The sequence below is a fragment of the Sorangium sp. So ce887 genome (assembly GCF_051521455.1).
Taxonomy (GTDB): domain Bacteria; phylum Myxococcota_A; class Polyangia; order Polyangiales; family Polyangiaceae; genus Sorangium.
The window spans coordinates 10,215,544-10,272,861 of sequence record NZ_CP150354.1; the positions used below are offsets into that span (position 1 = coordinate 10,215,544).

Here is a 57,318-nt window from a genome sequence, read left to right on the forward strand (position 1 = left end):
GGGTCGTGCTGAACGCCGTGAACCTGAACCGGCAAGAGTACGGCGCCTATCACTACTACGGCTACAAGAGCGACGACCCTTACCAGACGCCTGCCGAGCCGGCGCCCTCCGACCCAGCGGGCCCGCCTCCGCCTCCCCTGCCGAATTGAGGAGCGCCGGCCCTTGCTCTCCTTGAGGCTCCCCGGCGCACGGGGCATCCCCCGCGCACACGGCGCTCGGCGCGCCGCCAAGGCAGCCCCCGCCGGGGCGAGGACGCGCCGCGTCCGGCTCTGGGTGACGATGCTCGTCGCCGCCCTGGCGACGCTCGGCCCCGTCCTCGAGGGGACGCTCGGCAACGGGATCGGGTGGACCGTCGGCCTGCTGGTCCTGATGCTCGCCCCGTCGCTCGCCCGCGCCGGCGGTCCCCGCTTCCATCCGCTGGATCCGGAGACGTACGTGCCGGCCACGTACTTCCTCAGCGTCGCTTACACTCCCGTCCTGCGCCTGCTCATGTCCACTGGACTCCATCTGTCGAGCCGTGACGAGGCGGCCATGGAGGTAGCCTACGTCGGCGCAGCCGGATGCGCGATCGTGTGCACCGCCCTGAGCCGGGCCCCCGAGGCGCCGAACCTCGATCGCCTGGTGCCGATGCACAACCCGAAGGCGATCCTGGACCAGGACTGGGGGACAATGGCGCTCGGAGCGCTCGGGATCGGGCTCGTATTCGCGTGGATCGCCTCGATCGGCCTGGGGAGGTTCTTCACGCTGAGCTACGGGGCCACCCACCTGGAAGGGCACGGCAAGGGCCTGTTGATCTCGGGCTGGTACCTGATCCAGATCGCGGCCGTCTACTTTTTTCTCCGGATCGCGTCGCTCCGCAAGGCCCGCCTGCGGGTCCCGATGATGGTGTACGTCGCCGGGATGCTGCTCCTCATGACCTTCCTGCTCAACACGGCGACGGGGCGGCGAGGCCCTCTCATCTTTGCTATCCTCTCCGTCGGGCTCGGGTTGCATGCTTTCGGTGTCCAGATCCGGCGCCTGTGGCTGGCCATCGGCATGGTGGGCGTCCTCTTCTACGGCATCGCGATGGACGGCGCCCGGTTCAAGCAGGGCAGCGGGCTCGCCGCGCAGATCGAGTCGGCGGTGCTGCGCCTCGATCAGACAGAGAACGTGCTGGAGATCAGCGAGCTCCAGCGCGTCTACGATAACCTCGTCAACATCGTGAACGAGAGGCCTCCCCTCGTAGACTACCCGGGCGAGAGCTGGATCAACGCCGTCCTCATCCTGGTGCCCAAGCCGCTCTGGCACGAACGGCCGCTCGCGCTATCGGAGCGCTATGTCATGTGGATGGATCCTGACTTTGCGCGCCACGGCGGCGGCTTCGCCATGAGCGCTGCCACCGAGGGATACCTGAACCTCGGTCTCCTCGGTACGTTCATCCAGATCGCGGTGATGAGCGCCGTCTTCTTCATGCTGCCGCTCGTCATGGCAGCCGCGCGCGAGACGCCGCTGTTCGGCCGTGCGACCGCCGCGTGCCTCGCCTCGTTCGCGTACTACCAGTTCCGGGGCGAGCTCAGCTCCCTGCTCAAGATCACGCTCACGCTGGGGGCCGCGATGCTCGTGGCGGTCCTGGTGGCCTCGGTCGTCAAGCACGTGCGGCACAAGCTCTCTGCAATGGGTACAGTGCGCCATGGACCCGAGCGGCCCCTGCACCACACACGCCTCGGCCGGCCGTCGTCGAGCCAGTAGGGTCCCCGCGCTGCCGTCCGGCGACCGACCGACGGCCTCGCCTCGCTCCGACGCGGCGGCGGCCGCGGGCGCGAACGGCTCCACCAAGAGAACGGCTGAACGAACCCCCAACGAGAACGTGGCCTGAAGCGCCACGCGGACCATGCGCATCCTTTACGTCTCCCCTTACTTCCCGCCCGAGCCGGGCGCCCCCGCGGCGCGCGTTTCGGAGCTCGCCCGAGCCTGGCGCCGCACTGGGCACGAAGTCACCGTCCTCACAGGCCTTCCGAACCACCCGACCGGGGTCGTCCCGCCCGAGTATCGAGGTCGGGTCCGCATCGAGGAGGACTTCCATGGAGTGCGGGTCCTCCGCACGTGGATCTACGCCGCCGCCAACCGGGGCAAGGTGCGTCGCTCGCTGGCGTACGGCTCGTTCGCCGCCTCCGCGCTCACGCTCGCGCAGCTCGCGTTGCCCCCGAGCGACGTGCTCATCGCGACGAGCCCCCACTTTCTCACGGCCGTGGCCGGCTACGGGCTCGCCAGGCTCCGCCGGCTGCCGTTCGTGTTCGAGGTGCGCGACCTCTGGCCCGAGTCCATCGTGGCCGTGGGCGCCCTCCCGGCAGGGCATCCGGTCGTGCAGGGGCTCACCATCGTCGAAGAGCAGCTCTACCGGGCGGCCGACGAGATCGTCGTCGTCACGCAGAGCTTCCGCGAGCGCCTCGTCGCCCGGGGCGTGCCCGCCGACAAGATCGACGTCGTCCGCAACGGCGTGGATCTCGGTCGCTTCACGCCGTCGCCGCGCGACACGCCGCTCCGGGCGAAGCTCGACCTCGGGGACCGCCTCGTCGTGGCGTACGTCGGCACGCACGGGATGGCGCACGGCCTCTCCGCGGTGCTCGACGTGGCGAGAGGCCTGCTCGCGCGCGACGACATTCGCTTCCTCTTCGTCGGAGAAGGGGCGGAGCGGGCGAGCCTGGAGGCGCGCGCACGTGAGCTCGGGCTCACCAACGTGACGTTCCTCGGCGCGCTCCCGCGCGACGCGATCACCGAGGTGTACGCCACCGCCGATATCTGCCTCGTTCCCCTGCGCAAGACCGAGCTCTTCGAGACCGTGATCCCCTCCAAGATCTTCGAGATCCTCGCCATGGCGCGCCCGGTCGTGATCTCGGTCGACGGCGAGGCACGGGCGATCGTCGAGGAGTCGCGCGCCGGCATCTTTGCTCCGCCCGAGGACGTGCCGGCCATGACCCGGGCCATCGTCGAGCTCGCGTCCGATGCCGACAGGCGAAGGCGCATGGGGGAAGCGGGGCGGTCCTACGTCATCCGTTCGTTCGATCGCGACGCCCTCGCGCGCGACTACATCGAGGTGCTGGAGCGCGTGGTCCTTCGTTCGGGATCTCGCGGAGATCAGCGGAGGAACAGGCCATGAACCTCCCGCGGGTCGCCCGCACCGTGGCGCAGCTCCACCCGGTTCAGGTGCTCGCCCGTCCGATCGCGCTCGGTCAGCGCGCGCTCGGCAAGGTCCCCACCGCGGCGCGGCCTCCGCGCCTCCGCCCCGGCTTCGCCCCGCCGAGCGCGCGCTTCGCGGCCTTCGCGGACGCCGAGAGGGCGCGCGGCGGCGCGCGCCTGGCCGCGATTCCCGAGGGTTCGCTGCTGCATGCGTACGAGCGCGCCTACGGTTATGAGCTCGGGGCCGACCCGACGCTCCAGGCCCCGGGCACGTGGGACGCCCCCATCGCGTCGCATCCCTTCCCCGCCTCGGTGCGCGCCCGCAGGCTTGCGGTCGCCGCGCGCCTCGGGCGTCCTGGGCTCTCGGCCGAGCTGGCGCGCGCTTGTCGGGCCGTCGCGCTCGGCCTCGAGCTGCACCTGCTCGCCAACCACCTGCTGGAGAATGCCCTCGGGCTCGTGTGCGGAGGCGCGGTCACCCACGGGATCGAGGCGGAGGCGTGGTGGACGCTCGGCTCGGCGCTCCTCGCCTGGCAGCTTCCGGAGCAGTTCCTGGACGACGGCGGGCACTTCGAGCTCTCCGTCTCGTACCACCTCGCGCTGACGGCCGGGCTGCTCGAGGCGATCGAGCTCACGCAGGCATCGGGGCGCGAGGTGCCCGAGCTCTGGCGGACGACGGCGCAGAGGGCGCTGTCATGGGCCGCCGCTGTCCGCGCTCCGGACGGCACCTACCCCCTGTTCAACGACGCCGCGCTCGACGCCGCGCCCGAGCTCGATCGCGTCCTCGGCCTCGGCGCGGAGCTCGGCCTCTTCGCGCCGGCCCGAGCGCCCGGCGCAGCGCTGGACGACGGGCCCTCGCTCCAGCATCTCACCGCGACCGGCTGGGTGATCCTGCGGTCCGGCGCTCGGGCCTGGCTCGCGTTCGACGCGGGGGCGGACGGGGCCTCGTATCAGCCCGGCCACGTGCACGCCGACGCGCTCACGTTCGAGCTGTGGCTCGGGGGCGAGCGCGCCGTCGTCGACTACGGCGTCTCCAGCTACAAGCCGGATCGCGACCGGGAGGAGACCCGGGCCACGCGCGCGCACAACACGATAGAGCTCGGCGGCGCCGACTCGAGCGAGGTGTGGAGCGCTTTCCGCGTCGGCCGCCGGGCGCGCGCCGAGGTGCGCCGGGTCGAGCAGGCCCGCGCGCATGTCGCCGTGGAGGCCGAGCACAACGGATACCGGTTCCTCCCCGGGGCCCCCGTGCATCGACGGGCGCTCGAGCTCTCCGAGCGCGAGCTCACGATCCACGACGAGATCCTCGGCGGCCGGACGAGCGCGTGCTCCCGGCTCAGGCTCGACGAAGCCGCCTGGCGGAGCCAGTCGATCGCGATCGAGGGCAGAGCGCTCACGCCGGACCGGAGCTCGGGCGTCTGGTTCCCCTGCTTCCGGCAGCCGCGGGCGGCGGTGGTCTTCTCGGGGAGCGGCCAGGTGCAGGGTGGCTGGCGCGGCGGATTTCGCATCCGGTGGTGACCGCTGCTCGCCGAGAGCGCCGGGAGCTGCGACGACCTCGCGTCCCCGCGCGAGGGCTGCGCCTCACTCGCGCACGAGGCTGCCCGTGAGCGTGATGCGGAACGGCGCGAGCGCCTCGACCTTGTCGAGCAGCAGGTGCAGCGCCAGCGCTGCCTGGTGGAAGCCGGGGAAGAACACCGTATAAGCCGGGTGATCGACCCCTGTATAGAGCTTGTCCACGCGGAAGCCTGTCGCCTTCGCGATGCGGCGTACGGCCCACACGGTGTTCATGCGGAAGTAGGTCTGGTACGGCTTGGGGTTATTGCTGCCCCGCGACGCGCGCAGCATGCCCACGTAGAAATCGTGGAACCACTGCGGCGTCAGGTGCGTCGCGAGCCCCGAATACGACAGGAGATTGGGCGCCGTGAACACGAAACGCCCGCCCGGACGCAGGAGCCGGTGCGCCTCGCGCAGCACCGCCTCCGGCCTCTCGAGGTGCTCGAGCAGGTGGTCCGCCGCGATCGCATCGGCGCAGCCGTCCGGCAGCGGGATCGACTCGCCGAACGCGCAGATGTGCTGTGGCGCCGGGTTGCGCGCGAGCGCCTGCTCGTCCGGATCGACGGCGTAGATGGTCTTTCCGTCGAGCGGCACGGTCGCCACCTTGCCGAACCACAGCGGCCCGCAGCCGAGGTGGATCACGTCCTTCGCTGGGAGGACCGCCTCGTCCACGAGCCCCTGGTAGGCCTTCCAGTAATGCTGGCGATCCGTGAATTTGTAATAAAGCGCGTTCGTCTTTGTATTGAAGTCGACGGCTTTACGGATGATCTCCACTGTCTCTCCTAGGTCGTTCGTCCATCTGGCCTGGCGGCGCGAGCCCGCCAGCCGCTGGAGGAAGGGCTCAAACCACCGACAGGTGCCCCTGGGGAAGCGGCTCGAGCGTGCGCGAGGACGGCCGGCGCAGCAGCAGCCGCTCCGCCGAATCCGCCACGAGCTGCAGCAGCATATCCGCCTGCGGGCTGACCGCGCTCTCCTCGCTGTCCCAGCGGAACCGCAGCTCGACGGTCTCGCCGGCGAGATCGATCGTGAAGACCGCGACGACCGCCTCACGGAGCCGCAGCGGCGTCGCCGTGTCCCGCGTCCAGGTCCAGGGCTTCACACGCGCGTTGCCGTTCGCCCCCTTGGAGCTCACTTCCATGGCCAAGAGCCGCGCCTCTGCCGCGAAGCGCTCGAGCACCACGCGCAGCCGCTCGGGACCGCTCGCGGTCTCGATCTCGAGCAGCGCCCGCGGCACCGCGCGGCGCAGCGCCTCCACGACCATCTCGCGCGGGCGCTTGGCGGCGGCCGGGCGCGCCCCGAAGAGCGCGAACGAGCCCGCCGCGCGCACCACGATGAACAGCGCCGCGCTGCAGGCCAGCAGCGCGAAGCCGATCTCGTGCGAGCGGCCGACGTACGCCACCAGCGCGACCACGGTGAAGAGCAGGCTCAGCCCGTAGAGGATCAGCACCGCGCCGCGGTGCGAGTGGCCTTTGTCGAGCAGCTTGTGATGGATATGCGACCGGTCCGCCGAGAAGATCGGCCTGCGCGCGATGAAGCGCCGCACCATCGCCGAGATCATGTCGAAGATCGGCAGGCCCAGCGCGAGCAGCGGCACGAGGACCGCGAGCGCGGTGCCGCCCTTGTGCGTGCCCACGCCGAAGAGCGGGATCGCCGCGAGCATGAACCCGAGGAACATGCTCCCGGTGTCGCCCATGAAGATCGTCGCCGGGTGGAAGTTGTGGAACAGGAATCCGACGATCGCGCCGGCGAGCGTCGCCGCGAGCAGGCAAATCACCAGGTTGCCCGGGTAGCCGCCCAGGTATGCGGTGATGAAGTTGGCGACGCACGCGAAGAAGCCCACCCCCGCAGCGAGCCCGTCGAGCCCGTCGATCAGGTTGACGGCATTGATGATCGCGACGAACCAAGGGATGGTCACGAAGAAGGACAGCGGCCAGAAGGACACGTGGCCGAAGTATGGCAGCGTCACACACTCGAGGCGGAGCCCGAAAGCCCACGCGAGCGAGGCTGCGAGGATCTGCGCGAGCAGCTTGTGCCGTGCGCGCATTCCCTTGATGTCATCCCAGGCGCCCGCCGCCGCGATCGTCAGCCCGCCAGCCAGCAGGCCGACCACCAGCGAGTGCTGCGTGAACCACTGAAGCGCGATCTGCGTTTGCAGCGCCACGAGGATGAAAAGGGGCAGTATGAAGCCTGCCACGATGGCGAGCCCGCCCAGACGCGGGATGCATCGGGTGTGCACGCGGCGCGCGGTCGGCTCATCCACCGCCCCCACAGTGAGCGCCAAACGGCGCACGAGCGGCGTCGTCGCCCAGGAGAGCACCAGCGCAAGGATGACCGCAGTGAGCGTACTTACCATCGCTCTCCTTCCCTTTGGGAGTTACGCCCCCCTTTGGTGCAGCGCGGAGCGCGATATTCATAGCTCGTCATCATAAAATGCCAGAAAAAGCCTTCGTCGATGTGCCCCTACTACCGCATGCAAGCGCCTGAGACAACCGTCGGGCAAGGTACGGACAGAAGTGTGAGACGCGAGTAAGTAAAACCCCTAGTAAGCCAACCTTCCGCCATGGTGAGAGATCGCACATTTTACACTTTCACTGCAATTATCCACACCCAAGGGCGTTTTCGGTGGCCTGTTGAGCGGAAAAATGCGGTCCTGGCGCCCACCGATTACCGTGTTGTCGCGCGGCTCGTCGGCAGCCGATTCGCACTCAGACGTGCGGATCGCTCGATCTCCGGTCTCCGGCGGTCTGTGGTTCGAGTACAAAGCGCCTCACCCTTCGTCACAGGTGCGATGCGCAGCGACGAGCTGCCCGCGACGGCCGTGTTCTAGGCGCTCCCTCCACGGCGCCGTTGGCCCGGAGGATGCCTATGCCGAGCTCAGCAGCACCAGCCCGGCATAGACATCCTTGCCGCACCCCAGGAACGGCTCTTCCTGGGGTGTCTCTTCGGTTGCGAAGATCCCACATCATGGCTCAACCCATGAGGGGGAGTCCCGGCGCGACGCGCGATCCATGCTGCGCCGCGCCCCCGCAGGGCATGGAGCGCGCGTGCCGCAGCGGCTCGCCGATCAACGCCAGCAGCGCGCCCCGGGGCGGTGTATAGGAGCGAGCTCCATCGCGCCAGCGTGCGTCGATGGGCACTGGACAGGTAGGTACGAGGAGAGTCGGCATGCGTCAGGTATCTCAGAGTTATCGGACGGGGAAGCTCGCGGTGGTGGACACCGCGGCGCCCCGCGCGCCCGCGGGCGGCGTCCTGGTGGACACGACGGTCTCGCTGATCTCGGCCGGTACGGAGCGCGCCATCGTCGACATGGCCCGCAAGAACCTGATCGCCAAGGCCAAGGAGCGGCCGGACCTTGTCGCGAAGGTCATCGACAAGGCGAAGCGCGAGGGCGTGCTGGCCGCCTTCGACGCCGTGCGCACAAAGCTCGACAACCCCATCCCGCTCGGCTACTCGCTCGCAGGCCGCGTGGCGGCCGTGGGCGCCGGGACGGCGGGCTTCGCGCGCGGCGACCGCGTCGCGTGCGCGGGCGCGGGCATCGCCAACCACGCCGAGGTCAACGCGGTCCCGCTGAACCTCGTGGTGCCGGTGCCGGACGGCGTCACGGACGAGGAGGCCTCGTTCGTGACCGTGGGCGCGATCGCGCTGCACGGCGTGCGGCTCGCCCGGCCCACGCTGGGCGCGAGCGTGGCGGTGATCGGCCTCGGGCTGCTCGGGCAGATCGCGGTGCAGCTGCTCGCGGCGCACGGCTGCGACGTGATCGGCATCGACATCGATCCGGCCAAGGTCGAGCGCGCCAAGGCGCGCGGCGCGGTGGCCGGCGCGGTGCCCTCGCGCGAGGACCCGATCGAGGTCGTCCGCGCGTTCACCCAGGGGCGCGGCGCCGACGCGGTGGTGATCACCGCCTCGTCGCCGACGAACGAGCCGCTCGTCACCGCGGGCGAGCTCGCCCGCGATCGCGCGCGCATCGTGATGGTCGGGCTGATGCCGATCGACGTGCCGCGCAAGACCTACTTCGACAAGGAGCTCGAGCTCGTCGTCTCGCGCAGCTACGGCCCCGGCCGCTACGACCCCGAGTACGAGGAGCGCGGCCGCGACTACCCGATCGGCTACGTGCGCTGGACCGAGCGCCGCAACTTCGAGGCGGTGCTGCGCGCGATCGAGACCAAGCGGCTCGACGTGCAGAGCCTCGTGACGCACCGCTTCGCCTTCGAGGACGCGCTCGACGCGTACGCGGTGGTGACGGGCGAGCGGCTGGAGCCTCACCTGGGCGTGCTGCTGACCTACCCGGCCGGCCGCGCGGAGCAGCCCGCAGAGGTGGCGACGGCGACGACGCACGCGCGGCGCGACCGGTCGACGCTCGGGGTGGCGATGGTGGGCACCGGCGCGTTCGCGTCGAGCGTGCTGCTGCCAGCCCTCGCGAAGACCGCCGGCGCGAAGCTCGTGGCGACCGTATCGGGCCGCGGGCTCTCCGCGCGGCACGCGGCGGACCGCTTCGGCGCCGCGCACGTGCTGGCGGATCTCGACGCCGCGCTGGCGCTGCCCGACGTCGACGCCGTGATGATCGCCACGCGGCACGCGGGCCACGCGGCGCAGGCCGCGAAGGCGCTCGCCTCGGGCCGGGACGTGTTCGTGGAGAAGCCCGCGGCGATCAGCGAGGACCAGCTCGCCGAGCTCGCGCAGGCCGTCGCGGGCGCGAAGGGCCGCCTGCAGGTGGGGTACAACCGCCGCTTCGCCCCCTTCGCCATCACGGTGCGGGAGGCGTTCGCCCAGAGGCGCGCGGGGCTCGTCATGATCGCGCGCATCAACGCGGGCCGCGTCCCCGGCACGAGCTGGATCGCGGACACGGCCGAGAGCGGAGGGCGCATCGTCGGCGAGGGCTGCCACTTCGTCGACCTCTTCTCGTACTGGGCGAACGCCGAGCCGGTCCGGGTGAGCGCGCACGCCATCGGCGCCGAGGGGGCGTACCACCGCGACGACAACGTCATCGTCACCCTGACCTTCGGCGACGGCAGCGTGGGGACGCTGATCTACACGTCGATGGGAGATCCCAGCGTTCCCAAGGAGAGCTACGAGGTGCTCTGCGAGGGCAAGGTCGCGCAGCTCCACGACTGGCGCGCCCTCTCGCTGACCGAGCGCGGCAAGACCCGCACGACGCGCGCGCTGAAGGCCGACAAGGGCCACGCGGCGCAGATCGAGGCGTTCGTGCGGGCGTGCAACGCCGGAGCGCCGAGCCCGATCCCCTGGAACAGCATCGAGGCGACCACGCGCGCGACCTTCGCGATCGAGCGAGCGCGTCAGGACAACACGAGCGTCGAGCTGTAGCGCCCGCCGGCCCACCGTCGCGCTCGGCGTATCGCGCTCCACCAGCGCGATACGCCGCTACGTCGGCACCCGTACAAGCCGGTTGACAGCCTCCGTCCAGCGCCCTAGAAGGTCCGCAACCCTCACGCATACGTAAGGGTCAGGGTTTCAACCTGGCGCAGCGTACCTATGACGACACGGCACCACCTTCCTGTCGCGTACGAGCATGGCACCGGCGGGTCCATCCTGTCCGGTACGTCCAGAACGGATGCGCCCGGGGGTTGCGCTGAGGCCGAGGAGGACGATCGCCTCCTCCAGGTGGGCGACATCGCCAAGGCGACCGGGAAGACGGTGCGGGCCATCCACCACTACGAGGAGGTGGGGCTGCTCACGCCGCACGCCCGCTCCAAGGGGCGCTACCGGCTCTACGACCACGCCGCCCTCAGCCGGGTCCGGTGGATCGGCAAGCTCCACGACCTCGGCCTGTCGCTGAGCCAGATCCAGCAGATCGTCTCGACCTGGGAGGCGTCCTCGTCGGCCCCCGGCGCGATGTCGCGGATCCGGGACGTTTACCAGCAGAAGCTCGAAGAGGTGCGGGAGCAGATCGCGCACCTCGAGAACCTCGAGCACGAGCTCGTCGCGAGCCTCGCCTACCTCGACACGTGCGAGACGTGCGACCCGGCAGAGCTCGTCGCCGCCTGCACGAACTGTAATCTTCACGACAAGAGCAAGGCTGAGCCCGAGCTCGTCGCCGGGATCCGCGGCGGCAATGGGCATTGCCGCCAGGGCTCGAATCACCGCTGAGCGAGAACACCATGGCCATCCAACTTCCGATCTACATGGACTACCACGCGACGACGCCTGTCGATCCGCGTGTCCTCGACGCCATGCTGCCGTACTTCAACAGCAAGTTCGGCAACGCCGCGAGCCGGAGCCACGTCTTCGGCTGGACCGCCGAGGAGGCCGTCGGCCACGCTCGCGAGACGCTCGCCAGGTTCATCGGCGCCTCGAACCCCAAGGAGATCGTCTTCACCTCCGGGGCGACCGAGAGCGACAACATCGCCATCAAGGGGGTCGCCGAGTTCTACAAGGACAAGGGCAACCACATCATCACGAGCGTGATCGAGCACAAGGCGGTGCTCGACACCTGCAAGCGGCTCGAGAAGCAGGGCTACGAGGTCACCTACCTCAAGGTCGACAAGTACGGAATGGTCGACCCGGACGACGTCGCCAGGGCGATCACCGACAAGACGATCCTCGTCTCGATCATGCTCGCCAACAACGAGGTAGGCACGGTCCAGCCCATCGCCGAGATCGGCAAGATCACGAAGTCGAAGGGCATCCTCTTCCACAGCGACGCGGTGCAGGGGGTCGGTAAAATCCCCTTCAACGTCGAGCAGATGGGGGTCGACCTCGCGTCGGTGACGGCCCACAAGATCTACGGGCCGAAGGGCATCGGCTGCCTGTATGTGCGCAGGTCGAAGCCGCGCGTCCGCATCACGTCGCAGATGGATGGCGGCGGCCACGAGTTCGGCATGCGGTCCGGCACGCTCAACGTGCCCGGCATCGTCGGGTTCGCCAGGGCCGCCGAGCTCCTCATCGGGGAGGGTGAGGCGGAGTCGGCGCGCATCGTGTCCTTGCGCGAGCGGCTCCGGACCCGGCTCTGGAAGGAGCTCGACGCCATCCAGCTGAACGGCTCGCCCGATCGGCGGCTGCCGGGCAACCTCAACGTGTCGTTCAGCTTCGTCGAGGGCGAGGCCATGATGATGGCGATCAAGGACGTGGCCGTCTCCAGCGGCTCGGCGTGCACGAGCGCCAGCCTGGAGCCCTCCTACGTCCTGCACGCGATGGGCATCGGCGACGACCTCGCCCACTCATCCATTCGCTTCGGGCTCGGGCGCTTCACCACCGAGGAGGAGGTCGATTTCGTCGCTGACCTCGTGATCCGCAAGGTGAACAAGCTGCGCGACATGTCGCCGCTCTACGAGATGCACAAAGAGGGGATCGACCTCAACAGCGTGCAATGGGCGGCCCACTGAGGCGCGGCGCGGACAGCGCCGACCCGTCAGAGCAAGGTTTCGAGACGAAAGGAAACGGTCGAGGAGAGAGCCATGGCATATAGCGATAAGGTCATCGAGCACTACGAGAACCCCCTGAACGTCGGCACGCTCGACAAGAATGATGAGCAGGTCGGCACCGGGCTCGTCGGCGCTCCGGCCTGCGGCGACGTCATGCGCTTGCAGATCAAGGTCGGCGAGGGCGGCGTCATCGAGGACGCGAAGTTCAAGACGTTCGGCTGCGGTTCGGCCATCGCGTCGTCGTCGCTCGCGACCGAGTGGCTGAAGGGCAAGACGATCGACGAGGCGGAGACGATCAAGAACAGCATGATCGCCGAGGAGCTCCACCTGCCGCCGGTGAAGATCCATTGCTCGGTCCTCGCCGAGGACGCGATCAAGAGCGCGATCGCCGACTTCCGGGCCAAGCAGCAGGCGAAGAGGGAGCTCACCGGCGCGGCGCCTTCAGGCGCCGCCAAGAGCACCGCGTCGGCGAGCGCGGAGTAACAGCACCGGCTTCGGGGCGGAGGCGGCCCGGAGCACCGCAGAGGGAGCAGCGCCATGCAGAGCAGCGAGGAGACGACCACGACCAGGCCGGCGGACGCCGGGGCCTACCCCGCGCCCGCCACGACGGCGCACGCCGCGCCCGCGCAGAGCAACGGGGCCGCGGTAGAGGCAGAGGCCAAGCCGAAGCGGACGCTCGCGGTGAGCGACGCGGCGGTCCAGGCGGTCCGGGCCCAGCTCGCCAAGCGCGGCACGCCCGAGGGCGCCATCCGGGTCGGGATCCGCGGCGGCGGCTGCTCCGGGTTCTCCTACGTCATCGAGTTCGATGACAAGCCGCCCCGCTCCGGCGATCTCGTCCTGGAGTTCGCCGAGCCGGACAAGGCCACGGTGCGCGTCTTCTGCGACAAGAAGAGCATCCTCTACCTGGGCGGCTCGGTGCTCGACTGGGAGAAGACGCTCATGTACCAGGGCTTCAAGTTCAAGAACCCGCAAGAGGCGACTCGCTGCGGCTGCGGGCACTCGTTCACGGTGGCCTGAGCCGCCGGACGGAGCGCCCGCCCTCGCCGCCGAGGCGCCCCTCCCCAGAGCACCTGATGACCGATCCCTTCGATATCCTGGGCGTCGAGCCTCGGTTCGACCTCGACCTGCGCGCGCTGGAGCAGCGCCACCGCGATCTCTCGCGCGCGCTCCACCCCGATCGCTACGCGGGCGCCCCCGCGGCCGAGCGAAGGCTCGCGCTGGGGCGCGCGATCGAGACGAACGACGCGCTGCGCGTCCTCAGGGATCCGATCCGCCGGGCCGATGCGCTGCTCCAGCGCGCCGGGCTCGCGCGGGGGGAGGAGGGCGAGCAGAAGGCCTCCCCTGCCCTGCTGATGGAGATGATGGAGTCGCGCGAGGAGCTCTCCGAGGCGGCGAAGCGGGGCGATCCCGCGCGGATCGCGCGCCTCGGCGGCGCGATGCGAGCGCGCGAGCAGGCGACCCTCGCCGCGATCCAGGCGGCCTTCGCCGCCGCAGGGAACGACCCGGAACAGCTGAAGGGCGTGCTCGCCCTGCTGAGCGAGCTCCGCTACATCCGGCGCTTCCTCGACGAAGTGAGCGCAATCGAAGAAGAACTCGCGGATCAGACATGACCCTCCTCGAAATTTTCGACCCCAAGGCAAGGCCCAGTCCGATCGGCATCGATCTCGGGACGACGAACTCGATCGTCGCCCGCGTGCGCGACGGCCGGCCGGTGGTCATCGACGACTGCAACGGCGAGCGGCTCGTGCCGTCGGTCGTGCACTACGACGACCGCGGCAACGCGATCGTGGGCCACAGCGCGCGACGGCTGGCGCAGGGCCACCCGCGCGAGACGATCGTCAGCGTGAAGCGCTTCATGGGCCGCGGCGCGAACGACCCGGAGACGCGGCGGCTCGGGCCGTACGAGTTCGTGGAGCCGAGGGGCCCCGAGGACGCGAAGAGCGTGCGCTTCAAGGTGCGCGACAGGGTCGTGACGCCCGTCGAGGTGTCGGCGGAGATCCTGAAGGAGCTCCGCACCTCGGCCGAGCGCGAGCTCCGGTCCGTCGGCGGCGCGGTGATCACGGTGCCGGCCTACTTCGACGACGCCCAGCGGCAGGCGACCAAGGACGCCGGCCGGCTGGCCGGGCTGGAGGTGCTGCGCCTGCTCAACGAGCCGACGGCCGCGGCGCTCGCGTACGGGCTCGACAAGCAGCAAAACGGCCTGTTCGCCGTCTACGATCTCGGCGGCGGGACGTTCGACATCACCGTCCTCCTGCTCGACAACGGGGTCTTCCAGGTGAAGTCGACCGGGGGCGACAGCGCGCTCGGCGGCGACGACATGGACCGGGCGCTCGCCGAGCGGCTGCTCCAGGAGATGGGCGCGACGCGGCGCACCCCCGAGGTGGTGCGGCTCGCGCTCGACACCGCCCGCAGCATCAAGCACGCGCTGACCGACGCGGAGCGGGTCGAGATCGAGCTGCCCGTGCAGGCGGGCGAGGCGAGCTCCGGCCGGCCTGGGTCGAAGCTGGTCACCGTGACCCGCGACGAGCTGAACGCGCTCATCGCGCCGCTCCTGGAGCGCACGGGCGTCGCCTGCCGCCGCGCGCTGCGCGACGCGGGCGTCCAGGCGGCGGACGTCGACGGCGTGATCCTCGTGGGCGGCGCGACGCGCGTGCCCTACGTGCGCGACTACGTGGCGAAGCTCTTCGGCAAGGCGCCGCTCAAGGACATCGATCCGGAGGAGGTCGTGGCGCTCGGCGCGGCCATCCAGGCCGACATCCTGGCCGGCTCGATGGATCGCGCCGACGAGGTGCTGCTGCTCGACGTGCTGCCGCTGTCGCTCGGCATCGAGACGATGGGCGGCGTGGCCGAGAAGATCCTGCCGAGGAACACGACGATCCCGGCAGGGGCGCGGCAGGTCTTCACGACCTACGCGGACAACCAGACCGGGTTCGATCTGCACATCGTGCAGGGCGAGCGGGAGCTCGCCGCCGACTGCCGGTCGCTCGCGCGCTTCGTGCTGAAGGGGATCCCGCCGATGCCCGCGGGCATGGCGCGGCTCGAGGTGACGTTCCGCGTCGACGCCGACGGGCTGCTCGGCGTGACCGCGCGCGAGCTGACGACAGGGGTCGAGCAGAAGGTCGAGGTGAAGCCGAGCTACGGGCTGACCGACGAGGAGGTGGAGAACATGCTCCTCGCGGCGCTGGACCACGGGGAGGAGGACCTGCTCAAGCGGCGGCTGGTCGAGGCGCGGGTCGAGGGCGAGCGCGTGGCGATGGCGACGCGCAAGGCGCTCGCCGCGGACGCCGATCTGCTCGGGCCAGGCGAGCGCGAGGAGATCGAGGGGGCGCTGAGCGCCATCGACGCGGCGATCCGCGGGGACAGGCCGGGGCTGATCCAGGCGCGGACGGACGCGCTCGACGAGGCGACGCGCGCGTGGGCGGGGCGGCGGATGGACCGCGCCGTGGCCAAGGCGATCGCGGGCAAGCAGGTCGAGGACGTCGAGGCGAAGGTCGCGGCGGCGAGGGGCGTGGACGCGCACCTGGCCGAGCACCGAGGGGACGACGCGAGCCGCGCGTCGACCGAGACGGGCGGCCCGAGCGCGGCATCGACGAGCATCGAAGCGAGGAGGAGCTGATGGTCAAGGTCCGCTTTCTGGCGCACGGTCGCGCATGGGAGACCGAGGTCCCGGTGGGCTCGACCGTCCTCCAGGCATCGAAGGCCGTGGGCGCCCCCGAGGGCGACGCGTGCGGCGGCGTCTGCGCGTGCTCCACCTGCCACGTGTACGTCGCGAAGGGGCGCGAGCTCCTCAGCGAGGCCGAGGAGGACGAGGAGGACATCCTCGACAAGGCGTTCGACGTGCGGTCGAGCAGCCGCCTCGGCTGTCAGGCGAAGATCCTGAGAGACGGCGAGATCGAGGCGGAGATCTCCCGGGAGAGCCTCGACGCGTTCTACAACGAGCACCCGAACGCGAAGGATCCGCGCAAGGGCTGAGCCCTTCGCGCGCCCGATCAGCGCGGGCCGGCCAGGGCCGGGGCTACGACGGCGGCCTCGCCTTCGCCGGCGGCTTCGGCTCGCGCGGCGCGGGCGGCGGGTTGCGGAGCTTGTCGAGCTCGGAGCGCGCCTCCGCGGTGACGCGGCGAGCGATGTGGGCGAAGGCCGAGGCGGCCTCCCTGGCGGGCGGCGTCGAGACGATGGCGACGAGGTGCTGCGCGGCCGTCTTCCTGCCGACCGGGACGAGGAAGAAGGTCAGGGCGGCGAGGAGGAACACGATGCCGTTCGTGAGGCGCTTGAAGAAATCGCCGACCACAGGCGCCGAGGGTAGATGGAGCGAGCGGCCGGGGCCCAGTTCTCGGGGGCCGTTTGCCCTTCAACCAGGCGCCCCCTTCCTCAGCGCTCGTTCGATGAAACGCTCGCTCGGCGCTCGCGGCCGCCACGCGCTCGCCCACCTGCCGCGCGGCCGCGGGCGGACCGCCCCATGCTCGCTGCCCCTTGCCAGAGCGACGAGGTCTCACGACAAACGAGGGGTGGCTCGACCCGGAGGCGCCGAGCAGCGGAGTCCGGCCGTGCCGGTTCCATGGAGCGCTCGGCATGGCCGCCCGGCGAGAGCCGGACAAGGAGGGGACTGAGATGCTCAAGCCTGTTCTATTCACCATCATGCTGGGGGCGGCGATCTTGCCGGCCTCGACGGCTGCGCAGGGGCAGGGCGCGACAGGGCAGCAGGCCCAGGCCGGCGACACCAAGCTCAGCAAGTCCGATCGGGAGTTCATCGAGAAGGCTGGCCAGGGGGGGCTCCTCGAGGTGCGGCTCGGGCAGCTCGCGCAGCAGCGCGCCGCGAGCCCGGAGGTGAAGCGCTTCGGGCAGCGGATGATCGACGACCACTCGGCGACGAACAAGCGGCTCGCGCAGCTCGCGCAGCAGAAGGGCGTCCTCGTGCCGCAAGAGCTCGCTCAGGAGCACCGCGAGGAGGTCGACAAGCTGTCGAAGAAGACGGGAGCCGAGTTCGACCGGGCCTACATGAGCGCGATGGTCGACGACCACGAGGACGACGTCGAGAAGTTCGAGAAAGCCTCGAAAGAGGCGAAGGACGCCGAGCTGAAGGCCTTCGCCGCCGCGACGCTGCCGCAGCTGCGCGAGCACCTCGCGCAGGCGAAGCAGATCCACGGCAAGGTGAAGGGGAAGTAGCGGCGCGAGCGCGCCGGCCACGCGCGGCGCGGCCGGCGCTCGGCCGAGGGCCGGCTCAGGCGACCACGCGCACCGCGCGCTCGGGCGCCTGCGCGGGCGGCGGGGTCGTCCTCGACCTCGCCGCGCCGCGGACAGGCGCGAGCTTGCCCCGGAGCTTCTGATAGGCGGCCACGTCGACCGGCTCGCCCCGGACCCAGGCGCGGACGAACGGCGCCACGCCGGTCTCCCACGCAGCGCTGAGCCGCAGGGCGAGGAACTCGCTGTAGAGCGCGGTGAAGAGCGTCTCGAGCTCCTCGATGAGGTACATGCGCTCGTAGAACTGCTCGTCCGCGGCGTCCTTGACGACGCTCGGGATCTTGACGCCCGCCAGCGCGAACGCGTCGGCGTTGAAGAGGAAGGCGTACTCGAGCTCTCCGCGGGTGACGCGGACGCGCGCCTGCGAGGGGAGCTTGCCCTGGCGCAGCGCCTCGTGGGCCTCCGGCGCACTGCTCGGCGCCGCGCCCTTGAGCCGGCTCTGCTCCTTCTCCTGGACGAGCGTGATCTGCCCCTCGAGCCAGAGCTCGCAGACGCCGAGGGCGTCCAGGGAGAAGCGGCCCTCGAAGAGCTCGCTCTCGAACCAGAGCCAGACAAGGAACTCCCGGCCGACGAATCGGCGCTGCTCGATCAGCTCGGCGAGGCTCACCGGGCACCTCCAAGGGGCGATTCGGCGTGGAAGACGGTGGGTTTGAGCACCTCGAACGCGGCCAGCTGCTCGCTCGTCAAGCCGAGCTCGCGGGCGGCCGTGTAGGGGCTCTCGGGCACGAGATCGAGCTCGAAGGTGTCCTCGAAGAGCTCCGCGAGCCCCTCGTGCGCGCGCGGCGACTGGTTCCAGAACCGCACGACGCCGGCCTCCAGGTTCCAGGAGAGGTCCACGACCTTCATCACCGGCATGAGCTGCGCGCGGAGCTTCCTCGACACGACCGCCCGGAGCTCCTCCTTCTCGCGCCGCCCGAGCTTCTCGCGCCCGCGCTTGGCGAGGTGCTCCCGCTCCGCCTCGGCGAAGTGCGCCTTGAAGAGCGCCGCGGGCACCTGCCACCGATCGGTCCTGAGGCCGAGGTTGAGGTACGAGTTGAAGAAGATCTTGCCGTGATCGAGCTCGCAATCGAGCGGGTTCTCGATGGAGCACCACCCGGCGCGCTGCTCTGCGTCCTCCTCGACCGTGAGCGGCCGGAACGCGCGGAGCTGGATGCGCTCGGCGAACCTGTCGCGGAACCCGTCGGGGAGCTCGCCGCGGACATAGAACTTCGAGAATGAGATGGATCCTTTGAGTGCGCCCAAATGATCGTCCTTTCGTCCCGTGAGGGCGAAGGAGGTAGCCGAGCGGATCCAGGGGGTCAAAAAACCGGACGCCGCGCTGCCGCCATGGGCCAACGCGCGGTGAGGAGGCCGGCCGCGCGGCAGGGCGGCGCGCTCAGAGCGGCTGGACCAGCGGCGGACGCAGCCAGCGGCCCGAGAGCGGGCCGGTGAGGTAGAAGCGGTAACGGAGGAAGTACGGCCGCTCGTCGGGCCCGCAGAACACGACGGTGGACCGCAGGAAGCGACCGAAGGCATCGCCGCCTGGAGCCGCCGAGGGCCTGTGGCCGAGCGGCGGCGCGGGCGTCGCGGGGAAGCGGGGCGGCGCGCCCACCAGGAACCCGCGCGGCAGCGCGCACGGCGCGGGCGGACGGGGCGCCGGCGCCGCGTCGCCCCCCGGGTCCGGGGCGCCCACCTCCTCGGGCGGGGCGTCGGCCGCGGCCGCGACGCAGCCCGCCGCGGCGCTCCCCGACGAGGTGAGGAGAACCAGCACACACCACGCGCCGCCGCTCGTCGCCCTGGGCACCGTCCTGCCTCCGTCCACGAGGCGCAAGGTCGACGGAACGCCGGCGGTCGCGGCCGGCACACCGCGCCTGCGCGCACAACGGAGGAGCAACGGCGGTGCCGCGCCGCCCCCGAAGCAGGGGTGCGGCGCGAACCAGGGCAACGCGATGCAGGGGCGCGGCGAGCGCGCTCGGGAGGGCCCGCGGCGGCGAGCGGGCGCGCCCGAGGAATGGACAGTCAGACGTTGAAGAGAAAGTGCGTGACGTCGCCGTCCTGGAAGACGTACGTCTTGCCCTCGACGCGCAGCTTGCCGGCGGCGCGGATGGCGGCCTCGGTCCGGTGCTCGACGAGGTCCCCCACGTTGTAGACCTCCGCCCGGATGAAGCCCTTCTCGAAATCGGTGTGGATGACCCCTGCGGCCTGCGGCGCGGTGCACCCGACCGGGATGGTCCAGGCGCGGATCTCCTTGGGACCGGCCGTGTAGTAGCTCTGGAGGCCGAGGAGCCGGTAGGCCTCGCGCGCGAGCGTCGAGAGCGCCGGCTCCTTCATGCCGAGGCTCTCGAGCATCTCGGTGCGCTCGTCTGGCGCGAGATCGTTCAGCTCCGCCTCGAGCTTGCTGCAGACCGGCACGACGCCGCTGCCCTCGGAGGCAGCGCGCTCGCGCACCTTCGCCGCGAGCGGGCCCGTACCGGAGACGTCGGACTCGTCGACGTTCGCCACGTAGAGGACCTTCTTCGCGGTGATCATGCCGAAGGTCTTCACGACCTTCCGCTGCTCGTCGTCGAAGGAGAGCCCGCGGACCGGCTTGCCCGCCTGGAGCGCCTCGAGACACCGCTCCATGAGCGCGATCTTCGGGAGGAGCTCCTTGTCGCCCTTCGCCTGCTTCCGCGTGCGCTCCACCATCCCCTCGAGCGAGCCGAGGTCGGCCAGCATGAGCTCCGTCTCGATCGTGTCGATGTCGCGGAGCGGGTCGACGCCGCCGTCGACGTGCACGACGTCCGCGACCGTGAAGCAGCGGACCACGTGGAGGATCGCGTCTACCTCACGGATATGACTCAGGAATTTGTTCCCGAGCCCCTCGCCCGTGCTCGCGCCGCGCACGAGGCCGGCGATGTCGACCACCTGCACCATGGCGGGGATGATCTTCTCGCTCTTGATGTACTTCGCGAGCGTCGTGAGCCGGTCGTCAGGGACAGGCACGGCGCCGACGTTGGGCTCGATCGTGCAGAACGGGTAGTTCTGCGCCTCGGCCTTCGCGGCCGTCAGTGCGTTGAACAGGGTGCTCTTGCCCACGTTGGGCAGTCCGACGATGCCGACCTCGACGCTCATGGCGCGCACGTCTAGCACAGGCAGGGTCGCGCGGCCCGGCGCCGTGGGAGCTCCGCCCTGAGGGGAGCCCCGGCAGGCCCGCGCCGCCGTCGCTCAGCGGGGGCGACCGGCGCGGTCGGACCAGATCGCGCCGGCGAGGCGACGCGCGGCGTCGGGACCGAAGTGGAACGGGTCGGTGAAGTTGTCCCTGCTCGCCGTGAGCTCGTCGTCGACGTCGAAGTCGTGGGTCTTGCCGAGCTGGCCGAGCCGCAGAGGCAGGCTCTTCCACTCCTCCTCGACGCCGAGCTGCCGAAGCCGCTCGTGCACGTCGGCGTGGCTGGGCAGGATCACGAACGTCAGCTCGATCCCTCGCTCCCGGCAGTACGCGGCGATCTCCGCGAGCTTGCCGTAGGCGCCCTCGTTGAAGCGGTACTTCGCGAACATCCTGGTGGTCGCCTCGCCGAGCTGGACTTTCCAGAACTCGTCCTTGCTCATCGGCGGAACGGTCGAGGGGGGCGCTGCGCCGAAGTATTTCATGAGCACGAGGTGCTTCGCCGCCGCTGCCACATCGCGGTTGATCACATAGAGGAGCGGGTTGCTCGCCGTGGCCTCGGCGCCCTTCACACTGTCACGATCGATGTATTCGTTGAAGTTCTCGATCCCGATCCCGAAGACGACCCGCTCGAGCTTCGCCCTGCTCGCCGCGAACCAGAACAGGTGGATGAACTCGGTCGCCGACCCGCCTCCCAGGCTGAGGTTGTGGTAGTCGACAGCGGAGGCCTCCTTCAGGAGGTCCGGGGTCAAGAGGTACATCTTGGACGCGCCGAGGGTGATGTTCGGGTGCGGCGCCCGGTTGAACTCGATGACCTTCCACAAGGGGTTGTTGATCGCGATCGCGACCTTGCTTTTGTCGTGGACAGGCATGAAGCGGCCCACGCCGAACCGCTCGAAGGGGTCGATGACCACGATGCCGAGGGCGTAGAGCGCGAACGGCAGCAGGAGGAGCGAGGCCTTCAGGATGAATCGCTTCATCGTTAGAATTGCACGTAGATGAAGGTCTGAGTCGCATTGTGCGCGCCGTACAGCAGGATGGACGCGCCGAGGGCGTAGTAGGTCGCCCAGCGAAGGGCGGCGGGCTTCGCCGCGAAGAACGACCGCAGATCGAGGCGCTCGTGGACGAGCTCGACGACCAGCATGACGAGCGTGGCGAGCATCACGATGACGAAATCTTCCTTGTAGTAGCCCAGCGAGCCCACCGTCAGGGCGAGGTGCCCGGGGCGAAGGGCGTTCCCGGCGAAGTCCCCGAGCCCCGAGCCGAGGTGCGTGACGATGTAGACGGCGTCGCTCAGGGTGCTCGCGCGGACGAAGATCAACGTGAAGCACACGAACGAGAACGTCAGCGCGACGCCGAGCGCGCTCGCGAGGCGCGGCGGCAGCTTGATGAGCTTCGCGCGCTTCTTGCGCGTGAGCGTCTCGAAGGCCATGGCGAGCCCCTGGAGCAACCCCCACGCGAGGAACCCCCACGCGGCGCCGTGCCATAGCCCGCTCAAGGTGAACGTCAGGATGACGGCGAGGACCACGCCGAGCTGGCCTCGATGGCGCATCGCGATCGCGAGCGGGGAGAAGACGTAATCGTTGAACCAGCTGTAGAGAGAGATGTGCCAGCGCCGCCAGAACTCGGACAGGTTCGTGGCAAAGTAGGGACGCCTGAAGTTGTTCGTCACGTCGATGCCGAACACCTTGGCCGCGCCGACGGCGATGTCCGAGTATCCGGAGAAATCAGCGTAGAGCTGGAGCGCGAAGAAGACGGAGGCCAGGGTCAGCTCGACGCCGCCGTACTGGCGAGGCTCGCGGTAGATGGTGTCCACGCCGAGGGCGAGGCGATCCGCGACGACCGTCTTCTTGAAGAAGCCCCAGGCCATCTGCCTGAGCCCGTCGGTGACCCGCCCGTAGTCGAAGGGGTGCTCGGCGCGGAGCTGCGGGAGCAGGTGCTGCGCGCGCTCGATGGGCCCGGCGGAGAGGCGCGGGAAGAAGAGCATGTAGAGGGCATAGATGCCGAAGTGCCTCTCAGGCTCCTGATCACCGCGGTAGACGTCGATGGTGTAGCTCATCGCCTGGAACGTGTGGAACGAGAGGCCGAGCGGCAGGAGGATGTCCAGCGCCGGAGCCGACCCGCCCACGTGCGCGAGCGACAGGACTGCGTTCACGTTCTCGACGGCGAAGTTGTAGTACTTGAAGAACGCCAGCGTCCCGAGGTTCATCGCGAGACTCAGGGCAAGGTAGAGCTTCCGGCGGGCGTCGTCCGCCCTCGCCATCGCGAGCGCGACCGAGTAGTCGACGGCCGCCATCGCGAGGACGAGGACGAGGTAGGCCGGGATGAAGGCCGTGTAAAAGACGCAGCTGGCGATGAGGAGATGAACCCAGCGCAGCCGGTGCGGAAGGAGATAATAGATCGCCGCGACGACAGGGAAGAAGAGAAGGAACTGAAGCGAGCTAAACGACATGTGTGGCGGGGTTCAAGGTTCGACCTGCACCGTGAGCGTGCTCCGCCCCGCCGGGGGAGGCCGCCGCCGCGGCGACCTCCGCCGTCAGGCGGGCGTCGCACCGGCGCGAGAGGCGGGCGTTCACGTCGGCCTGCCCGACGAGCTCTACTTCGCGCGCTTCGCGGCGACCGCGGCGCACATCTCCCCGACGTTCTTGAAAGAATGGATCTCCCTCGAGGTGAAGGTGATCTTGAAGTGCTTCTCGATGGCAGCCACGATCTGAACGTGAGAGAGGGAATCCCAGTCGGGCACCTCCTTCGCCGTGGTGGTCTCCTGAACCACGATGTCAACGTGATCGAGCACCTTCCTGATGATGTCGCTGATCTGGCTCAGGATTTCATTCGCCATGGGGCAAAACATTTGAATGGATGAAGGTTGCACGTTGTGCGTAGTCGCGGACGTCGAGGTGCCACCGCCCGTCGCGCGGGTAGAAGCCCAGAGTCATGTAATGGTCCTTCACGAGCTCGTTCTTCTTGGTGGGGACATACTCCCCGACGATCGTCGCGTAGCCCTCGCGCCGAGCCCGGTCCACGAGGGTGTTGAGCACGAAGCTCTCGAGCCCCCTCCTCAGGACCCGGCAGCTCATGAGCCACGTGTCGATGAACAGCGCGTCGCCTTCCCGCTCGAGGAAGACGACGCTCACCAGCCCGTAGCTGCCGAGCCTGTCCGTTAGGCTCACCGCGAACGGCAGGTGGCGCGGCGACTGCGCGATGCGGTGCACGTCGTCCTCGGAGTACCGGATCGTCCGGAGATTGAACTGGTTGGAGCGCTGGATGAGCTGGGCCACCCGCGGGACATTGAACGCGGTGAGCGGCTCGACCTCGACGGTCATCTCGAGGCTCCGCAGGAACTCTTCTTCCGTGGCGAACGTCTCCTTCAGCTCCCGTCGCCGGCCCTCCTCTCGATACTGCCGCGTGCGCGCCCCGTCCTCCGCCGTGGACGAGGTCGTCTCGAAGAGGTTCAGCCGCTGCAGATAGGGCAGGTACAGGGCCGGATCGTCAGGCAGCTCGGGGACGCACACGTCGGGCAGGTTCCTCCGGACGATCTCCCGCTCGGCCGGGTTGTCGTCGACGAAGACCATGGAGTCGAACCCGATCTCGAGGATGGACTGGATATGTCGAATGTTGTCGACCTTGTTCTCCCAGCTCGCGCAGAAGACGGCGAAGTCGTCCAGGCGGAGCACCATGTCGGGGTGCACCTGGAACGGCTCGGCCGCGACGCGCGGGTCGTTCTTGCTGCTGACCGCGAGCAGGACTCCCCGGTTCTTGAGCTCCTTGGCCCACCGCTGGAGCTGCGAGTAGGCGGCGCCCACGCCGAGGCCGCCGATCTCGATGGCCTCGACGCCGTCATCTCCGATGACGCCGCCCCACAGCGTGTTGTCCAGGTCGAGCACGAGGCACTTCTTGAAGCGCCCCGACGCCGCCGCGACGATGTCGACAACGCTCCGCGCGGCGACCGGCAGGAAGTCGATGCTGAAGAGCAGGTCCGTGGTGATCGCGATCTTGCGATCCGTCATCGCGTCGCGGCCGAGCTGGCTGCAGAGGAGGCTGAGATCGCTGACGAGGAGATTGGGGACAGACTGGGCAAGATCCATCAGCTGGAAATTGGCCTTGCGAATCTGATAGACCCAGGACGAGGAGACCTTGTTGGCGAAGCTCCCGAAGACCCCATCGTCGATCTCGGGGTAGTTCGTGCAGATCACGGTCGCCGAGAGGTGCTGGCCCAGGACGCCGACGAGCTGCCTGAGGGTGTCGATGTGGCCCTCCGCGAAGCCGGCTCTTGCGTCCAGCGGGAGCTCCTGGAACCTGGCGAGCAGCTTCTCGGCGGCGTAGAACACGAGCACGAACTGCGGCTTGAAGCGGTGGAGCTCCGAGGACGTATCGAGGATCTGACGCTCTATCTGATCGTAGTCGGCCTCGTAGATCTCGATGTTCAGACCGCTCTCGTAACCCGAGCCACGCAGCGCCTGGACCAACAGCTGGGTCGCGGAGTCCGCAAGCACGGCGAGGCGGACCACCTTGAGCTGCGAGAAATCCTTTTTGAGGTTACGTTTCAGCTCCGCGAACGTCGACATGGGACACGGCTCCCTGTGATGTTGAACGCCGTACGCACCCGTGGCGGCGCAAAAATACACGCGCCTCAGGGGTGGAACAAGCGCTCCTGCCGGGCTGTCCGGGACGCACAGCCGAACGGCTGCTGCCCCGGATCACGTTGGATGCGTGGGGGTCCCGATCCATTCAGCGGCCGAGCCCGCTCAGCGGAGGAGCGCCGCAGGGAGGCCAGGTCGTGGAGACGCGATTACGCCGGATGGCCAGCGACGACGACGCACGAGATCGTGCTATCGGTCTTGCGCGCGCGCTCGAGCGAGTAGCCGGTGATGGGGAAGAAGCGCGTCTCAGCGATGGCGTAGCCGCTGCTCGCGACCAGATCGACCGCTTCCTCCGGCGTTCGGAGCAGGTACAGGTGATCGGGCGCGGGGCTGTTGACGGGCACGTTGACGAAGAGACGTCCGCCCGGCGCGAGGGAGCGCCGCAGGCTCTGGAGCGCGGCTCGGGGATCCTCGAGGTGCTCGCAGACCTCGCTGATCACGATGCTGTCGAAGCGCTCGCCGTCGTCCACGGCATCGGCGAAATCGCGCCTCACGAGGCGCGGCGCGCGCCGCACCCCGAGCGCCTGCATGGCGTGCCCGGTCGCGTCCAGGCTCGCCGCGCTGAGGTCCCACGCGGAGACCACGCCCGAGCGCGCATCCTCGGCGGCAAAGTAGAGCAAGAGGCCGTGGCCAGGGCCGATCTCGAGGTGGCGGTACCCCGGTGGGTTCGACGCGAGGAAGGTGTCGACGTAGTACTCCATGACCGCCGTGTGGTTCGCCCAGAAGATATGGGAGAGGAGCACTCCGTGCATGTACTGCGTCATGTAAGCGTGGTCGTCGTAGACCTCACGCCGGGCCTCGGCGAGCGTCGAGAGGCGGTACCGGCCGGTGCGCCGGAAGTAGAGCTCCTCCTCGAGAATGCGTTCGCACATCCACTTGTAGTCCGCGCAGATGCGCGGGAGGTCGTCACCGGCGAGCCGCAGCGCGAGCGACGCGACGCGCTCCGCAAAGCCGAGCTCGGTCGCAGCAAAGCGCTTCCGCAGGAAATCCTCGTGCTCCGGCCATGCCGCCAGCTGCGCCTGGACGATCCGTTCGAGCGAGGGCTGTGCGGGGAGGACGATCGATGCCATGCGCGGGAGGCTAGCCCAGCGCGCGCGCGCAGGGAACGCCAAGCGGGCCGCTCGCGCGCGACGCGCAAACACCCCTCGCCCTCGCAGCGGGAGTATCGGAGGAGGCAGCAGCCACGACGGAGCACCGCCGCGACGCCGGTCAGACGAAGAAGGCAGTGATGGCGCGCACGACGCGGGCGACCTCCTCGCTCGTGAGCTCAGGGAAGATGGGGAGCGCGAGCGTCTCGCGCGCGGCAGACTCCGCGACGGGAAGAGAGCCGGCCGGCGGGCCGAGCGACGCAAAGCAGGGCTGGAGGTGGAGCGGCGCTGGATAGTAGACCTCGGTGCCGATACCCCGCTCGGCCAGGGAGCTGCGCAATGGGTCGCGCAGCGACGCGTCGTCGAGACGAATGACGTATTGATTGACGCTGTGCCCGGCGGCGCCGGTGTCAGGCAACGACAGGGGCAGGCCCGCCCCGCCGAGCAGCGCGGCATACTGCGCGGCGTGCTCGCGCCGCCTGTCGAGGAGCGCGCCGAGCCGCGGGAGCTTGCGCCGGAGGAGCGCCGCCTGGAGGGCGTCGAGCCGGAAGTTGCCGCCGACCCGCGTGTGGTGGTGCTTCCTGCGAGCGCCGTGCGCCCGCAGCGACCGGACGCGAGCGGCGAGCTCGCCGTCGTCGGTGGTCACGAGCCCGCCGTCGCCGAAGCCGCCGAGGTTCTTGGTCGGGAAGAACGAGAAGCACCCCATGAGCCCGATCGCGCCAGCGCGGCGGCCCGCGCGCTCGGCGCCGAAGGCCTGGGCCGCGTCCTCGATGACCGGCACGCCGCGGCTCCCCGCGACAGCGAAGAGTTCGTCCATGGGAGCGCAGCCACCGAAGAGGTGGACGGCGATGACCGCCCGGGTGCGCGCGGTCAGGGCGCGCGCCAGGGAGGCGGGATCCAGGTTGAAGGAGCCGGGGAGCACGTCCGCGAAGACCGGCCGCGCGCCGGTGCGATGGATGGCGCCCGCGGTCGCGAAGAACGTGTACGCGGGGCACACCACCTCGTCGCCGGCGCCGACGCCGAGCGCCATCAGCGCGGCGAGCAGCGCGTCCGTGCCGGACGAGACGCCGATCGCGTGCCGGACGCCGAGGTACGCGGCGCACTCCGACTCGAAGGCATCGACCTCCGGACCGAGGATGTAGCGGCCGCTCTGGACGACCGACTGGAACACGGCGGTGAGCTCGTCCTGCATGACGAGATCGCCGCGAGCACGGTCGAAGAAGGGGACAGGCGGCGTCAACTCTCGATGTCCTCCGCTGCGGGGAGATCGCGATAATGGCGGCCGGCCGCGGCGCGGGGCGCCGGCAGCGGCGCGTCCTCGTCGAGATCGAGGCAACGGACGACGTCACCGCGTCGCTCGTAGCGATAGCCGCTTTCGGGGCAGCGCATCAGGCCGTCGCGGGAGGCGACGAGCTTGTGACCATGGCGGCTCATCCAGCCGGCGCGCCGGGCCGGCACGCCGGTGACGAGCGCATAGTCGGGGACATCGCGGGTGACCACGGCGCCGGCGCCGATGAACGCGTGGCGACCGATCGTGACGCCGCAGACGACGGTGGCATTGGCGCCCACGGTGGCGCCGCGGCGAATGCGCGTCCGGTCGAGGAAGGCGCGACGGTCGATCTGCGCGCGCGGGTTGATGACGTTGGTGAGGACGGCGGAGGGGCCGAGGAACACGTCGTCCTCGACCAGGGTGCCGTCATAGACAGACACGTTGTTCTGGATCCGGACGCCATCGCCGATGACGGCGCTGCCCGCGACGAAGACGTTCTGGCCGAGGACGCAGGCGCGGCCGAGCCGCGCGCCCGCGGAGACATGGCAGAAGTGCCATATCCTCGTCCCCTCGCCGATGTCGCAGGGCTCGTCGATGCACGCCGACGCGTGCGCGAAGAACGGCCTCGCGGGCTGGCTCACGGCGCCTCCTCCGGCGAAGGGCCGGCGGGAGGCGCCGGGCGCCGGGAACCGTCCTCCGGGGCGGCCCGCAAGGCGCCCGCCGCCGAGGGCGCGGCCCAGAGCCCCCAGGCGCCGCGCGTCGCGAGCGGCGGGCCGGCGAAGGCGATCGCGGGCGGCCTGACGCGCCCGATGAGGTAGGCCGCGCCCAGGCCGGCGACGCGGCGCGCGAGCGACGCGGGGTCGTCGAAGCTCGACCGGACCGGGGGATCGCGCGGATCGATCGAGCGATCCGGGTGCGCGCCCCCGGGACGGGCGAGGGCGGCGAGCGCCGCGAGGTGGCCATAGTCGGCGACCTCGACGAGGACGGGCGCCGAGGGAGGCGTGAGCTCCGCGGCGGCGCGGCCGATGGCGACCTCGTCCGTCCGCGGGTTGAAGTGCTCGCGGCGCAGGTGGGGCCGGAAGAAGACGCCGACGCAGAGCACCGCCAGGAGAGCGCCGCCGAGCGCCCTGCGCGCCCCGGCCGAGGCGCCGCGGAAGGCGCGCGCCGAGAGATCCCCCACGGCGAGGGCGAGCAGGAGCAACGCGAGGAGGGTCGCGCGCTCGGGGTGATGCGTGGGAGCGCCGTCGCGCACGAGGGCGAGCGAGAGCGCCGCGATCTGGAAGGCGGCGACCGCGCCGGGGAGCGCGTACGGACGGGCCGCGCGGAGGAGCGGCGGGAACGGGCGGGCGCTCCCCGATGCGGCGCCGCGGCGGGCGCGCCAGGCGATGAGGGCGAGGGCGATGGAGCTCAGAAAGAGCTCCGGCTCCTCGCGGACCATCGCGGCGGGGTACGCGAAGAGCCGCAGCAGGGTGCCGTCATCGCCCGGGCCGAGCGCGCTGCGGTAGGAGGCGACGCGGGCCAGGAAGTGCAGCGCCTCCCCGTGGGCGACGCGGTTCCATGCGATCCACGCGGCGGGCCCGGCGAGCGCCGCGAGCGCCGCGAGCGCGAGCTTCGCCTGCGCGGCGCGGCTCTGACCGAGGCGGGCGGCCGCGAGCAGCGCCATCGCCGCGAAGGCGGCGGCGACAGGCCAGGGCTCGTAACGGGAGAGCGTCGCGAGCACGAGCGCGAGCGCGCCGAGGAGGGCGCGCCCGGCCGGCGGCGCAGGCCCGGCCGGCGGCGTGACGAGCGACGCCACCGCGACGAGCGAGAGGGCCGCGGTCGGCAGCTCGGGGACCGTCGCCACGCCGAGGCAGGCGCTCCACGGAAACGCGCCCGCGAGCAGCGCACCGGCGAGCGCGGCGCGGCGGTCGCCCGTGATCCAGCGGGCGGAGATGTAGACGAGCGCGGCCGACGCGACGCCGAGCGCGAAGGCGACGCCACGGGCGACCTCGAGGGTCGGCGCGAGGACGGGCCCAAGAGCGCGGAAGAGCGCGCCGTTGAGCCAGAAAGGGGCGGGGAGCCAGCTCGTCCCGGTCGGGTCGAGCCGGGGCGCGTGGGCCCACGCCTGCGCGAGGACCACGCGCGCGAAGTCGTCGTCGCTCACGGCCCGGAAGCCGAGCGCGAGGACCAGCGCGGAAACTGCAGCCTTGGCGAGGGCGACGAGGGCAAGGTCGCGCGCGAAAGGGGCGGCGGAGGCCACGGCCCCTCCCGCGGACGACCCCGCGTCGAGCGCCCTGCCCGCTTCCCTCCCCGACGCGGGAGCGGGCCGTAGCACGCGGGCCTACTTCTCCTGGGATTGCTCGAACTCGCGCAGCGCGCGGTCGCCCGCCGACGAGAGGTAGGCGAGCGACACGCTCGTCGCCATGAAGACGGCGGCGCAGGCGGCCGTGAGGCGGGTCATGAAGTTGCCGGCGCCGCGGCCGCCGAACACCTGGGCCGTCGCGCCGCCCATGGCCGAGCCCATCCCGCCCCCGCGGCCCTGCTGGAGGAGCACGACGAGGATCAGGAACAGACAGACGAACACGTGCACGATGTTGAGGAACGTGTGAAGCATCGGCGTCTTTCGGCTGGGTGATCTGGCCCGCGCGACGGGCCCAGGGGGCAAGGGGGCGAGAGGGCAGGCCGGCGCTCCCGTCGCGAGACGGGAGCGGCCCGCGATCTACCCCTGTTCGGCGCGCTCCGCCAGTCGGTGCGCGGCGTCGACGATCTTGGCGAAGCCGGCGGCGTCGAGCGAGGCCCCGCCGACCAGCGCGCCGTCGATATCGTCCTGGGCGAGCAGCGCATCGGCGTTGTCGGCCTTGACGCTGCCGCCGTAGAGGATGCGCGTGACGAAAGCGAGGTCCTCCGAGGCCTTCGCGAGCAGGCCGCGGATGAACGCGTGCACCTCCTGGGCGTCCTCGGCGCGGGCGACCTTGCCCGTCCCGATCGCCCAGACCGGCTCGTAGGCGATGACGCCGAAGCCGGGCTGCTTGGCGAGCTCGTCGAGGAAGGCGCGGACCTGGCGCTCGACCACGGCGAGCGTCTCGCCCGCCTCGCGCTGCTCGAGCGTCTCGCCGACGCAGACGATGGGGCGCAGCTCGGCCGCGATCGCCGAGGCGACCTTCCGGGCGACCGACTCGTCGGTCTCGGCGAACAGCTGCCGCCGCTCGCTGTGGCCGAGGATGACCCAGGTCGCGCCCGCGTCCTTGAGCATGCCCGAGGCGATCTCGCCGGTGAACGCCCCGGAGACCTCGGCGCTCATGTTCTGCGCGGCGATGCCGATCTCGCTCCTCGCCTCCGCGAGCTCGTGGGCCACGGCGGCGATCGCGGTGAACGGCGGCGCGATCACCACCTCGGCCCGGTTGAGCTCGCGGGTCGCCTTGGCGACGGCCGCCGCCAGCGGGCAGGCGTCCTGCCCCCCGGCGTTCATCTTCCAGTTGCCGGCGATGAGCGGACGACGCGAGGCCGCCCGCGGGGCGACGCCCGTGGCTTCGGGCGTGCCCCCGTCGTTCACGGGCTTCACTCGTTCACCTCGGCCGACCGGAGCGCCTCGACGCCGGGGAGCCGCTTGCCCTCGATGAGCTCGAGCGAAGCGCCGCCGCCGGTCGAGATGTGGTCGAAGCCCTGGGCGATCTGCTCGCCGGCCTGCTTGACCGCCGCCGCGCTGTCGCCGCCGCCGACCACCGTGAAGCCGGACGCGCCGCTCATGATGCGCGCGACGTCGAACGTGCCCCTGGAGAAGGCGGGCGTCTCGAAGAGGCCCATGGGGCCGTTCCAGAACACCGTCTTCGCCTTCTCGATCGCCTTGCCGAACAGCTCGATCGAGCGGGGGCCGATGTCGAGCGCCATCGTGCCCTCGGGGATCGCGTCGACCGACGCGGGCTCGCCCTCCGTCGCGTCGATGCTCGAGGCGACGACGGCGTCGACGGGCAGCAGGAGCTGGATGCCCCGGTCGCGCGCCTTGCTCATGATCGTGCGCGCGAGCGGGAGCTTGTCCTCCTCGATCCGGCTCTTCTGGACGTTCTTGCCCTGCGCGGCGAGGAAGGTGTTCGCCATCGCGCCGCCGATGCACAGGGTGTCGACCACGTTGAGGAGCGCGTCGACGACGTCGATCTTGTCGGAGACCTTGGCGCCGCCGAGGACGGCGACGTACGGCTTCTCCGGGCGATCGGTGAGCCGGGTCAGCGCCTTGAGCTCCTTCAGGAGGAGCAGGCCGGCGGCGCGCTCGCGCACGAGGCGCGGCAGCGCGTGCACCGACGCGTGGGCGCGGTGCACGGCGCCGAAGGCGTCGTCGACGTAGACGTCGCAGAGCTCGGCGAGCTGGCGCGCGAAGGCCTCGTCGTCCTTCTCCTCCTCCGGGTGGAAGCGGAGGTTCTCCAGGAGACAGACCTGGCCCGCGCGCAGGTCGTAGATGACCTTCTTGGGCGAGTCGCCGACGCAGTCGTCGGGCAGGTGGACCTCGTAACCGGTGAGCTCACTGAGCCGCCCCCCGCACGGCTCCAGCGAGAGCCCCTCGGTCTTGCCCGGCTTCGGGCGGCCGAGGTGCGACGCGAGGATCACCTTCGCGCCCGCTTCCATGACGAGCTTGATCGTCGGGATCGCCTCGCGGATGCGCGAGTCGTCCGTGATCTTGCCCGTCTTCTTGTCGAGCGGGACGTTGAAGTCGACGCGGATGAAGACGCGCTTGCCGCTGAGGCCGCCGGCGTCGCCGGCCGCGGCAAGGTCCTCGACGGAGCGGATTCCGGTGAGCTTCACGGCGCTACACGCCCTTCTTCGCCACGAGCCGCGCGAGGTCGATCATGCGGTTCGAGAAGCCCCACTCGTTGTCGTACCACGAGAAGATCTTCGCGAAGCGGTCGCCGAGGACCGACGTCATGGTGGCGTCGAACGTGCTGGACGCGGGCGTGCCGATGAAGTCGCCCGAGACGAGCTCCCGCTCCGTGTAGTCGAGGATGTCCTTCATCGGACCCTGGTCGGCGGCCTGCTTCATCGCGGCGTGGATGCTCTCCTTCGTGACCGGCTTCTCGGTCTCGAGGGTGAGGTCCACGAGCGAGACGTCGACCGTGGGGACGCGGATCGCGAGCCCGTCGAACTTGCCCTTGAGCGCCGGGATGACCTCGGAGAGCGCCTTGGCGGCGCCGGTGCTCGAGGGGATCATGTTGACCGCGGCGGCGCGCGCGCGGCGCAGGTCGCCCTTCCTGTGCGGGACGTCGAGCAGGTGCTGGTCGTTCGTGTACGAGTGCACCGTCGTCATCAGGCCGCGGACGATGCCGAAGTTGTCGAGCATCACCTTGGCGACGGGGGCGAGGCAGTTCGTCGTGCAGGAGCCGCACGAGATGATCGTGTGCTTCTGCGCGTCGTAGAGCTCGTCGTTCACGCCCATCACGACCGTGAGGTCGTGGCCCTTGGCCGGCGCGCTGATGATCACGCGCTTGGCGCCGGCGTTCAGGTGAGCGGCGGCCTTGGCCTTGTCGGTGAAGAGGCCCGTGCACTCGAGGACGATGTCGACGCCGAGGCTCTTCCACGGCAGCTCGGCCGGGTCCTTCAGCGCGAGGATCTCGATCTTCTGGTCGCCGATGCTGATGTGCTTGTCACCAGCGCCGACCTTCGCCGCCTTGAACTCGCGGTGGACCGAGTCGTACTGGAAGAGGTGGGCGAGGGTCTTCGGATCCGTCAGGTCGTTGATGGCGACCAGCTCGATATCCTTCACGCCGCGCTCGACGAGCGCGCGGACAATGCAACGTCCGATGCGCCCAAAACCGTTAATTGCGATCTTCGTCGCCATCACGAACTCCTGGGAAAGTGGCCGGCGCGATACGTAGTCACCTCGCGCGCGACGGTCAAGCAAAGCCTCAGCGCGCGCGGCGCACGCGACGGAGCGGCCTCTCGCCGGGGCGTCGTGGCGCGAGCGCGACGGGGCCGGTGGGTCGGGCGGGGCGTTCGGTCGGCGTCTGGCCGGCATTTGGCCGGCGCTTGGCCGGCGTTCGAGCGGGCGAGGCGTTCGGTCGGCGCCGCGGGGCTTCGTCGCGCAGGCCTCGAAGCGGAGGAGCTCTCGCTCAGACGCCGAGGAGCCGGAGGAGGTTGTCGCGGCTCGTGAGGCCGACCTGCACCCCCTTCTTCTCGCCGCCCTGGAACACCATCACCGTCGGAACGCTCCGCACGCCGTACTTGCGGGTGGTCTCCGGAGCACCGTCGATGTCGAGCTTGGCGACCTTCACCTTGCCCTGGAAATCGTCAGCGATCTTGTCGACGATCGGGGCGAGCGCCTTGCAGGGCCCGCACCAGGTGGCCGTGAAATCCACGAGAACGGGGACGGGGGATTTCAGGACTTCAGACTCGAAATTCTGGTCGGTGAGGGTGTGGACGTTCTGGCTCGCCATGTTTGTCTCCGTCGGTGCCGCGCTGTTCAGGTTCAGGGCCGCACCCCTGTGCGCAGGGTGCGACCCCGCGAGTTGACCGAGGCTGTTCCAGCCGGTCGGCCCGATGCAGAGCGGACGCCCTGTCGGGAATGGAAATTAACTGGCGCGCACGTTTCCGGCAACCGCCAACCGGCAAGGCCCGGGCGCGCACCCCGGCAGATCCTTCCGCTCGCGCCGCCGTTTTGGTAGATCGCTCGGCCCGGATGTCGTCGGACGAGATCACCCCGAAGCACCTCGGGCGCCCGCGGGGCCGCGGCGCTCCCGCGGCGGCCACGGGAGCCACGGCGACGACGCCCGCGGTGCTGTCGATCGAGCCGGTTCCGGTGCCGGCCGACGAAGCGGAGGCCTGAGCGCAGGCGGACGCGCGCGAACGCGGCGCGGGGCGCCGCACGATCCGCGCGCGAGCGTCCGCTCGCGCCGCGCCGAGCCAGGATGGCCCCCCGAATCCTCATCATCACGCCGACGTACAACGAGCGAGACAACCTCGCCGAGTTCGTGAGCTCCGTCCTCGCGACGGTCCCGGACGCGCACGTGCTCGTCGTCGACGACGCGTCGCCGGACGGGACAGGCGCCCTCGGCGATGAGCTCGCCGCGCGCGACGGGCGCGTCCAGGTGCTCCACCGCCCGGCCAAGCTCGGGCTCGGCACCGCCTACCTGGAGGGGTTCCGGCGCGCGCTGGACGACGGCTACGACGTCGCCTTCGAGATGGACGCGGACCTCTCGCACGACCCGGGCCACCTGCCGGTCTTCCTCGACGCGATCGCCCGGGGCGCGGACGTGGTCCTCGGCTCGCGCAACGTGCCGGGGGGCGGCGTCGAGGGCTGGGGCCTCGGGCGGCACGCGCTCTCGAAGGGCGGCTCGCTCTACGCGCGGACCCTCCTGGGCGTCGGCGTCCGCGACCTCACGACCGGCTACAAGGCGTTCACGCGGCGCGCGCTCCTCTCGCTCGATCTCGGCAGCGTGCGCTCGAACGGCTACGCGTTCCAGATCGAGACGACCTACCGCGCGCTCCGCAAAGGGCTCCGCGTGGTCGAGGTGCCGATCGTGTTCGTCGACCGCCGCGCCGGCCACTCGAAGATGAGCCGGAGGATCTTCGCCGAGGCGATCGTCGAGGTCTTCCGCCTGAAGCTCGACGCCGCGCGCGGGCGCATCTGACCGCCGCGCCCGGCCGGAGCGCGCGCGCGACCGGCGCTCAGCGCCTGCCCGTCCGCGACGGCCTCGACGCGGCGCTCGACCTGGCCCGCTCGTCGGCCTCGAGGTCGCCGAGCTCCTCGTCCTGCGCCTCGTCGAGATCGACGTCGTGGATGCGCGATCGCCCGGGGGGCTCCTGGTCCTCGACGCGCACGCGCGCCGCCGCGCCCTGATCGCGCTGGGCGGCGCCGGCCGGCGCGGGGCGCCCGCGAACGACGCGGGTGGCGCGGAGCAGCGCGAGCTCGGCGACGCGGCCGGCCCGGCGCACGCTCGGCGCGGCCTGCTCGCGCAGCACCCGGCCGAACACCAGCGACAGCAGCGTCAGCACCGTCGGGACGACCACCCCGAGCGCGAGGCCGACCGCGATGCGCGCGACGGTGAGGCCGAACATCGCGCCCACGAGCGGCAGGCCGTCGAGGCCGCGCCGCGGCGCCACGGCCCCCGCGGGCCCGCGCGGCCGCCGCTCGTCCTCGTGCGCGCGCCGCGCCGCCTTGCGGGCGTCGCGGTACGCCTTGCGCGCGTCGCGCTCCGCCTTGCGGGCGTCGCTGTACGCCTTGCGCGCGTCGCGCTCCGAGGGGCGCCCGGCGCGCGGCCGCTCGGAGGACGCGCCGCCCGCGTCGAGCTCCGCGAGCAGCGGCGCGAGGCGCGCGGCGCGGCGCTCCGGATCGGGCTCCAGCATCGCGGAGAGGGCCCGGACGAGGCGCGGATCCGCGCGGCCGCCGAGGGCCGCGGGCACGTCGATCGCGAGCCCGCGGTGCGGCAGGTTCTCCGGCTCCTCGCCGGTGAGCAGGCAGAGCGCGGTCGCGCCGACGGCGTAGACGTCCGACGCCGGCAGCGCGCGCCCCTGGAACTGCTCCGGCGCCATGTACCCGAAGGTGCCGACCACGGTGCTCCCGCCCTCGGGGCGCAGGCGATCGCGGACCGCGCCGAAGTCGACGATCGCGAAGGAGCCGTCGGGCCGGCGGATCACGTTGTTCGGCTTGATGTCGCGGTGGATGACCGGCGGCGCGCGGCCGTGCAGGTAGTCGAGCACGCCCGAAGCGTCCCGCAAAAACCGGACGACCTCGTCCCGCCCGAGCACGGCGCGGCGGCGGCGCATCGCGCCCAGGCTCTCGCCGTCGATCTTCTCCATCACGAGGAAGAGCGCTCCGTCCTCCTCGAAATGATCGAGGTAGGCCGGCAGGCTCGGATGCGAGAGCGAGGCGAGGACGCGCGCCTCGCGCTCGGCGAGCTCCACGCCCTTCCAGCTCGAGGCGCCGCGGATGTGGAACCGCTTGATCGCGACGAGCTTGCCGAGCCGCTTGTCGACCGCCTCGAGCGTGTGCCCCTGAGCCCCTTCGCCCAGGGCGCGCGTGACCACGTAGCGCCCGTCGCGCAACGGCTGGCTCGGCTCGTCACCCATCGCGGGAGCGAGGGTACACCGCCCGCGCAGCGACACCAGCGCGAAGCCGCGTCGGGACGCCCGCGGTGGCCGCGCGTCGCGGGCGTCCGCCCGCGCGGCCATCGCGGAGCGCTCTGCTAGAGTCGCAGGCGATGTCCCTGATCCTCACCCTGCTCGCGGCGTTCGCGGTCTTCTACCTGCTGTCGGGGCTGCGGCAGATCAACCAGTGGGAAGTGGCGCTGCGCTTCACGCTCGGCAAGCTGACCGGCCGCGTGACCCCCGGGATCACCCTGTACCTCCCGGGGATCCAGGAGCTCCGGCGCATCGACACGCGGATGAAGAACCGCGATCTCCTCCAGCAGATGGTGATCACCCGCGACAACGTGACCACGATGGTCGATGCGGTCGTCTACTACCGCGTCGTCGATCCGGAGCGGGCCACGCTCGCCGTCGAGAACTACGAGACGGCGATGAAGGACCGCGCGAAGGTCGTGCTGCGCGACGTGGTGGGCGAGACGCGGCTCGACGAGCTGCTCGCGCACCGCGAGGAGGTCGCCGCCAAGGTGCGCGCGCAGGTCGAGGCGGTCGCGGAGGCGTGGGGGCTGCACGTGGACATGATCGGCCTCCAGGACATCGCGCTGCCGCCGCAGATGCAGGAGGTGCTCGCGAAGGGGGCCATCGCCGAGCGCGATCGGCGCTACGTGGTCATCAAGAGCGAGGCCGACGTGGAGAGCGCGAAGAACTTCGCCGAGGCGGCGAGCATCCTCGCGCGCTCGCCCGGGGCGATGGAGCTCCGGCGCTTCGAGGCGCTCGCGAACCTCAGCCAGGGCAACACCAAGGTCATCTTCGACCTGGCGAAGCCGTACGACGACCTGCGGCACACGGCGGTGGCCATGGCGGAGGCGGCCGTCACCGAGTCGAAGCCCCAGCGCGTCCACGAGGGGCACCGCGCGGTCGACGCCGAGGCGCAGCGCGAGGCCGAGGCGGCGCTCGAGGCGGACGCCGCGCTCGAGGAGCAGCGGACGGCGAGGCGCGGGCGCATGGGCGGGGCGTGATCCCGGCGCTGACCGCGCTGAAGGCCGCCGTCGCGGCGCTGCTCGAGGCGCGCGGCGAGCGCGGGCTCTCCGCCCTCGTCGTCGGCGCCGAGCTCGCGGTCGCCGGGCCGCCCCAGCGGTGGACGATGGGGTCGCGCGAGGTGAGCGCGTCGCGCCTCTCGCTCGCCGTCGACGCGCCCGCGTTCGCGGCGCTCACGGCGGACGCGGCCCGCCTCGCGGCGGTGAAGGAGGCGTTCGCGAGCGCGGTGCGCACCCCGGAGACGGAGCTCGCCGATCTGACGCTGCTCCTGCGCCTGCCCGGCGCCGGGCGCGGGTGGAACCGGGTCTACCGGGAGGCCGCGCTCCCGGCGGCGCCGGAGCGGCCGCACCCCGACGCGGTCCTCGGCGGGGCGGCGGCGCTGCTCGACGCCTCGGGCGACGCGCGGGGCGCGGCGATGCTCCGCCGCGCGCGGCTCGAGGCAGCGCAGGTCCCGGGCAGCGGCGGGGTCCCGCTGGTCCGCTGCGTGGTGCGGCTCGACCCGGCGGACCGCGCCGCGCTCGACCGCGACGGCGAGCGCGCGGAGCGGCTGCAGCGCGCCGTGCGCAGCGCCGGCACGCGCGCCGCCGAGGCGGTCGCGTCCGTGGAGCTCGCCACGGCGCTCCACCCGCTCGGCGGGGCGCCGCCGCTCGGCCCGGCCGAGGCGCCGGGTGCGCGGCTCGCGCGGGCGCTCGAGGCGCGCGGCGCCGTCGTGGTGCCCATCTCTCGCGACGAGGACGGGTCGGGCGGCGGGGGCGTGGAGCTCGCCGTCGTGGCGTCCGGGGAGCTCCTGCGCGTCCGGATCGTCGCGACCGGCCCGGGGCGCGAGCGTGGCGGCGACGGCTGGGAAAACGAGAAAATTCGTGCAATTACGGTCGCCGCCCAGGGGGTGGCGACGCCGGAGCGCGCCGCGGAGCTCGCTGCGCTGCTCCTCGGCGGCGGCGACCTCGCCTGACGGGGCGCAGCGCGAGGGCCGGCCTCGCAGCGCGCCGTCACGACGGCGGCGCTGCCGCGCTACGTTCCCGCCCCGGCGCGCGGGCCCTGCGCAAGGATGCGCCTGAAGGTCAGGTTGATGCGCGGCCCCGCGCCGCGCTGCCTGGGCACGCCGTGGCGGTGGTGGTGCTGGGTGGTCCCGCCCATCACCAGCAGGCTTCCCCCGCCGAGCTCCAGCTCGACGGCGGGAGCGTCCTTCCATTTCCGGGCGGGCTTGATGACGAAGCGGCGCGGCGCGCCGAGCGACACGGAGGCGATCAGCGGATCCGGCCCGAGCTCTTTCTCCGCGTCGGCGTGGAAGCCCATGGAGTCGGCGCCGCTGCGGTAATAATTCAAGAGGACGCTGTTGAACGCCGGGCGCGACGCGCGCGGAGGCTCGGCCACGGGGAGCTCGGCGCACGCCGACTCCACGCGCGCCTTGAGCTCGGCGAGCGGCGGCGACCATGGCTCGGGCGCCAGCGTCAGCCCCGAGTAGGTGTAGGCCGCGTCGGGGTCGCCGTACCAAGCCGACAGCCGCGGCTGGAGGAACTCGCTGCCGAAGAGCTTGATCTTGTCCTGCCGCCACGCGACCCCGGCGCGCAGCGCCTCGAAGAGCGCGTCGGCCTCTACGCGCGGCAGCCACGGATCGAGGAGGGCGAACCAGCCGCCTTCGATGAGGTGCTCGATCCGCGTGCGCACGAGCACCGACTAGCGCGCTCGCCGCGCGCGCGCCAGACAGCGCTGGCGCAGGGCCGTCAGCTCGCCGGCGCCTTGCCGGCGGGCGGATTGCCGGAGCGCGCGGGCGACTCCGCGCGGGTCATGCTCCGGATCGCGTAATTGAGCGCGGCGCGCAGGTTTCGCTGCGTGTTGAGCTGGGAGAGATCGAGCCCGAGCGAGACCATGGTCTGCGCGACGTTCGGCTTGATGCCGGCGACGATCCCGTCGGCCCCGAGCAGCCGGATCGCGGTGACGAGCTCGATCAGGTGGCTCGCGACCTTGGTGTCGACGACCTCGACGCCGGTGAGGTCGAGGATGGCGTAGCGCGCTTGCTTCTCGACGATCTTCGAGAGCAGGCTGTCCATGACGTCGGCGGTGCGCACGCTGTCGACCGTCCCCACCATGGGGAGCGTGAGCACGCCGTCCCAGACCTCGATGATCGGCGTGGAGAGATCGCGGATGACCTGCTGCTGCGCCTCGATCTGGTGCAGCTGAGCGCGCAGCTCGTTCTCTGTGCGCTTGGACGCCGAGATGTCGAACGACAACCCGAGCACGCCGCCCCCGGGCTCGCCGCGCTGGTCGTGAAGCGGGGTGACCCAGTTGTCCCAGTGGATACCGAGTGATTCCGTGCGAAAGCGGCGCACCTTCCCGTCGAACCACGTGCGCATGTCGCGCATCTCGGGCTCGGGCATGTCGACGCCGGCTGCGTCTGGCTGCTTCCCATAGAACTCGATCCAGTTGACCCCGGCGAGCTGCCCGGACTTGAGCCCGACGCTCTCGAGCCCCTTGCCATCGTGATAGAAACAGACCCCACCGGGGTCGAGCGCCCAGAACGATATGCTGTCGACGTGCTTGACCATGCTGTCCAGGACGCGCGCCTTGTTGCGGAGGGTCGTCAGCTCCTCCTCGGCGATCTCGGGCGTTGCCCGGAGCGACCCGAAGATCGCGCTGCGATCGGGCGATCGCCTCGCCTTGCACGACAGCGGCCGATACGCCCCGCGCGCGTCGCGAAGGCGGACGCGGAACGAGGCGGGCTCGCCCGTCTGCTCGAGCTTCACCCACGCCTCCAGGAGCGCGGCTCGATCCTCCGGGTGAGCGAGCTCTGCGAGCATCGTGCCCTCCTCGCTCGCGGGGCCGATGACCTCTCGCAGAGCATCGTTCTCGTGGAGCAGTCCTCCGGCGGCCGACGCGACGAAGAGCAGTTCAGGACAGCTGGCGAAAAACTCCGCGAGCAGCGAATGCGAAGCGATCTCCATCACGCGAGCATCTCCCTGAGGCAAAAAGGCGGGCTCGAGGCTATCGCGCGTGATGCCCGCGGGGGAACCCCCATGTCCCCGCTTCGCTTGAATTCCTCAGGGTCGCATGGTTCGTGACAGACGTTCCCAAGGAGGCGGCGGATGGAGTTCGATCTCGTCATTTCGCGGGGAACGATCCTCGATGGCAGCGGCCAGCCTCGTTACCTGGCGGACCTGGGGATCCAGAAAGGCAAGATCGCCGCGATCGCCGGGCCGGGCGCGCTCGCGGGAGGGCGGACACTCGACGCCAGCGGGCTCGCCGTCGCGCCCGGCTTCATCGATATCCACTCACACATCGACTGGCTCCTGCCGCTACCAGATCACGAGGACGTCCTCGCGCCGATGGTCGCCCAGGGCATCACGACCGTGGTGGCGGGCAATTGCGGGCACTCCCCTGCCCCGGTCACCGATGCGTCCGTTCCGCTGGTGGAGCACTCCGCGGAGATCCTGAAGGACGGAGATCTCGCCTACCGATGGCGATCGATGGGCGAGTTCCTGAGCGCCCTCGAGGATGGCGGGCTGCTCGTCAATACGGCGCTCCTGGTCGGGCACGGCACGCTCCGTCAGGCAGTCATGGGCAACAGCGCCGCTCCCCCGAGCGCGGAGCAGATGGAGGCGCTCTGCTCGCTCGCGCGCGCGGCGCTCCGCGAGGGCGCGTTCGGGCTCTCGGCGGGCCTGGCCTACACGCCCGGGGTCTTCGCGCGCAAGGAGGAGCTCCTGACGCTGCTCCGGACGGTGGCCGGCGAGGGCGGCGTGTTCACGGTCCATGGCCGGGCCTACACGTGGGTCTCGCCGTTCTACAGGCCGCTGCTCCTCGGCCCGCCGCACAACCTCCGCTCGGTCCGCGAGCTGCTCGGCCTGGCCGAGGAGAGCCGCGCGAAGATCCAGCTCTCGCACCAGATCTTCATCGGCCGGCGAACGTGGCCCACGACGCGGTGGGTGCTCCGCGCGATCGAGCGGGCCGTGGACCGAGGGGTCGACGCGGCCTTCGACGCCTTCCCCTACACGGTCGGCAACACCACGGTGAACGCCCTCTTCCCCGCCTGGGTGCTCGACGACTTCCGCGCCCGCATCGACGACCCGGCCGTCCTCCGCCGGCTCCGGCGGGAGTTCGCGATGTTCCGGCTGCTCCTCGGGCTGGAGTACGCGGACATCCGGCTGCTCTGGGGCGCCGTCCCGGAGCTCGCCGGGCTCGAGGGGCTCGATTTCGAGGAGATCGCGGGGCGCCTCGGCAAGCGCGAGTTCGACGCCTACGTGCACGTCGCCCGCGTGAGCGACGGCAGGGCGCGCGTCCTCGTGAACACGTACTCCGGCGTCGACGCGCAGGACGAGCCGCTCCGGGCCGTGCTCTCGCACCCGCTCTGCGCGTTCGAGACCGACGCGATCCTCACCCGGCGCGGCCGACACAACCCGGCGTCGTTCGGCACGTTCCCGCGGGTGCTCGGCCATTACAGCCGCGACCTCGGCCTGTTCCGGCTCGAGGAGGCCGTGCGCCGGATGACGTCGCTGCCCGCCGAGCGGATCGGGCTCCGCGACGTGGGACGCATCGTGCCCGGGCACTGGGCGGATCTCGTCGTCTTCGATCCGGCCACGGTGGCGGACAACACGACGCCGCGGCGAGCTGACGCACCGCCGTCGGGGATCCGGGCCGTCCTGATCACCGGCGAGGTGGTGGCGCAGGACGGCGTGCTGACGGGCAAGACCCGGCAGGGCCGCCTCCTGCGCAGGTAGACGGGCCGGGCAGGACGCGATGGACGTGCTCGATGGAGCGACGCCGCGCTGCCGGCGCAGGAAGCCGGAGCTCGCATCCGCCGCGGGCGCCGGGCGTCCCTGGCCGAGGGGCGCCGCGAGTCCTACATAGCTCGTCCGCCCAAGATGCTGAGCTCGCCCGTCCCGCGAAGGAGCCCCGTTTTCCTCGCCCTCATCCTCGGTGCGCTCACCGCGCTGGGTCCGCTCTCGATCGACATGTACCTGCCGAGCCTGCCGACGCTGCAGCGCGACCTCGGCACCACCGCGTCCGCGGTGCAGCTCACGCTCGCGGCGTACTTCGCGGGGCTCGGGCTGGGCCAGCTCGCCTACGGACCGTTGACCGATCGGTTCGGCCGCAAGCGCCCCCTGTACGCCGGTCTTGCGCTCTACGTGCTCGCCTCGATCGGGTGCGCGCTCGCCCCGAACGTGCAGTCGCTCATCGCGCTGCGCTTCCTCCAGGCCGTCGGCGGCGCTGCGGGGCAGGTCGTGACGCGGGCCGTGGTCCGCGACCTCTACGCCGGGGCCGCCGCCGCGCGGCTGCTCTCGCTGCTCATGCTCGTCATGGGGGCCGCGCCCATCCTCGCGCCGACCCTCGGCGGCTGGTTGCTCCTCGTCGCCGGCTGGCGGGTCATCTTCGCGCTGCTCGCCGCGCTCGGCCTCGGATGCCTGGCGCTGATGGCCGCGGCGCTCCCCGAGACGGCGGTCGCGCGGACCGAGCGGCTCGACCTCCGGGCGATCGGCGCGCACCTGCGCGAGGTCGGGCGCGATCGCGCCTTCGTCGCGTACACGCTGACGGGCGCCTTCGCGCAGGCCGGCATGTTCGCGTACATCTCGGGCTCGCCGTTCGTGCTCATCGAGCTATTTCACGTCTCGCCCCAGCACTACGGCTGGCTCTTCGGCGCGAACGCGTTCGGCCTCATCGCCGGCGCCCAGGTGAACCACCGGCTGCTCGGGCGTCGCTCGCCGACCTGGCTGCTCGCGCGGGCGACGGCCGCGATCACCGCGGTCGGCGCGGTCCTCCTCGCCGTCGCGGTCAGCCGCTGGGGCGGGCTCGCCGCCATGGTCGGCTCGCTCTTCGCATTCGTGGCGAGCCTCGGCTTCATCGGCTCCAACGCGACGGCGCTGGCGATGGACGGGCAGGGCGCCCGCGCCGGGCTCGCCTCCGCGGCGCTCGGCTCGACTCAGTTCGCGATCGCGGCCGGCGCCTCGTCGCTGGTCGGTCTCCTGAACGACGGCTCCGCGCGACCGATGGCGGCCGTCATGGCGGCCTGCGGAGCGGCCTCCTGGGCCGCGGGCGCGGCGGCCCGGCGGCTCGACGCGCGGGCGCTCAGACCCGCGACGAGGCCTTGAACGAATCGGACACGACCTTCTTGGCGAAGTCGACGATCTGATCCCTGGGGGCGTTCTGGATCGCGTACTTGACCACGTAGCCGCCGGCGACGAGGGTGAGCTGGCGCAGGATCTTCGAGCTCGCGAGCACGCCGAGCGCAAACGCCGCCCCGCCGATCGCGAGCGGAACGATGTACGGGACGTCCTTGACCTTGCCCTGGATGTCCTTGGCGAACTTGAGCAGCATGTCGAGGCTCACCCCGCCCTCGCCGCCCTGCGCCTGCTGCGAGCTCGACTCCTGCGAGCCGCCCTCCTGCGCGCCGCCCTCGTAGATTCCGTTCTTGTACCCGGTCGAAGTGTACTGGTCATTACCGATGGTGGTCATAGCGCTCTACCTCGTCCTGAAATGATCAGCCTCTGAGATGGCGATAGCCCGGCTCTATGCGAAGCACATACCAATCTGGACGACGGCGCAACGGACGCCGCAGCGACGATGAGCCGAGCCACTTGCCGCGGCCGCCGGGGCGAGTCGCGTGCGCGGGCGCCCGGCAGCGATGGGGCAACCTGGTGAGGCGTGGCAAATGATCCCGCGCCGAGCGCTCCCGCGCGATCGGTGCACTCCATGTGGGCGCCGGACGTCCTCAGGGGCTCACCACCACGCGCGCTCCCGGGCGAGCGACACGATCGCGGACGAGAGCTTGTGTGGGTCGTGGCGGATCAGCTTGCCGCCGAACAGCAGGTCGGCGGGGACGAGGAGGTCGGAGGCGAGCCGCCTGTCCGGCGAGGTCACGACCGGCTCGGAGCCGGCGGAGGCGTACTCCGGGAGGCTGGCCGAGGGCCACACGTCGTTGAACAGCACCGCATCGAGCCGGGCCTCCCCGAGGTACATCGCGATGGTCCCCACGAAGTCCTCGACCGTGTAACCGGGCGTCTCGTTGGGCTTCGTCATGAGATTGCACACGAACAGCGCGCGGGCGCGGCTCGCCGCGATGGCCTCGCGCACCCCCTTGACGAGGAGGTTCGGGACGAGGCTCGTGTAGAGGTCGCCCGGCCCGAGGATGATGAGATCCGCGTCCGCGATCGCCTCGAGCGCCGCTGGATAGGCCCTGGCCTCGGGATCCAGATAGACCGAGAGCACGGGCGCATCGAGCATGTCGGAGAGGTTGTCAATCGACGCCTCCCCGCGGATGGTCCGGTCGTTCTCGAGATGCATCACGAGATCGACCTGATCCATCGTGACGGGGAGGACGCGGTTCTTGACGGAGAAGATCTCGTGCAGGCGCTCGACCGTGAGGGGGAGCGAGCCGGTGATCTCCTGCACCGCGGTGAATATCAGATTGCGCAGGGTGTGCCCGCCGAGGCTCCCCGACCGGAAGCGATGGCCGAGCAGCTCCTTCAGCGCCGCCGGGTGCTCGGACAGGGCGACGAGGCAACGTGTGAAGTCGCCGGGGGGCAGGAGGCCGTACTCGTCCCGGAGCCTGCCGGAGCTCCCGCCCGAGTCCATCATGGTCACGATCGCGGTGATGCGAGCGCTCAGGTCGCGCAGGCCCGTGAGGAGCGTATAATGGCCCGTTCCTCCTCCCACCGTCACGATCCTCGGCGTCGCCATGGGGGAGCAGGGTACCATGCGGAGGAGCGAGGCCGACACCGGCCGTCACGCCGCCGAGATCTCGACACGCGGCCGCGGCATGCACTTCGCGAGGCGGCTAGACGCGACGGCGTGGTATGCGGGCGCGATCTCGGCGCTGTAGCAGCGCCTCCCCGCGGCGAAGGCCGCCACCGCGACCGAGCAGAGCCCGCCGAACGGCTCCCAGACGACATCGCCCGGATCGGAAGAGGCCCGGATGATGCGATCGAGCAGCTTGAGGGGCTTCTGGTTGCCGTGGACGGAGCGGGTCTCCTCCTTGAAGCGCTCGGCGCCGCGGACCGCGGGCTCGCGCCAGACGTTGGTCACCCCGACCTCGCAATGGAACTTCGCTCGCAGGCTGGCCCATTCAGGGCCCGTCAGCGGCCGCTTGCCGTCGACCGAGAAGTAGGGCCGCCCCTCGGGGCGGCCGTGCGCGTTCGCGAACGCGACGATCCGCTCGAACGCCTCGGCCGGAGGATAATACCAGAGGTGGCAGCGCGTGAAATACTTCCTCGTGGCGGCGTTCTTCACGCCGCACGCCTCGTTCGTGTGGCGCAGCGGGAGTCCCGAGCGCTCCCATTCGTGCCGTAGCCAGGCCTTGAGGGGCAGCCCCACGCCGCCGCTCTCCAGGAGGACCTTGCGCACGTACTGCACGCACACCTCGCTCACGACCGGGAACTTGCGCAGCGTCCGGGTGTTCGCGTTGCCCGCGATGTGGGCGATCCCCTTGTCCCACACATGGCAGCTCCGGTACTCCCAGCCGTGCTGGTCGAGCAGCGGGTGCACGGTCGCCCAGCCGATCTCGGTCCCCCAGAACCACAGGGTGGCGGACGGCAAGGCGCGCTCCGACCAGGCGGCGACGTGGGGCGCGTACCACGCGCCGAGCTCCTTGTGCGTCGGCGGGTCGCCGGGAAAGCCGGAGACGCCATAAGCGCCGTCGGAGACGATCACCGTGGGCCTCGGCCAGGAGGCGTAGTGCTCCAGCGCGTCGCCGAGCGTCAGGACGGGGTGGGGGTCGGTCGATGCGCGCTTCGCGGGGGGCACGCGGCCATCCAATCCAACTGCGCGGATCTGTCAACAAAACGGCAGAGATAGGGGCCGGCGAGGCGGCCGGCGCCGCTGGGCCTCCCCGAGGGAGCGATCTTCTCCTGGAGCGTCCTCGCGAGCGCCCGGAGCTGACGTGCACGGGTGTCGTCCGGAGGAGACAGGCTGTGGAAATGGAGGGAACACTGTTCGAATGAAATCTCGCGTGGAACCGAGTGTGGAATCCCACGTCGACCCGAGCGTCGAACCGACGCGTCGACCCGAGCGACGCCCGTGGCTCGCTGTCGCGACGGTGATTGTAGCGGCCGACCGAGCGGCGTATGTTGAGCAGCTTCGTGCCCCCACTTCGCTTGGCCGGCACTCCACCGCGACGCCGGTGGAGCCGCCGGTGCTGGTGTACCCAGCCCACGCGGGACCATCGATTCCACACGGGAGGAAAGCATGAATGCAATGAATTGCATGAGCTCACGATCCGCTGTTCGCGCGCTTCCGGCCGTCGTCCTTTCGGGATTGAGCCTGCTCGCGCCGCTCCCGGCAGAGGCCCAGTCGGCCGAGGAGCCCAGCCATTTCCGATGGGCCGACACCCTCGTGACCCACATCGCCCCGGAGAACAACGAATACGGCAGCGGCACGAGCTATGTTCAATGGGCCGGCATCGAAGGAGCGACGGCGTACCGGAGCCGCAGCCTGTGCGCGTCGTTCGTCACCCACGTCCTCAAGCGGGCCTATGGTCTGTCGAGCTACGACATGACCCTGTGGTTCGGCAGCACAAGCCCCAACGCCGTCCTCTACCACGACAGGATCATCGATGAGGTCGGCTTCGAGCAGGTCCTGACGGTGAGCCAGATCGAGGAGGGCGACATCATCGCGATCGAGTATCCGTGGGGGAGCACGGCCTCCGGGCACGTCGCCATCGCGGCAGGGCCCGCGGTGCTGCGCTCGGCGACCTATCCGCTCGTCGCGGGGACGAGCCAGTACGCGCTCGCCGTCCTCGACGCGAGCACCACGGGCCACGGGACGACGGACACCCGGCACAACGCGGACGGCTCCTGGCACCCGGGCGTCGGGCGGGGCGTCATGCGCCTCTATGCGAGCAGCACCACCGGCGCGATCGCGGGACACGCCTGGAGCACGCAACCTGGCTCGACGTACTACGCGAAGCAGGCGCGCGATATCGTGATCGGCAGGGTCGCGGATCCCGATCTCTACCTGCCGCAGTAGCGGCGCGCCCCGACCTCCCGCGCCGCCAGGGCCGCAGCGCCGCCTGGTCCCGTCGGCAGGATGCCTGACGTACCGAGCTAGCGCGGGCTCGACGCCGTCGTCCGGCCCGCCACGCGCCGGAGCTCCGGCGCGTGCTCCAGCGGCTCCGCGTCGAGCTCGAGGCCGTCGAGCATCGCCGCCGTCGCGAGGACGCCGGGCAGCTGGACCTCCGGCGCCCACGCATCGAGCTCCATGAGCTCTCCGCCGACGACCTCCGACGAGCGCATCAGCACCCGGCCCGCGTGCAGGCACAGGTTCACGTGCACCCTCGCGTCGCGCCCCCCGCGCTCGACGAGCGCGCGCTCGAGCAGCAGCGCGGTCTCCACGATCTCCCGTCGCGCCGCCCGGTCCGACGGCTCCGGGGCGGCGAGCTCCCTGAAGAACAGCAGCGTATTGCCCGTCTCCATCGCCGCGTCGAGGCCCCTCGCCGCGAGGAAGCGCGACACGAGCGGCAGCACCTCGTCCAGATCGGCGAGCAGCGCGTCGTCGGGCTCGTCCGTGGCGCCGCATTCCGCGTACACCTCGACGTGAATCGCGCCCACCCGGCGCTCCTCCGGGCCCCCGCGCAGCGGCGCGACGCTCTTCCGCGCCGCGGCCACGGCCGCCCGGAACCCCTCGATGAACTCCCCCGCCGTCTGGTGCCGCGCGGCGGGATCCTTGGCCATCGCGCGGAGCACCACGCCGTCGAGCTCGGGGCTCACGGGCGCCTCGCGGCTCGGGCTCGGCGGGTGCACCCAGAGGTGCATGTGCAGGAGCGTCGCGAGCATCGAGTCGAGGAACGGGAGCTTGCCTGTCAGCATGTAGTACGCGAGCGCGCCGAGGGCGTAGACGTCCGTCCTCGCGTCCGCCGCCTGCCCCCGGATCTGCTCGGGCGCCATGCACGCCGGCGTGCCGAGCAGGTGGGCCTCCGTCGTGATGCCCGGCCCCGCGTCGTCGAGGATCTTGGCGACGCCGAAGTCGAGGAGGACCACGCGCGCAGGACGGCCCTCGTCGGCGATGAACACGTTGGAGGCCTTGAGATCGCGGTGGACGATCGCGCTCCGGTGGACCGCCGACAGCGCCTCGCAGACAGGCTCCAGGATCTCGAGCGCCTCCTCCGCGGAGAGCCGCCCGCGCGAGAGGAGGTACGACTGGAGATCGACCCCGCGGAGGAGCTCCATCGCGAAGAACGGCCGGCCTCCGGCGATCTCGCCGCAATCTAGGATGCGGATCACGTTGGGATGGTCGATCCGCCGGATCGTCTGGATCTCGCGCTCGAACCGCACGACCGCCTCGCGGGTGAACGCGAGCTCCGGGTGGAGCACCTTGACCGCAGCGCGCTTGCCGCTCTCCGCGTGCACGGCGCGGTAGACGACGCCGAAGCTGCCGTGAGCGATGCTCTCCTCGACGAGGTAGTCGCCCACCCGGCTGCCCGCGGGGAGCGTCTGCGGTCGCCCCGACGACGCAGGCGCTCCGCAGGTTTCCACGTACAGGAGCGCCCCGCCGGCGTCGCCGCCGCACGCCGTGTCGAGCGCGGCCTTCCTGTCCGACACGGCTCTCTGCACCGCATCGTCCTGGGTCAGGACCAACGAGCGAACGGTCTCTTGCCACACCCTCGGGGAAGAAGCACACCACGTGCCATCGGGGTGATCGGGGTGGATGAGGCCCTCGTCCAGGGCCTCGAACGGGCTAAGCTCTTGCCCAAGGAGGCAGCTTGCCCCGCTGTCAGGTCTGCCATCGCCGCATTTCCGGCACGAAGCCCTGCCCGCGCGACGCATGGCTCCCGCCGCCGAGCCGCCCCCTCGACGAGCCGCAGGAGCCCGCCCCGTCGCTCCCCGGGCTGACGCCGCTGCGGCGCATCGGCGCGGGCGGCTTCGCCACGGTGTGGGAGGCGGCGCGGGCGGAGGGCGGCGAGCCCGTCGCGCTCAAGGTGGGACGGTGGACGAGCCCGCTCATGGTGGAGCGGTTCCGGCGCGACGCGGAGGCGCTCGAGCAGGTGGGCCCGCCGCACGTGCCCCGGTGGATCGAGAGCGGCGCGCTCCGCGACGGGCGGCCCTTCATCGCGATGGAGCTCCTCCGCGGCCGGACGCTCGCCGACGTGCTCGCGGATCTCGAGGGCCCGCCGGGCGCCGCCGACGTCGTGGCGATGGGCGCGGCCCTCCTCGAGTCGCTCGCGGCGGCGCACGCGAAGGGCGTGATCCACCGCGATCTGAAGCCGGAGAACCTCCTCCTGGCCGAGGGGGGGCAGCGCCTCGCGCTCCTCGACTTCGGCCTGGCCAAGCATGCGCGCGCGCTGGAGGCGGACGACGGCATCACGCCCCGCGGCGCGGTCGCCGGCACCCCGGAGTACATGGCCCCGGAGCAGATCCGCGGCGACCCGATCCAGGACGAGCGCACGGACATCTACGCGTTCGGCGTGATCCTCTACGAGCTCCTGACGCTGCGGCTCCCGTTCACCGGCGATCGGGGCGAGATCGAGCACGGGCACCTCGCGCTCCGCCCGCACCGCCCCCACGAGTTCGCCGCGGTGCCCGACGAGCTGGAGAGGCTCGTCCTCGCCTGCCTCGCGAAGGAGCCCGAGCGCCGCCCGCCCGACGTCGCCGCGCTGAGGCGCGCGCTCGCGCAGGCCTGCCCGGGCGGCGCACAGCCCGCGCCGAACGCGCAACCCGCGCGCGGCGCGCTGCTCACCGAGGGCCGGCAGCCCGCGGTCGTGCTCGTGGCCGAGGCGAAGGGCGCGTCCGCCGCCGTGATGAGCGCCGTGGCCGCGCGCAAGGGGTTCGTGGCGAGGCAGCGCGGGGGCCGGCTCGTGTGCGTGTTCTCGGGCCTCGACGCGGACGATCCGGTGAGCGCCGCGATCGCGGTCGCCCGCGAGGTCGAGGAGCGGTACGCGGGGCGCGCGGCCGTGCACATCGCCGGGCTGATCGTGCGCCGCAAGGAGCAGGGGCCGCCCGCGGCCTACGGCGCCCCGGTCGAGCAGCCCGACGCCTGGATGCCCCGCGGCGACTTTCGCGGCGTCGCGCTCACCGCGGACCTCGTGCGCGCCTTGCCCGAGGGCGAGCTCCGCGGGCTCTCGCGCGACCCCGCGCTCTCGCCCACGCCCGGCGCGGCGTTCTACCGGCTCGCCGCGCGCTCGCGCCCCCCGCCGGGCTCCGCGAGCGCCGTGCCGCTCGTCGGCCGCGACGAGATCGTCGGCGCGCTCGCGGTGAGCATGGAGGCGAGCCTGCCCGGCGGGTGCCCTGGCCTGTTCACGCTGATCGGCGAGGGGGGCCTCGGCAAGTCGCGCCTGACGGACGAGGCGGTCGCGCTCGTCCGGCGCATGCAGGAGGGGGCGCAGCTCATCGCCCTGCGCGCGGCGCAGCCGCTCGCGGGCGAGCGCGCGTCGAGCCAGCTCCTCGCCCGCGTGCTCGACGTGGACGCCGCCGCGCCGCCCGACGACGTGCGGGCGCTCTGCGCGGAGCGCCTCGGCGAGGCGCTCGCCGAGGAGGCGTGGACGGCGGTGGCCGCGGCGCTCGGATGGATGCCGCCGGAGCAGGCGGGCGTGTCGCCGTGGTCCCTGCGGCAGAGCACGATGCGCGCGATCGCCGAGGGGCTCCGGCGCCGCGCGCGCGAGGCGCCGGTCGCGGTGCTCCTCGATGACGCGCACTGGGCCGACGACGCGGCGCTCGACGCGCTCGAGCTCGCGACGCTCGACGCGCCGGGCTGCTCGCTCTGGGTGCTCGTGGCGGCGCACCCGAGGTTCGAGGACATGCGCCGGAGCTGGGGCGCGCGCGCAGAGCGGCACGATCGCGCGGTGCTCGGGCGGCTCTCGGAGCAGGACGCGATGCGGCTCGCGGCCGAGCTCCTCCTGCCGGCGGAGTACCCGCCCGAGGCCGCGCTCCGGCAGCTCGCGAGCTGGTCCGGGTACAACCCGTCCTGCCTGACGGAGCTCGTCCGCGCGCTGAAGCGCACGGGCGCGGTCCAGCGGCGCCCGACGGGGGCCTTCTTCGTGGCGACCGCGGCGCTCGAAAAGCTCCCGCCGCTGCCCGTACGGCAGTGGCTGGCCGCGCGCCGGCTCGACACGCTCTCGCCCGAGCTCGCGGCCTGCGTGCGGCTCTGCTCCGCGCTCGGCCCCGATTTCACCCGGGAGGAGGTGGAGGCGATCCAGGACGCGGTCGAGCAGGCGGGCGGAGCGAGCACGCCGATCGACGCCGGGGTCGGCCTGGGCGCGCTGTGCTCGCTGTCCCTGCTCGTGCGCGGCGAGCGGGGGATCCACGCGTTCGAGAGCGCGACGTTCCGGGATGCGGTCTACGACGCGCTCGCGCCTCTGCAGCGCCAGACGATCCACGCGCACGCGCTCGCGTTCTGGCGAGCGCGCGTGGATCCCGGCGCCCCGGACCGGCGGGGGCTCGGGCACCTGGCGCAGCACGCGGCCGCGTGCGGCGAGCGCGCGACGGCGGCGGCGGCCCACCTCGCGCTCGGCGACCGGGCGACGGCGAGCCACGACAGCGTCGAGGCCGACCAGCGCTACACGGCCGCGCTCGCGCTGCTGGAAGAGGGCGACGCGCGGCGGCGCGCCCACGCGCTCGCCGGCCGCGGCAAGGCGCGGTACTGCCTGCACCGGATCCCCGAGGCGCTCGCGGATCTCGCGCTCGCGCGGGAGCTCGCGCGGGGGCTCGGCGACGACCGGCTCGCCGCGGAGCTCCTGTTCGAGGAGGCGACGGCGCTGGATCACGCGACCGACTACGCGGCGTCGGCGCAGCGCGCGTCCGAGGCGCGCGCCCTCGTCGAGCGCCTCGGGGATCGCAGGCTGGACAACCGCCTGCGGATGGCGCTCGGCCGCTCGTGCTGGCGTCAGCAGCGGGTGGCGGAGGCGATCGAGCTCCTGGATCGCGCGTCGGCCGGCGCCGCGGCGGAGGGCGACCAGGAGACGCGGGTCATCGCGCTGCTGCTCCTGTCGATGGCGCTCGTGATCGCGGGCCGGCTCGGCGACGCCGAGGCGCGCTTCTGCGAGGTGATCGCGCTCTCCAGGGAGATGAAGGATCGGCTGCACCTCTGCTCGGCGTACGCCAACCGCGCGTACCTGTGGGCTGCCCTGAGCGCGCCCGAGCGCGGGCTCCAGGACCTGAGCCGCGCGGTCGAGCTCGCGCGCGAGATCGGCAACCCTGGGCCCGAGCATGTCGCGACGCACAACCTCGCCGAGCTCTTGCACTGGTGCGGGCGCGAGGACGAGGCGCTCGCGCTGGCGCGCCGCTCGCGCGTGCTCGACGAGCGCTTCGGCGAGCGCGCTGCCCCGGACGACGCGCTGCTCATCGCCCGCATCCAGGCGGCGCGCGGTGATGTCAGGGAGGCGGCGCGCCTCGTCGCGTGGGTCGCCGAGCGGTGCCGCCCCGACGCCTCGGCGCCGGCGCTGTTCGCGCTGTTCCGGACGCTGAAGCTGGTGCTCGCGGCCGAGGGGCTCGAGATCCCCGCGGGCGCGGAGGAGCCGGAGGACAGCTGGGAGGCGCTCACCGATCTCGCGGAGCGGACCTTGCCGGTGGAGGAGCTGCTCGAGGTGCTCTACTTCCGCGCGCGCGCGGCCGCCTCCGCCGGGCGTCACCCGGAGGCGTCGGCGGTGCTCGACAGGGCGCGGCCCGTGCTCGCCGGCTGCCGCATGTGGCAGCCTCGCTTCGAGGCGGTGACGGCGCTGCTGCCGGCGCCTGCCGAGCCGTCCGAGGGCGGATCGCACCCGGGCGCGCTGGCGCGCAGCGAATGACGAAAGCTGCGTCCGAGTGCGCCCGGAACCCCGGTGCAAATCGCCTCAGCGTGGCGAGAGGGTGTCGCGGCGCCGGTGCTTCGATGGTGCCCCCCGCGGGCGAGAATCCGGGTGGGAATCACGCAATGCGGCGTGCGCTGGATCGATCCCTCGAGCTGAGGCATTTCGCCTCAGCTCGCGGCACGACGCCGATGGAGGGGTTGCTGCGGAGCTCAACCCGGGTGCTCGGCGTGCGGAGCTCGACCTCGCGGCGCTCCGCCTCGGTGCGACGGGGGTGGAAGCGGTCAGGCATGGCCCGACGATTGCAAGGATTTAAGGAAACCCCACCGCACTCGAAAAGAGAGGCACCCCATGAGGCTCACCGCGCTACGGACGGTCGTTGCGATTCCATGTCTCGCGTTGTTCGGCTGCGCATCCAGCGCCGAGCCGGGCTCCGAGGAGGCCGTGGGCACGTCGGAAGAGGCGTTGATATCGACCAACCGCCTCTCGATGAATCGCCTCTCGATGAATCGCCTCTCGATGAACAGCCTCTCGATGAGCCGCCTCACCGCGGACGGCCGCGCGCTGACCACCACGGATCTGCTGCTCGACGAGGACGGTCGTGAGCTCCTCCGCTACACGATCGCGTGTGCGCTCCCGGAGGGGCAGTCGCTCGTCGGCGAGGTCGGAGCGACGACGTACAGGTTCGATGGGCGGATCGGCCTCGCGCCCGGCTGGTTGCGCTCCCCGCTCCCCGAGAAGTCGCAGCGCTGGGTCACGGCGTGCCTGCTGGCGCACGTGAACGGGTACGGCGTCGAGGTCGCCATCTCGCTGCGCGGCCGCCATCCAGCGCTGGCCACGGACAGCGCGGAGCGGCGGATCTACCAGCAGGAGGAGATCTCCTTCTTCGGCAACGCATTCCAGCCGCTCGGCAGGCGCGACGAGCTCGGCGACATCGGCTCGCGGATGTATTCGTGCGGCGGCGCCTTGCTCCAGCTGTCGTGCGCCGGCAACGAGACCGCCTTCGTGCCGGGGCGGACGTGCGCGTCGAAGAACGACTGCAGCCTCGACTTCCTTGGCCCGTGCCGCGACCTGTCGGACTTGAAGGGCAGCGTGTGCAAGGACGCCTCCCTCGACGGGTACGAGCGCTGCCAGGCCGCAGCGAGCAACCTGGCGGACAAGCCCAGGACGACCCATTACGACGAGGTCGTCACGGTGTTTCTGCAGCGGCCTGACTTCTCCTCCTTCTATCCGCTCTGCACGCCCCTGTTCCCCTGAGCGAGCCCGCCTGCCACGCCGTGCGACCGCGTGATCCGCGGGGCGGCGCGCCTCATCCTCCCGACCGGCTACACCGTCGTCGACTGGGCTGGCATGCAGGGCGGAGAGACGGGGGCATGAGCTCTTCAATGGCAAGAAGGAAGGCTGCGTGAAGGTCGTGTTCGAGCCCTGAAGGCCTGGCGCGACCGAGGCGCCGTACCGTGCCTCGACCCGACCGAGGCAATCCGTTGTTCATCGGCGAACGGCGAATCTACCAATACGACCGAGGCCGAGGCACGCGCTCGTGCACCCGGGCGCAGGTGATTGCCGTGTCCTCCTCCACCAGCTCGGGCGGGAGCGAGATCGCAATGGCGGCCTCTCAGGCCAATGCTGCTTGGCGATGCTCGACCGGGCAATCGCGGCGTCCATTCGGAATCGGAATCGGAATCGGAATCGGAGGCATTGCCGCCATGCGCGTCGGGTGACGAGATACGTGGCATCTGCGACGACGGCGCGGGGCCGGCGCCGGTGCCCGTGACCGATCCGTGGACAACGTGGGTCGGATCTCCAGGCCTCCAAGGCAACGTGGGTCAGTCCCAACAAGGTCCTCACGCCGAGCCCTCCGTTTCCAGTTGACATCCGCCACGACGCATGGATCAACCAAATTGAGCGCGTTCATGGTTGTCGACCTCGTGCGATACTCTCGCCCGCCATGTTGCTGGAGAGCTCCCATGCACCGACCCCTCCTCGCCCAAGGCCTCGTGCTGTCGCTCGCGCCGTTCGGGTGCTCGGCTAGCCCGGAAATTCCTGAAGCCTACGGCAAGGCGATCATGACCGTGAACGGGGAGGAGCTGGTGCTTGACACGGGCGATGACGGCCAATTGCCTGTCCCCCGATTCGACAACAGCTGGGACGTTGACTGCTCCCTCCTCAATGGCGAAACCAATCTGGAGCTGGTGGATCACTCGAAGGGCAGGAGGGGCTTCTACTACCTCGATCTCCACCTGCTCGGCAGCAAGCGCGAGGGCGGCGACGCCGCTGTCGTGAACATGCGAATGTACGTTGACGACGAGCTTTTTCATGGCTCCTGTCCGGCCACGCTCCGGACGTCTCAACAGGGGCCGCACGAATGCAAGTTCTCTTTTGCCAAGTGCGACTTGAACGTGTTCGGCGGTGACCAGGACGTTATCCCGGCGCGCCTCGATCTCGCCTCATTTCACTTGAAATGGTGCTCCGTCCCCTGAGCCGGCGCGCCCGCGATGCGTCGCGATGCGTCGCGATGCGTCCGATGCGTCACGATGGTGTGTCCGAGGCAGCGCTGGCCGGCGCGTCTGCCCGCGGGTAAACATCGAAGGATGGTGGATGCGTCCCCCCGGCGACGGTTCAACGCCGCGTTCGCTCGCTGGTCTCGCCGCGTCCGGCGGCGGCTCGCGCTGGAGCTGATCCTCACCGGCGCCGCCGCGGGGCTGGTGCTCGGGGCGGCGGGCGCCGCGGCCGCCTGGCAGACGCGGTACGGCGCGCTGCGCCCCTGGATGGCGGGCGGCGGCTTGCTCGGCGCGGTGACCGGCGCTGCGGTGGCGCGGCGGCGGCGGTGGTCGGATCCGAACGTCGCGCTGTTCCTCGACGGCAAGCTCGGCGCCTCCGAGTCGGTCTCCACGGCCGTGGAGCTCGCGGCCGCCGAGCGCGCGGGCGACGGCGCGGCCCGGACCGGCGCAGCGGCGGCCCACGAGGTGGTGTTCGCGCACGCCGCGGCGGCCCTCGACCGGGCGACCGCCCCGCAGGTCCGCGCGCCGCTGTGGCGACCCTGGCACGCGGGCGCGCCGCTCGCCGCGGCGGCCATCGGCTATCTCAGCTGGCTCCCGCTGCCGCCTGCCCCTGCGGCAGCAGCGCCCCCGCCCGGGGCCGAGCAGGTGCGCCTGGCCGAGATCGCCGGGCTGGAGCGGGTGATCCAGCTGGCCGAGGTCGACGCCCGGGACACCGCGCAGCGCGATCGGCTGAAGCAGCTCGCGGACGACGCGAAGCGGCTCCGCGAAAAGCTGAGGAGCGGCGTCGAGCGCCGCGAAGCGCAGGCCGAGATCGGCAGGCTCCGCGACGCGATCACGGCCGAGCGCCTGTCGCTCGGCGAGGGCGAGCAGCGTCACGGGATGGAGTCGGCGCTCGGCAAGCTCGGGGAGGACCCTCAGCTGAAACGGGCGGCGAAGGCGCTCGGCGACCGCGATCTCGTGGCGTTCGACGAGGAGATGGAGCGGCTCGCGAACCGGGTCGAAAAGACCGACCGCGAGCGGGCCAGGAAGACGCTCGAGGAGGCCGCCGAGGCAGCGAAGAGGGCCGGCGCCCCCGGCGTGGCGAAGGCGCTCGAGGAGCAGCGCGAGCTGCTGGATCAGCGCGGCAAGCAGGCCGACAAGCTGCGGGAGCTGGCCGAAGCGCTCGGCGAGGCGCTCGGCGACGAAGGGCGCGAGGCGCTCGGCGAGCTCGGCCGGACCGGGAGCGGAAAGGACGCGCGGCGGCTCGCCGACAGCCTCGAGAAGGCGCTCGAGAAGCTGAGCCCCGAGGAGCGCAAGCAGCTCGCCGAGCGCCTGAAGCAGCGGGTGGCGCGGTCGCCCGAGGGCGCGCCCGGGGAGCCTGCGTCCGAGGAGCAGATGCGCGAGCTCGCGCGGCAGCTGGCGACGCCCGAGGGCCAGCGGCAGCTCGAGGAGCAGCTGCGCCGGATGGCCCAGGAGGGCGGCCCGAGCAGCGAGGAGGCGGAGCGCCAGGGCGCGCTCGACGACGCGCAGCGCGGGGCCGGCGAGGCCGAGGGGCAGCTCGGGGGGACGCCCGTCCCGACGCCGGTCGCCGGTGGCTCGGGCAGCCCGGGATCCG

Annotated in this window: 51 protein-coding genes (2 of these 51 cut by a window edge); 24 read left to right on the top strand and 27 right to left on the bottom strand. The window is 71.3% G+C overall.

Translation table 11 applies throughout. The features are described 5' to 3' along the window. The 4 genes from WMF36_RS38195 to WMF36_RS38210 all read left to right on the top strand — a co-directional run. A protein-coding gene (locus tag WMF36_RS38195; RefSeq protein WP_437575758.1) for a GumC family protein crosses the window boundary here: on the top strand, window positions 1-149 show its final stretch. The gene continues 2,056 nt to the left of window position 1, outside the view; the window shows 149 of its 2,205 coding nt (coding positions 2,057-2,205); its start codon lies off the left edge, out of view; the stop codon is at window positions 147-149. 13 nt (window positions 150-162) lie between these two features. After that, entirely contained in the window at window positions 163-1,728 is a 1,566-nt protein-coding gene (locus WMF36_RS38200; RefSeq protein WP_437575759.1) for an O-antigen polymerase, read from the top strand. 142 nt (window positions 1,729-1,870) lie between these two features. Then, the gene (locus WMF36_RS38205) at window positions 1,871-3,136 is read left to right on the top strand and encodes a glycosyltransferase family 4 protein (RefSeq protein WP_437575760.1); all 1,266 of its coding nucleotides are present in this window, start codon (window positions 1,871-1,873) and stop codon (window positions 3,134-3,136) included. After that, a complete protein-coding gene (locus WMF36_RS38210) occupies window positions 3,133-4,668 on the top strand; it encodes a heparinase II/III domain-containing protein (RefSeq protein ID WP_437575761.1) in 1,536 nt (511 codons plus the stop codon). The genes WMF36_RS38205 and WMF36_RS38210 overlap by 4 nt, the downstream gene beginning before the upstream one ends. 63 nt (window positions 4,669-4,731) lie before the next feature. Here the strand turns inward: WMF36_RS38210 and WMF36_RS38215 are convergent, their stop codons facing one another. Both WMF36_RS38215 and WMF36_RS38220 read right to left on the bottom strand, forming a co-directional pair. Next, window positions 4,732-5,478: a class I SAM-dependent methyltransferase gene (locus WMF36_RS38215; RefSeq protein ID WP_437575762.1), complete on the bottom strand. Its 747-nt coding sequence runs from the start codon at window positions 5,476-5,478 to the stop codon at window positions 4,732-4,734. 67 nt (window positions 5,479-5,545) lie between these two features. Further along, window positions 5,546-7,057, bottom strand: a complete 1,512-nt coding sequence (locus WMF36_RS38220) for a glycosyltransferase family 4 protein (protein WP_437575763.1) — start codon at window positions 7,055-7,057, stop codon at window positions 5,546-5,548. 812 nt (window positions 7,058-7,869) lie between these two features. Between WMF36_RS38220 and WMF36_RS38225 the strand changes: the two genes are divergently transcribed. From WMF36_RS38225 to WMF36_RS38260, 8 genes are all read left to right on the top strand, one after another. Beyond that, window positions 7,870-10,026 carry a bi-domain-containing oxidoreductase gene (locus WMF36_RS38225; RefSeq protein WP_437575764.1) on the top strand — a complete coding sequence of 719 codons (2,157 nt, stop codon included), beginning with the start codon at window positions 7,870-7,872 and terminating at the stop codon, window positions 10,024-10,026. A gap of 168 nt (window positions 10,027-10,194) precedes the next feature. Continuing rightward, entirely contained in the window at window positions 10,195-10,809 is a 615-nt protein-coding gene (locus WMF36_RS38230) for a MerR family transcriptional regulator (RefSeq protein WP_437575765.1), read from the top strand. 17 nt (window positions 10,810-10,826) lie between these two features. After that, window positions 10,827-12,044: an IscS subfamily cysteine desulfurase gene (locus WMF36_RS38235; protein WP_437582008.1), complete on the top strand. Its 1,218-nt coding sequence runs from the start codon at window positions 10,827-10,829 to the stop codon at window positions 12,042-12,044. 72 nt (window positions 12,045-12,116) lie between these two features. Next, complete coding sequence (gene iscU, locus WMF36_RS38240) at window positions 12,117-12,566, top strand: Fe-S cluster assembly scaffold IscU (protein WP_437575766.1); 450 nt, start codon at window positions 12,117-12,119, stop codon at window positions 12,564-12,566. A gap of 54 nt (window positions 12,567-12,620) precedes the next feature. After that, window positions 12,621-13,100 carry a HesB/IscA family protein gene (locus WMF36_RS38245; protein ID WP_437575767.1) on the top strand — a complete coding sequence of 160 codons (480 nt, stop codon included), beginning with the start codon at window positions 12,621-12,623 and terminating at the stop codon, window positions 13,098-13,100. A gap of 56 nt (window positions 13,101-13,156) precedes the next feature. After that, window positions 13,157-13,693: a Fe-S protein assembly co-chaperone HscB gene (hscB, locus tag WMF36_RS38250; RefSeq protein WP_437575768.1), complete on the top strand. Its 537-nt coding sequence runs from the start codon at window positions 13,157-13,159 to the stop codon at window positions 13,691-13,693. Beyond that, window positions 13,690-15,699 (top strand): Fe-S protein assembly chaperone HscA, encoded by a 2,010-nt coding sequence (gene hscA / locus WMF36_RS38255; RefSeq protein WP_437575769.1) that lies wholly within the window; start codon window positions 13,690-13,692, stop codon window positions 15,697-15,699. The genes hscB and hscA overlap by 4 nt, the downstream gene beginning before the upstream one ends. Then, entirely contained in the window at window positions 15,699-16,055 is a 357-nt protein-coding gene (locus WMF36_RS38260; RefSeq protein ID WP_437575770.1) for a 2Fe-2S iron-sulfur cluster-binding protein, read from the top strand. Before hscA ends, WMF36_RS38260 begins: the two co-directional genes overlap by 1 nt. A gap of 43 nt (window positions 16,056-16,098) precedes the next feature. On the opposite strand, the gene WMF36_RS38265 is transcribed toward WMF36_RS38260, so the two are convergent. After that, on the bottom strand, window positions 16,099-16,371 hold the full coding sequence (locus tag WMF36_RS38265; protein ID WP_437575771.1) for a hypothetical protein: 273 nt from the start codon (window positions 16,369-16,371) through the stop codon (window positions 16,099-16,101). Between the two features lie 320 nt (window positions 16,372-16,691). Between WMF36_RS38265 and WMF36_RS38270 the strand changes: the two genes are divergently transcribed. After that, a complete protein-coding gene (locus WMF36_RS38270; protein WP_437575772.1) occupies window positions 16,692-17,246 on the top strand; it encodes a DUF4142 domain-containing protein in 555 nt (184 codons plus the stop codon). 55 nt (window positions 17,247-17,301) lie between these two features. On the opposite strand, the gene WMF36_RS38275 is transcribed toward WMF36_RS38270, so the two are convergent. The 17 genes from WMF36_RS38275 to trxA all read right to left on the bottom strand — a co-directional run bounded on the left by WMF36_RS38275 (window position 17,302) and on the right by trxA (window position 33,838). Next, window positions 17,302-17,928 (bottom strand): hypothetical protein, encoded by a 627-nt coding sequence (locus WMF36_RS38275; protein ID WP_437575773.1) that lies wholly within the window; start codon window positions 17,926-17,928, stop codon window positions 17,302-17,304. After that, entirely contained in the window at window positions 17,925-18,563 is a 639-nt protein-coding gene (locus WMF36_RS38280) for a hypothetical protein (RefSeq protein WP_437575774.1), read from the bottom strand. The genes WMF36_RS38275 and WMF36_RS38280 overlap by 4 nt, the downstream gene beginning before the upstream one ends. Window positions 18,564-18,696: 133 nt before the next feature. After that, a complete protein-coding gene (locus WMF36_RS38285) occupies window positions 18,697-19,104 on the bottom strand; it encodes a hypothetical protein (protein ID WP_437575775.1) in 408 nt (135 codons plus the stop codon). A 215-nt stretch (window positions 19,105-19,319) separates the two neighbouring features. Further along, complete coding sequence (gene ychF, locus WMF36_RS38290) at window positions 19,320-20,411, bottom strand: redox-regulated ATPase YchF (protein WP_437575776.1); 1,092 nt, start codon at window positions 20,409-20,411, stop codon at window positions 19,320-19,322. Window positions 20,412-20,504: 93 nt separating this feature from the next. Then, on the bottom strand, window positions 20,505-21,422 hold the full coding sequence (locus tag WMF36_RS38295) for a hypothetical protein (RefSeq protein ID WP_437575777.1): 918 nt from the start codon (window positions 21,420-21,422) through the stop codon (window positions 20,505-20,507). Window positions 21,423-21,424: 2 nt separating this feature from the next. Further along, window positions 21,425-22,894: an MBOAT family O-acyltransferase gene (locus WMF36_RS38300; protein WP_437575778.1), complete on the bottom strand. Its 1,470-nt coding sequence runs from the start codon at window positions 22,892-22,894 to the stop codon at window positions 21,425-21,427. A 144-nt stretch (window positions 22,895-23,038) separates the two neighbouring features. Then, the gene (locus WMF36_RS38305) at window positions 23,039-23,281 is read right to left on the bottom strand and encodes an acyl carrier protein (protein WP_437575779.1); all 243 of its coding nucleotides are present in this window, start codon (window positions 23,279-23,281) and stop codon (window positions 23,039-23,041) included. After that, window positions 23,271-25,007, bottom strand: coding sequence for an HAD-IIIC family phosphatase (locus tag WMF36_RS38310; protein ID WP_437575780.1), 1,737 nt, complete (start codon window positions 25,005-25,007; stop codon window positions 23,271-23,273). Before WMF36_RS38310 ends, WMF36_RS38305 begins: the two co-directional genes overlap by 11 nt. 224 nt (window positions 25,008-25,231) lie before the next feature. Beyond that, on the bottom strand, window positions 25,232-26,152 hold the full coding sequence (locus tag WMF36_RS38315) for a class I SAM-dependent methyltransferase (RefSeq protein WP_437575781.1): 921 nt from the start codon (window positions 26,150-26,152) through the stop codon (window positions 25,232-25,234). A gap of 139 nt (window positions 26,153-26,291) precedes the next feature. After that, complete coding sequence (locus tag WMF36_RS38320; protein ID WP_437575782.1) at window positions 26,292-27,410, bottom strand: DegT/DnrJ/EryC1/StrS family aminotransferase; 1,119 nt, start codon at window positions 27,408-27,410, stop codon at window positions 26,292-26,294. Continuing rightward, complete coding sequence (locus WMF36_RS38325) at window positions 27,407-28,081, bottom strand: acyltransferase (protein WP_437575783.1); 675 nt, start codon at window positions 28,079-28,081, stop codon at window positions 27,407-27,409. Before WMF36_RS38325 ends, WMF36_RS38320 begins: the two co-directional genes overlap by 4 nt. Next, window positions 28,078-29,754, bottom strand: a complete 1,677-nt coding sequence (locus tag WMF36_RS38330; protein ID WP_437575784.1) for a hypothetical protein — start codon at window positions 29,752-29,754, stop codon at window positions 28,078-28,080. The genes WMF36_RS38325 and WMF36_RS38330 overlap by 4 nt, the downstream gene beginning before the upstream one ends. Before the next feature lie 6 nt (window positions 29,755-29,760). After that, a complete protein-coding gene (gene secG, locus WMF36_RS38335; RefSeq protein ID WP_437481453.1) occupies window positions 29,761-30,033 on the bottom strand; it encodes a preprotein translocase subunit SecG in 273 nt (90 codons plus the stop codon). Between the two features lie 105 nt (window positions 30,034-30,138). Further along, window positions 30,139-30,972: a triose-phosphate isomerase gene (tpiA, locus tag WMF36_RS38340; protein WP_437582009.1), complete on the bottom strand. Its 834-nt coding sequence runs from the start codon at window positions 30,970-30,972 to the stop codon at window positions 30,139-30,141. Window positions 30,973-30,977: 5 nt separating this feature from the next. Continuing rightward, window positions 30,978-32,213 (bottom strand): phosphoglycerate kinase, encoded by a 1,236-nt coding sequence (locus WMF36_RS38345; protein WP_437575785.1) that lies wholly within the window; start codon window positions 32,211-32,213, stop codon window positions 30,978-30,980. A gap of 4 nt (window positions 32,214-32,217) precedes the next feature. Then, window positions 32,218-33,243 (bottom strand): type I glyceraldehyde-3-phosphate dehydrogenase, encoded by a 1,026-nt coding sequence (gap, locus tag WMF36_RS38350; protein WP_437481457.1) that lies wholly within the window; start codon window positions 33,241-33,243, stop codon window positions 32,218-32,220. Window positions 33,244-33,514: 271 nt separating this feature from the next. After that, window positions 33,515-33,838 carry a thioredoxin gene (gene trxA, locus WMF36_RS38355; protein WP_437481459.1) on the bottom strand — a complete coding sequence of 108 codons (324 nt, stop codon included), beginning with the start codon at window positions 33,836-33,838 and terminating at the stop codon, window positions 33,515-33,517. 242 nt (window positions 33,839-34,080) lie between these two features. On the opposite strand from trxA, the gene WMF36_RS38360 reads away from it, so the two are divergent. Together WMF36_RS38360 and WMF36_RS38365 are read left to right on the top strand one after the other, a co-directional pair. Beyond that, window positions 34,081-34,227 (top strand): hypothetical protein, encoded by a 147-nt coding sequence (locus WMF36_RS38360; RefSeq protein ID WP_437575786.1) that lies wholly within the window; start codon window positions 34,081-34,083, stop codon window positions 34,225-34,227. An 82-nt stretch (window positions 34,228-34,309) separates the two neighbouring features. Further along, on the top strand, window positions 34,310-35,032 hold the full coding sequence (locus WMF36_RS38365; RefSeq protein WP_437575787.1) for a polyprenol monophosphomannose synthase: 723 nt from the start codon (window positions 34,310-34,312) through the stop codon (window positions 35,030-35,032). A gap of 37 nt (window positions 35,033-35,069) precedes the next feature. Here the strand turns inward: WMF36_RS38365 and WMF36_RS38370 are convergent, their stop codons facing one another. After that, entirely contained in the window at window positions 35,070-36,470 is a 1,401-nt protein-coding gene (locus tag WMF36_RS38370; RefSeq protein ID WP_437575788.1) for a serine/threonine protein kinase, read from the bottom strand. Window positions 36,471-36,601: 131 nt separating this feature from the next. On the opposite strand from WMF36_RS38370, the gene WMF36_RS38375 reads away from it, so the two are divergent. Further along, complete coding sequence (locus WMF36_RS38375; protein WP_437481464.1) at window positions 36,602-37,504, top strand: SPFH domain-containing protein; 903 nt, start codon at window positions 36,602-36,604, stop codon at window positions 37,502-37,504. After that, the gene (locus WMF36_RS38380; RefSeq protein WP_437575789.1) at window positions 37,501-38,475 is read left to right on the top strand and encodes a hypothetical protein; all 975 of its coding nucleotides are present in this window, start codon (window positions 37,501-37,503) and stop codon (window positions 38,473-38,475) included. The genes WMF36_RS38375 and WMF36_RS38380 overlap by 4 nt, the downstream gene beginning before the upstream one ends. A gap of 59 nt (window positions 38,476-38,534) precedes the next feature. Here the strand turns inward: WMF36_RS38380 and WMF36_RS38385 are convergent, their stop codons facing one another. Both WMF36_RS38385 and WMF36_RS38390 read right to left on the bottom strand, forming a co-directional pair. Further along, window positions 38,535-39,191 (bottom strand): alpha-ketoglutarate-dependent dioxygenase AlkB family protein, encoded by a 657-nt coding sequence (locus WMF36_RS38385; protein WP_437575790.1) that lies wholly within the window; start codon window positions 39,189-39,191, stop codon window positions 38,535-38,537. A 56-nt stretch (window positions 39,192-39,247) separates the two neighbouring features. Further along, window positions 39,248-40,465 carry an STAS domain-containing protein gene (locus tag WMF36_RS38390; RefSeq protein WP_437575791.1) on the bottom strand — a complete coding sequence of 406 codons (1,218 nt, stop codon included), beginning with the start codon at window positions 40,463-40,465 and terminating at the stop codon, window positions 39,248-39,250. 141 nt (window positions 40,466-40,606) lie between these two features. On the opposite strand from WMF36_RS38390, the gene WMF36_RS38395 reads away from it, so the two are divergent. After that, window positions 40,607-42,235 (top strand): N-acyl-D-amino-acid deacylase family protein, encoded by a 1,629-nt coding sequence (locus tag WMF36_RS38395; protein WP_437575792.1) that lies wholly within the window; start codon window positions 40,607-40,609, stop codon window positions 42,233-42,235. Between the two features lie 144 nt (window positions 42,236-42,379). Beyond that, window positions 42,380-43,603 (top strand): multidrug effflux MFS transporter, encoded by a 1,224-nt coding sequence (locus WMF36_RS38400; protein WP_437575793.1) that lies wholly within the window; start codon window positions 42,380-42,382, stop codon window positions 43,601-43,603. On the opposite strand, the gene WMF36_RS38405 is transcribed toward WMF36_RS38400, so the two are convergent. From WMF36_RS38405 to WMF36_RS38415, 3 genes are all read right to left on the bottom strand, one after another. Beyond that, complete coding sequence (locus tag WMF36_RS38405) at window positions 43,581-43,967, bottom strand: hypothetical protein (protein ID WP_437481473.1); 387 nt, start codon at window positions 43,965-43,967, stop codon at window positions 43,581-43,583. The genes WMF36_RS38400 and WMF36_RS38405 overlap by 23 nt on opposite strands. Before the next feature lie 264 nt (window positions 43,968-44,231). Next, window positions 44,232-45,191: a gluconeogenesis factor YvcK family protein gene (locus WMF36_RS38410; protein ID WP_437575794.1), complete on the bottom strand. Its 960-nt coding sequence runs from the start codon at window positions 45,189-45,191 to the stop codon at window positions 44,232-44,234. A gap of 45 nt (window positions 45,192-45,236) precedes the next feature. Then, window positions 45,237-45,995, bottom strand: a complete 759-nt coding sequence (locus tag WMF36_RS38415; protein ID WP_437582010.1) for a DNA methyltransferase — start codon at window positions 45,993-45,995, stop codon at window positions 45,237-45,239. A gap of 717 nt (window positions 45,996-46,712) precedes the next feature. Here WMF36_RS38415 and WMF36_RS38420 point away from each other — a divergent pair. Beyond that, entirely contained in the window at window positions 46,713-47,474 is a 762-nt protein-coding gene (locus WMF36_RS38420) for a hypothetical protein (RefSeq protein ID WP_437575795.1), read from the top strand. Between the two features lie 77 nt (window positions 47,475-47,551). Here the strand turns inward: WMF36_RS38420 and WMF36_RS38425 are convergent, their stop codons facing one another. Beyond that, window positions 47,552-49,045, bottom strand: coding sequence for a serine/threonine-protein kinase (locus WMF36_RS38425; RefSeq protein WP_437575796.1), 1,494 nt, complete (start codon window positions 49,043-49,045; stop codon window positions 47,552-47,554). Window positions 49,046-49,206: 161 nt separating this feature from the next. On the opposite strand from WMF36_RS38425, the gene WMF36_RS38430 reads away from it, so the two are divergent. The 4 genes from WMF36_RS38430 to WMF36_RS38445 all read left to right on the top strand — a co-directional run. Beyond that, window positions 49,207-53,223 carry a protein kinase domain-containing protein gene (locus tag WMF36_RS38430; RefSeq protein ID WP_437575797.1) on the top strand — a complete coding sequence of 1,339 codons (4,017 nt, stop codon included), beginning with the start codon at window positions 49,207-49,209 and terminating at the stop codon, window positions 53,221-53,223. Between the two features lie 444 nt (window positions 53,224-53,667). Further along, on the top strand, window positions 53,668-54,480 hold the full coding sequence (locus WMF36_RS38435) for a hypothetical protein (protein WP_437575798.1): 813 nt from the start codon (window positions 53,668-53,670) through the stop codon (window positions 54,478-54,480). Between the two features lie 710 nt (window positions 54,481-55,190). Beyond that, window positions 55,191-55,703 carry a hypothetical protein gene (locus WMF36_RS38440; protein WP_437575799.1) on the top strand — a complete coding sequence of 171 codons (513 nt, stop codon included), beginning with the start codon at window positions 55,191-55,193 and terminating at the stop codon, window positions 55,701-55,703. A gap of 111 nt (window positions 55,704-55,814) precedes the next feature. Then, window positions 55,815-57,318 carry the 5' portion of a hypothetical protein gene (locus tag WMF36_RS38445; RefSeq protein ID WP_437575800.1) on the top strand. Its footprint extends 350 nt past the window's final position, so only the first 1,504 of its 1,854 coding nucleotides appear in the window; the start codon lies at window positions 55,815-55,817; its stop codon lies off the right edge, out of view.

Bases quoted from the DNA above. Each gene is read 5' to 3' on its own strand.
- WMF36_RS38205 (WP_437575760.1), top strand. From the start codon at position 1,871: ATGCGCATCCTTTACGTCTCCCCTTACTTCCCGCCCGAGCCGGGCGCC.
- WMF36_RS38210 (WP_437575761.1), top strand. From the start codon at position 3,133: ATGAACCTCCCGCGGGTCGCCCGCACCGTGGCGCAGCTCCACCCGGTT.
- WMF36_RS38220 (WP_437575763.1), bottom strand. From the start codon at position 7,057: ATGGTAAGTACGCTCACTGCGGTCATCCTTGCGCTGGTGCTCTCCTGG.
- WMF36_RS38225 (WP_437575764.1), top strand. From the start codon at position 7,870: ATGCGTCAGGTATCTCAGAGTTATCGGACGGGGAAGCTCGCGGTGGTG.
- WMF36_RS38230 (WP_437575765.1), top strand. From the start codon at position 10,195: ATGACGACACGGCACCACCTTCCTGTCGCGTACGAGCATGGCACCGGC.
- iscU (WP_437575766.1), top strand. From the start codon at position 12,117: ATGGCATATAGCGATAAGGTCATCGAGCACTACGAGAACCCCCTGAAC.
- WMF36_RS38245 (WP_437575767.1), top strand. From the start codon at position 12,621: ATGCAGAGCAGCGAGGAGACGACCACGACCAGGCCGGCGGACGCCGGG.
- hscB (WP_437575768.1), top strand. From the start codon at position 13,157: ATGACCGATCCCTTCGATATCCTGGGCGTCGAGCCTCGGTTCGACCTC.
- hscA (WP_437575769.1), top strand. From the start codon at position 13,690: ATGACCCTCCTCGAAATTTTCGACCCCAAGGCAAGGCCCAGTCCGATC.
- WMF36_RS38260 (WP_437575770.1), top strand. From the start codon at position 15,699: ATGGTCAAGGTCCGCTTTCTGGCGCACGGTCGCGCATGGGAGACCGAG.
- WMF36_RS38270 (WP_437575772.1), top strand. From the start codon at position 16,692: ATGCTCAAGCCTGTTCTATTCACCATCATGCTGGGGGCGGCGATCTTG.
- ychF (WP_437575776.1), bottom strand. From the start codon at position 20,411: ATGAGCGTCGAGGTCGGCATCGTCGGACTGCCCAACGTGGGCAAGAGC.
- WMF36_RS38295 (WP_437575777.1), bottom strand. From the start codon at position 21,422: ATGAAGCGATTCATCCTGAAGGCCTCGCTCCTCCTGCTGCCGTTCGCG.
- WMF36_RS38300 (WP_437575778.1), bottom strand. From the start codon at position 22,894: ATGTCGTTTAGCTCGCTTCAGTTCCTTCTCTTCTTCCCTGTCGTCGCG.
- WMF36_RS38305 (WP_437575779.1), bottom strand. From the start codon at position 23,281: ATGGCGAATGAAATCCTGAGCCAGATCAGCGACATCATCAGGAAGGTG.
- WMF36_RS38310 (WP_437575780.1), bottom strand. From the start codon at position 25,007: ATGTCGACGTTCGCGGAGCTGAAACGTAACCTCAAAAAGGATTTCTCG.
- WMF36_RS38315 (WP_437575781.1), bottom strand. From the start codon at position 26,152: ATGGCATCGATCGTCCTCCCCGCACAGCCCTCGCTCGAACGGATCGTC.
- secG (WP_437481453.1), bottom strand. From the start codon at position 30,033: ATGCTTCACACGTTCCTCAACATCGTGCACGTGTTCGTCTGTCTGTTC.
- gap (WP_437481457.1), bottom strand. From the start codon at position 33,243: ATGGCGACGAAGATCGCAATTAACGGTTTTGGGCGCATCGGACGTTGC.
- trxA (WP_437481459.1), bottom strand. From the start codon at position 33,838: ATGGCGAGCCAGAACGTCCACACCCTCACCGACCAGAATTTCGAGTCT.
- WMF36_RS38360 (WP_437575786.1), top strand. From the start codon at position 34,081: ATGTCGTCGGACGAGATCACCCCGAAGCACCTCGGGCGCCCGCGGGGC.
- WMF36_RS38365 (WP_437575787.1), top strand. From the start codon at position 34,310: ATGGCCCCCCGAATCCTCATCATCACGCCGACGTACAACGAGCGAGAC.
- WMF36_RS38370 (WP_437575788.1), bottom strand. From the start codon at position 36,470: ATGGGTGACGAGCCGAGCCAGCCGTTGCGCGACGGGCGCTACGTGGTC.
- WMF36_RS38375 (WP_437481464.1), top strand. From the start codon at position 36,602: ATGTCCCTGATCCTCACCCTGCTCGCGGCGTTCGCGGTCTTCTACCTG.
- WMF36_RS38390 (WP_437575791.1), bottom strand. From the start codon at position 40,465: ATGGAGATCGCTTCGCATTCGCTGCTCGCGGAGTTTTTCGCCAGCTGT.
- WMF36_RS38395 (WP_437575792.1), top strand. From the start codon at position 40,607: ATGGAGTTCGATCTCGTCATTTCGCGGGGAACGATCCTCGATGGCAGC.
- WMF36_RS38400 (WP_437575793.1), top strand. From the start codon at position 42,380: ATGCTGAGCTCGCCCGTCCCGCGAAGGAGCCCCGTTTTCCTCGCCCTC.
- WMF36_RS38405 (WP_437481473.1), bottom strand. From the start codon at position 43,967: ATGACCACCATCGGTAATGACCAGTACACTTCGACCGGGTACAAGAAC.
- WMF36_RS38410 (WP_437575794.1), bottom strand. From the start codon at position 45,191: ATGGCGACGCCGAGGATCGTGACGGTGGGAGGAGGAACGGGCCATTAT.
- WMF36_RS38420 (WP_437575795.1), top strand. From the start codon at position 46,713: ATGAGCTCACGATCCGCTGTTCGCGCGCTTCCGGCCGTCGTCCTTTCG.
- WMF36_RS38440 (WP_437575799.1), top strand. From the start codon at position 55,191: ATGCACCGACCCCTCCTCGCCCAAGGCCTCGTGCTGTCGCTCGCGCCG.